This is a genomic window from Hyphococcus aureus, from assembly GCF_042643165.1.
Taxonomy (GTDB): Bacteria; Pseudomonadota; Alphaproteobacteria; order Caulobacterales; family Parvularculaceae; genus Hyphococcus; species Hyphococcus aureus.
In genome coordinates this window covers 574,190-631,244 of sequence record NZ_JBHRSH010000002.1, presented here as the reverse complement: position 1 = coordinate 631,244, position 57,055 = coordinate 574,190, and the positions used below count along the sequence as shown (strand labels likewise).

The 57,055-nt window shown below is 57.5% G+C and carries 52 protein-coding genes (1 of these 52 only partly in view); 33 read left to right on the top strand and 19 right to left on the bottom strand.

The genetic code is table 11. From position 1 onward, the window contains the following. On the bottom strand, window positions 1-720 hold the 5' portion of the coding sequence (locus tag ACFOOP_RS16020; RefSeq protein WP_379882139.1) for a CmcJ/NvfI family oxidoreductase. The gene continues 81 nt to the left of window position 1, outside the view; 720 of the gene's 801 nt are visible here — the first part of the coding sequence; its start codon is at window positions 718-720; its stop codon lies beyond the left edge, outside the window. Between the two features lie 215 nt (window positions 721-935). On the opposite strand from ACFOOP_RS16020, the gene ACFOOP_RS16015 reads away from it, so the two are divergent. Then, complete coding sequence (locus ACFOOP_RS16015) at window positions 936-1,823, top strand: SDR family NAD(P)-dependent oxidoreductase (RefSeq protein ID WP_379882138.1); 888 nt, start codon at window positions 936-938, stop codon at window positions 1,821-1,823. Next, window positions 1,824-2,363 (top strand): MOSC domain-containing protein, encoded by a 540-nt coding sequence (locus tag ACFOOP_RS16010; protein ID WP_379882137.1) that lies wholly within the window; start codon window positions 1,824-1,826, stop codon window positions 2,361-2,363. It begins immediately after the preceding gene. Window positions 2,364-2,415: 52 nt separating this feature from the next. Here ACFOOP_RS16010 and ACFOOP_RS16005 read toward each other — a convergent pair whose 3' ends face one another. Further along, window positions 2,416-4,617, bottom strand: a complete 2,202-nt coding sequence (locus ACFOOP_RS16005; protein WP_379882136.1) for a PQQ-dependent dehydrogenase, methanol/ethanol family — start codon at window positions 4,615-4,617, stop codon at window positions 2,416-2,418. Between the two features lie 256 nt (window positions 4,618-4,873). Here ACFOOP_RS16005 and ACFOOP_RS16000 point away from each other — a divergent pair, with 256 nt between their 5' ends. After that, a complete protein-coding gene (locus ACFOOP_RS16000; protein ID WP_379882135.1) occupies window positions 4,874-5,848 on the top strand; it encodes a helix-turn-helix domain-containing protein in 975 nt (324 codons plus the stop codon). Between the two features lie 12 nt (window positions 5,849-5,860). Here the strand turns inward: ACFOOP_RS16000 and mdlC are convergent, their stop codons facing one another. Beyond that, window positions 5,861-7,414 (bottom strand): benzoylformate decarboxylase, encoded by a 1,554-nt coding sequence (gene mdlC, locus ACFOOP_RS15995; protein WP_379882134.1) that lies wholly within the window; start codon window positions 7,412-7,414, stop codon window positions 5,861-5,863. A 224-nt stretch (window positions 7,415-7,638) separates the two neighbouring features. Between mdlC and ACFOOP_RS15990 the strand changes: the two genes are divergently transcribed. After that, on the top strand, window positions 7,639-9,153 hold the full coding sequence (locus ACFOOP_RS15990) for an AMP-binding protein (protein WP_379882133.1): 1,515 nt from the start codon (window positions 7,639-7,641) through the stop codon (window positions 9,151-9,153). Between the two features lie 145 nt (window positions 9,154-9,298). Further along, window positions 9,299-10,558 carry an MFS transporter gene (locus ACFOOP_RS15985; protein ID WP_379882132.1) on the top strand — a complete coding sequence of 420 codons (1,260 nt, stop codon included), beginning with the start codon at window positions 9,299-9,301 and terminating at the stop codon, window positions 10,556-10,558. Between the two features lie 3 nt (window positions 10,559-10,561). On the opposite strand, the gene ACFOOP_RS15980 is transcribed toward ACFOOP_RS15985, so the two are convergent. Continuing rightward, window positions 10,562-11,473, bottom strand: coding sequence for an SDR family NAD(P)-dependent oxidoreductase (locus ACFOOP_RS15980; RefSeq protein WP_379882131.1), 912 nt, complete (start codon window positions 11,471-11,473; stop codon window positions 10,562-10,564). Between the two features lie 222 nt (window positions 11,474-11,695). Here ACFOOP_RS15980 and ACFOOP_RS15975 point away from each other — a divergent pair, with 222 nt between their 5' ends. From ACFOOP_RS15975 to ACFOOP_RS15945, 7 genes are all read left to right on the top strand, one after another. Next, window positions 11,696-12,415: a nuclear transport factor 2 family protein gene (locus ACFOOP_RS15975; protein ID WP_379882130.1), complete on the top strand. Its 720-nt coding sequence runs from the start codon at window positions 11,696-11,698 to the stop codon at window positions 12,413-12,415. A 31-nt stretch (window positions 12,416-12,446) separates the two neighbouring features. After that, complete coding sequence (locus tag ACFOOP_RS15970) at window positions 12,447-13,301, top strand: CmcJ/NvfI family oxidoreductase (protein ID WP_379882129.1); 855 nt, start codon at window positions 12,447-12,449, stop codon at window positions 13,299-13,301. After that, window positions 13,298-14,425 (top strand): cobalamin-independent methionine synthase II family protein, encoded by a 1,128-nt coding sequence (locus ACFOOP_RS15965; protein WP_379882128.1) that lies wholly within the window; start codon window positions 13,298-13,300, stop codon window positions 14,423-14,425. The genes ACFOOP_RS15970 and ACFOOP_RS15965 overlap by 4 nt, the downstream gene beginning before the upstream one ends. A gap of 163 nt (window positions 14,426-14,588) precedes the next feature. Continuing rightward, window positions 14,589-15,701, top strand: coding sequence for an S-(hydroxymethyl)glutathione dehydrogenase/class III alcohol dehydrogenase (locus ACFOOP_RS15960; RefSeq protein WP_379882127.1), 1,113 nt, complete (start codon window positions 14,589-14,591; stop codon window positions 15,699-15,701). Between the two features lie 109 nt (window positions 15,702-15,810). Beyond that, window positions 15,811-16,194 (top strand): VOC family protein, encoded by a 384-nt coding sequence (locus tag ACFOOP_RS15955; protein WP_379882126.1) that lies wholly within the window; start codon window positions 15,811-15,813, stop codon window positions 16,192-16,194. 66 nt (window positions 16,195-16,260) lie between these two features. Continuing rightward, a complete protein-coding gene (gene fghA / locus ACFOOP_RS15950; protein WP_379882125.1) occupies window positions 16,261-17,088 on the top strand; it encodes an S-formylglutathione hydrolase in 828 nt (275 codons plus the stop codon). Window positions 17,089-17,285: 197 nt separating this feature from the next. Next, on the top strand, window positions 17,286-18,395 hold the full coding sequence (locus ACFOOP_RS15945) for a 5-methyltetrahydropteroyltriglutamate--homocysteine S-methyltransferase (RefSeq protein ID WP_379882124.1): 1,110 nt from the start codon (window positions 17,286-17,288) through the stop codon (window positions 18,393-18,395). Here ACFOOP_RS15945 and ACFOOP_RS15940 read toward each other — a convergent pair. From ACFOOP_RS15940 to ACFOOP_RS15890, 11 genes are all read right to left on the bottom strand, one after another. Continuing rightward, the gene (locus tag ACFOOP_RS15940; protein ID WP_379882123.1) at window positions 18,392-19,639 is read right to left on the bottom strand and encodes a multidrug effflux MFS transporter; all 1,248 of its coding nucleotides are present in this window, start codon (window positions 19,637-19,639) and stop codon (window positions 18,392-18,394) included. The genes ACFOOP_RS15945 and ACFOOP_RS15940 overlap by 4 nt on opposite strands. Window positions 19,640-19,698: 59 nt before the next feature. After that, the gene (locus ACFOOP_RS15935; RefSeq protein WP_379882122.1) at window positions 19,699-21,132 is read right to left on the bottom strand and encodes an aldehyde dehydrogenase family protein; all 1,434 of its coding nucleotides are present in this window, start codon (window positions 21,130-21,132) and stop codon (window positions 19,699-19,701) included. 188 nt (window positions 21,133-21,320) lie between these two features. Next, the gene (locus ACFOOP_RS15930) at window positions 21,321-22,325 is read right to left on the bottom strand and encodes an aldo/keto reductase (RefSeq protein WP_379882907.1); all 1,005 of its coding nucleotides are present in this window, start codon (window positions 22,323-22,325) and stop codon (window positions 21,321-21,323) included. 2 nt (window positions 22,326-22,327) lie between these two features. Next, window positions 22,328-23,287 carry a Gfo/Idh/MocA family oxidoreductase gene (locus ACFOOP_RS15925; protein ID WP_379882121.1) on the bottom strand — a complete coding sequence of 320 codons (960 nt, stop codon included), beginning with the start codon at window positions 23,285-23,287 and terminating at the stop codon, window positions 22,328-22,330. A 19-nt stretch (window positions 23,288-23,306) separates the two neighbouring features. Continuing rightward, a complete protein-coding gene (locus ACFOOP_RS15920) occupies window positions 23,307-24,155 on the bottom strand; it encodes a class III extradiol dioxygenase subunit beta (RefSeq protein ID WP_379882120.1) in 849 nt (282 codons plus the stop codon). 4 nt (window positions 24,156-24,159) lie between these two features. After that, complete coding sequence (gene ligA, locus ACFOOP_RS15915) at window positions 24,160-24,567, bottom strand: protocatechuate 4,5-dioxygenase subunit alpha (protein WP_379882119.1); 408 nt, start codon at window positions 24,565-24,567, stop codon at window positions 24,160-24,162. Further along, complete coding sequence (locus tag ACFOOP_RS15910; protein WP_379882118.1) at window positions 24,567-25,478, bottom strand: amidohydrolase family protein; 912 nt, start codon at window positions 25,476-25,478, stop codon at window positions 24,567-24,569. The genes ligA and ACFOOP_RS15910 overlap by 1 nt, the downstream gene beginning before the upstream one ends. 6 nt (window positions 25,479-25,484) lie before the next feature. Beyond that, window positions 25,485-26,507 (bottom strand): amidohydrolase family protein, encoded by a 1,023-nt coding sequence (locus ACFOOP_RS15905; RefSeq protein WP_379882117.1) that lies wholly within the window; start codon window positions 26,505-26,507, stop codon window positions 25,485-25,487. Beyond that, window positions 26,504-27,385: an NAD(P)-dependent oxidoreductase gene (locus ACFOOP_RS15900; protein ID WP_379882116.1), complete on the bottom strand. Its 882-nt coding sequence runs from the start codon at window positions 27,383-27,385 to the stop codon at window positions 26,504-26,506. Before ACFOOP_RS15900 ends, ACFOOP_RS15905 begins: the two co-directional genes overlap by 4 nt. After that, window positions 27,382-28,473 carry a 4-oxalomesaconate tautomerase gene (locus ACFOOP_RS15895; protein ID WP_379882115.1) on the bottom strand — a complete coding sequence of 364 codons (1,092 nt, stop codon included), beginning with the start codon at window positions 28,471-28,473 and terminating at the stop codon, window positions 27,382-27,384. Before ACFOOP_RS15895 ends, ACFOOP_RS15900 begins: the two co-directional genes overlap by 4 nt. Further along, window positions 28,470-29,171 (bottom strand): 4-carboxy-4-hydroxy-2-oxoadipate aldolase/oxaloacetate decarboxylase, encoded by a 702-nt coding sequence (locus tag ACFOOP_RS15890; RefSeq protein ID WP_379882114.1) that lies wholly within the window; start codon window positions 29,169-29,171, stop codon window positions 28,470-28,472. Before ACFOOP_RS15890 ends, ACFOOP_RS15895 begins: the two co-directional genes overlap by 4 nt. Before the next feature lie 126 nt (window positions 29,172-29,297). Between ACFOOP_RS15890 and ACFOOP_RS15885 the strand changes: the two genes are divergently transcribed. The 12 genes from ACFOOP_RS15885 to ACFOOP_RS15830 all read left to right on the top strand — a co-directional run bounded on the left by ACFOOP_RS15885 (window position 29,298) and on the right by ACFOOP_RS15830 (window position 42,079). Further along, complete coding sequence (locus tag ACFOOP_RS15885) at window positions 29,298-30,515, top strand: LysR family transcriptional regulator (protein ID WP_379882113.1); 1,218 nt, start codon at window positions 29,298-29,300, stop codon at window positions 30,513-30,515. A 97-nt stretch (window positions 30,516-30,612) separates the two neighbouring features. Next, on the top strand, window positions 30,613-31,071 hold the full coding sequence (locus ACFOOP_RS15880; RefSeq protein ID WP_379882112.1) for an NAD(P)H-dependent oxidoreductase subunit E: 459 nt from the start codon (window positions 30,613-30,615) through the stop codon (window positions 31,069-31,071). Beyond that, the gene (locus tag ACFOOP_RS15875) at window positions 31,068-32,624 is read left to right on the top strand and encodes a formate dehydrogenase beta subunit (protein WP_379882111.1); all 1,557 of its coding nucleotides are present in this window, start codon (window positions 31,068-31,070) and stop codon (window positions 32,622-32,624) included. The genes ACFOOP_RS15880 and ACFOOP_RS15875 overlap by 4 nt, the downstream gene beginning before the upstream one ends. Window positions 32,625-32,687: 63 nt before the next feature. Further along, window positions 32,688-35,552, top strand: a complete 2,865-nt coding sequence (gene fdhF, locus ACFOOP_RS15870) for a formate dehydrogenase subunit alpha (RefSeq protein WP_379882110.1) — start codon at window positions 32,688-32,690, stop codon at window positions 35,550-35,552. Window position 35,553: 1 nt separating this feature from the next. Continuing rightward, window positions 35,554-36,342, top strand: a complete 789-nt coding sequence (gene fdhD / locus ACFOOP_RS15865) for a formate dehydrogenase accessory sulfurtransferase FdhD (protein ID WP_379882109.1) — start codon at window positions 35,554-35,556, stop codon at window positions 36,340-36,342. A gap of 62 nt (window positions 36,343-36,404) precedes the next feature. Next, window positions 36,405-38,105, top strand: a complete 1,701-nt coding sequence (locus ACFOOP_RS15860; RefSeq protein WP_379882108.1) for a formate--tetrahydrofolate ligase — start codon at window positions 36,405-36,407, stop codon at window positions 38,103-38,105. A 52-nt stretch (window positions 38,106-38,157) separates the two neighbouring features. Beyond that, on the top strand, window positions 38,158-39,156 hold the full coding sequence (gene moaA / locus ACFOOP_RS15855; protein ID WP_379882107.1) for a GTP 3',8-cyclase MoaA: 999 nt from the start codon (window positions 38,158-38,160) through the stop codon (window positions 39,154-39,156). Continuing rightward, window positions 39,156-39,410 carry a MoaD/ThiS family protein gene (locus ACFOOP_RS15850; protein WP_379882106.1) on the top strand — a complete coding sequence of 85 codons (255 nt, stop codon included), beginning with the start codon at window positions 39,156-39,158 and terminating at the stop codon, window positions 39,408-39,410. Before moaA ends, ACFOOP_RS15850 begins: the two co-directional genes overlap by 1 nt. 3 nt (window positions 39,411-39,413) lie before the next feature. Then, window positions 39,414-39,887, top strand: coding sequence for a molybdenum cofactor biosynthesis protein MoaE (locus ACFOOP_RS15845; protein ID WP_379882105.1), 474 nt, complete (start codon window positions 39,414-39,416; stop codon window positions 39,885-39,887). Next, the gene (gene moaB / locus ACFOOP_RS15840) at window positions 39,887-40,417 is read left to right on the top strand and encodes a molybdenum cofactor biosynthesis protein B (RefSeq protein WP_379882104.1); all 531 of its coding nucleotides are present in this window, start codon (window positions 39,887-39,889) and stop codon (window positions 40,415-40,417) included. The genes ACFOOP_RS15845 and moaB overlap by 1 nt, the downstream gene beginning before the upstream one ends. Further along, a complete protein-coding gene (moaC, locus tag ACFOOP_RS15835; protein ID WP_379882102.1) occupies window positions 40,418-40,900 on the top strand; it encodes a cyclic pyranopterin monophosphate synthase MoaC in 483 nt (160 codons plus the stop codon). A 3-nt stretch (window positions 40,901-40,903) separates the two neighbouring features. Continuing rightward, on the top strand, window positions 40,904-42,079 hold the full coding sequence (locus ACFOOP_RS15830) for a molybdopterin molybdotransferase MoeA (RefSeq protein ID WP_379882101.1): 1,176 nt from the start codon (window positions 40,904-40,906) through the stop codon (window positions 42,077-42,079). Here the strand turns inward: ACFOOP_RS15830 and ACFOOP_RS15825 are convergent. Next, complete coding sequence (locus ACFOOP_RS15825; protein ID WP_379882100.1) at window positions 42,076-42,837, bottom strand: sulfite exporter TauE/SafE family protein; 762 nt, start codon at window positions 42,835-42,837, stop codon at window positions 42,076-42,078. The two genes, ACFOOP_RS15830 and ACFOOP_RS15825, sit on opposite strands and share 4 nt — an antisense overlap. 34 nt (window positions 42,838-42,871) lie before the next feature. Between ACFOOP_RS15825 and mobA the strand changes: the two genes are divergently transcribed. Then, on the top strand, window positions 42,872-43,477 hold the full coding sequence (mobA, locus tag ACFOOP_RS15820; protein ID WP_379882099.1) for a molybdenum cofactor guanylyltransferase: 606 nt from the start codon (window positions 42,872-42,874) through the stop codon (window positions 43,475-43,477). Here mobA and ACFOOP_RS15815 read toward each other — a convergent pair. The 3 genes from ACFOOP_RS15815 to putA form a co-directional block, all read right to left on the bottom strand. Beyond that, a complete protein-coding gene (locus tag ACFOOP_RS15815) occupies window positions 43,474-44,289 on the bottom strand; it encodes a LytR/AlgR family response regulator transcription factor (RefSeq protein ID WP_379882098.1) in 816 nt (271 codons plus the stop codon). The two genes, mobA and ACFOOP_RS15815, sit on opposite strands and share 4 nt — an antisense overlap. Window positions 44,290-44,295: 6 nt before the next feature. Continuing rightward, the gene (locus ACFOOP_RS15810; RefSeq protein ID WP_379882097.1) at window positions 44,296-45,471 is read right to left on the bottom strand and encodes a sensor histidine kinase; all 1,176 of its coding nucleotides are present in this window, start codon (window positions 45,469-45,471) and stop codon (window positions 44,296-44,298) included. Between the two features lie 140 nt (window positions 45,472-45,611). Then, on the bottom strand, window positions 45,612-49,298 hold the full coding sequence (gene putA, locus ACFOOP_RS15805) for a bifunctional proline dehydrogenase/L-glutamate gamma-semialdehyde dehydrogenase PutA (protein ID WP_379882096.1): 3,687 nt from the start codon (window positions 49,296-49,298) through the stop codon (window positions 45,612-45,614). Window positions 49,299-49,517: 219 nt separating this feature from the next. Here putA and ACFOOP_RS15800 point away from each other — a divergent pair, with 219 nt between their 5' ends. The 8 genes from ACFOOP_RS15800 to ACFOOP_RS15765 all read left to right on the top strand — a co-directional run bounded on the left by ACFOOP_RS15800 (window position 49,518) and on the right by ACFOOP_RS15765 (window position 56,989). Next, a complete protein-coding gene (locus ACFOOP_RS15800) occupies window positions 49,518-50,729 on the top strand; it encodes an acetyl-CoA C-acetyltransferase (RefSeq protein WP_379882095.1) in 1,212 nt (403 codons plus the stop codon). A gap of 23 nt (window positions 50,730-50,752) precedes the next feature. Continuing rightward, window positions 50,753-52,960, top strand: coding sequence for a 3-hydroxyacyl-CoA dehydrogenase NAD-binding domain-containing protein (locus ACFOOP_RS15795; RefSeq protein ID WP_379882094.1), 2,208 nt, complete (start codon window positions 50,753-50,755; stop codon window positions 52,958-52,960). Window positions 52,961-53,095: 135 nt separating this feature from the next. Next, the gene (gene ndk / locus ACFOOP_RS15790) at window positions 53,096-53,518 is read left to right on the top strand and encodes a nucleoside-diphosphate kinase (RefSeq protein ID WP_379882093.1); all 423 of its coding nucleotides are present in this window, start codon (window positions 53,096-53,098) and stop codon (window positions 53,516-53,518) included. A gap of 123 nt (window positions 53,519-53,641) precedes the next feature. Next, complete coding sequence (locus tag ACFOOP_RS15785) at window positions 53,642-54,721, top strand: alpha/beta fold hydrolase (RefSeq protein ID WP_379882092.1); 1,080 nt, start codon at window positions 53,642-53,644, stop codon at window positions 54,719-54,721. A gap of 56 nt (window positions 54,722-54,777) precedes the next feature. Beyond that, entirely contained in the window at window positions 54,778-55,356 is a 579-nt protein-coding gene (locus ACFOOP_RS15780; RefSeq protein WP_379882091.1) for a hypothetical protein, read from the top strand. Window positions 55,357-55,437: 81 nt separating this feature from the next. Further along, window positions 55,438-55,644, top strand: a complete 207-nt coding sequence (locus ACFOOP_RS15775) for a hypothetical protein (RefSeq protein ID WP_379882090.1) — start codon at window positions 55,438-55,440, stop codon at window positions 55,642-55,644. Continuing rightward, a complete protein-coding gene (locus ACFOOP_RS15770) occupies window positions 55,641-56,045 on the top strand; it encodes a hypothetical protein (protein ID WP_379882089.1) in 405 nt (134 codons plus the stop codon). The genes ACFOOP_RS15775 and ACFOOP_RS15770 overlap by 4 nt, the downstream gene beginning before the upstream one ends. 5 nt (window positions 56,046-56,050) lie before the next feature. Next, window positions 56,051-56,989: a sterol desaturase family protein gene (locus ACFOOP_RS15765; protein WP_379882088.1), complete on the top strand. Its 939-nt coding sequence runs from the start codon at window positions 56,051-56,053 to the stop codon at window positions 56,987-56,989. Window positions 56,990-57,055: the final 66 nt, after the last annotated feature.

The following is a 57,055-nucleotide window of genomic DNA, read 5'->3' as shown; positions in this document are numbered from 1 at the left end:
GGCGGTGTGCGGCGCATGGTGCGGCTGCGCCGGGTCGCTGTCATTTGTAATGAAGACCAAGGCTTCGTCAGGCGTCATGTCCGGGAACCAGACCCAACGGTGTTTCGGCGACGGCTTGAGCATGAGCGCAGTGAAGGACCAATCCGGTTGGCCTTCCTGATCGAAAATAGCGTCAGCTTCGATCAGGTCTTCAGCATCGAATGAACGCGCATCGCAAACGGCGAGGGGAACGTCCTGCGGTGGGGGCGTGAGGACGCGCCAGATGTTATATTGCGCGACGCGTTTTACTTTTCTGCCTTGGGGCGCCGCGGCCTCTGCGAATTGAGCAGCTGTTTCATCATTAATGTCGATATGGATAAAGCGCGCGGGCCGCGAATTATTGAGCTTGCCGCTGTCTGCGGATTTCTCGCCAAAGCGTAGCACGCCGGGTGAGTTGACAATGGCGAGGTCGGCGCCCGTCAGTTTTACGATAAGCTCCTCAATTTCACGCTTATGAAGGTCGTGAAAAGCCGGGTCGCGAAAATCCTTGACCTTGCTGCAATGCGAAACGAGCGCGAAGCCCTCGCGATCAAGCGCGGTTGGTGATGCGCGGCCATCGACAAATTCGACTGTTCTCGGGTCGAGGTTAAGAACGTCGCGAGATTGATCATTAGCGTGAAATCGCGGTTTCGTCGCCATGGGCGCGGCGTAGTTGATCTCAGCCTTAACATTGTTGCTCATCCCGTTAGTTTACGATGCCCGCGATGATTGAAAAGAGGGCGAAACGACGCCAAGGGCGGCTTTTCACCGCTCGTGGTGATGCGCTTCGCCATGGGTGGCGATTGGCCTTATGTCTCAAATGACAGTCACGCCGAAGCGCCTTTGGCCGCTGTTGCGGAACGGCGAGATTTGCGACTGCTTCACAGTGGCGGATACAAAAAAGGACAATTATTTCCATGAAAGATGTTAAAGGAAAAACCGCGTTCATCACGGGCGGCGCGAGCGGTATTGGGCTCGGTATTGCAAAGGCATTCTATAACGCCGGCGCCAATCTGGTGCTGGCCGATATTCGCGATGATCTTCTCAAGAGCGCCGCTGAGCATTTCGACGACCCTGCGCGCGTGCTCTGCCTGAAGCTCGATGTCACCGACCGCGAAGCCTACGCCGCCGCTGCGCAGCAGGCGGAGGATAAGTTCGGCAAAATTCACCTGCTCTTCAACAATGCCGGGATGGGTGTCGGCGGTCCGCTGGCGAAGCTTGGTTTTGACGATTGGGACTGGGGCCTAGGCGTGATGATAGGCGGTGTTATCAACGGGCTCCAGATTGTGCTGCCCTATATCCGCAAACATGGCGAGGGTGGGCACATCGTCAACACCGCGTCCAAGGCTGCGCTGGTTCCGGTGACCGCGTTTTCAATTTACGGAACGGCCAAGGCGGCCATGCTGGGGCTTTCTGAATCTATTCGCGGTGAGCTTGCGCCAGAGAATATCGGGGTTTCAGCTTTTTGCCCGGGTCCGGTTCAGTCCAATATCGGCGAGACTGGAAAAATCCGGCCGGATAAATTCAAGAAAGATACCGGGCTCCTTGAGACGGAAGTGCAGCTCGCTGAACGCCCGGTTTCAGATTTGTGGATGAGCGCAGAGGAATGCGGTGAGCGCGTTTTGAAAGGTGTGCTCAATAACGATCTCTATATTCTCACCCACCCAGAGTTCAAAAAGGGAGTGGAGGAGAAGTTCAACGCGATCTTGAAATCCTTCCCGGATGAGCCGATCAATGAGGAACGAGCGAAGGCCATCGCCTTTTTGTTGCGCAATCCGATTTTTGACGAGATCAACGAAGGTTAAATGAGCAAGGTTGTCGCGGTCAGTCTGTTATCAAGACATCGGCTATCCAAAGACAACGCCCTTTGCATTCGCCTGTTGAAAGGGCTTGGGGTCGAAGGCGACGCTCATTGCGGTGAGACCGTGAAGCACCGTTCGCGTGTGCGCAAAGACCCGGCGGCGCCCAATTTGCGCCAGGTCCACCTGATCCATGCTGAGCTGTTTGACGAATTGGCGGCGCGCGGATTTTCGGTCGGCTCCGGGCAGATGGGGGAGAATATCACAACCCAAGGGATCGATCTTCTCGCCATGCCGGTCGGGACGAAGCTCTGTATCGGTGAAGATGCGATGCTTGAACTGACAGGACTGCGCAATCCATGCAGCCAGCTTGATGGTCTGCACAAAGGCTTGATGGCGGCGACGCTTGATCGGGACGGCGAGGGCGGATTGATCCGCAAGGCAGGCGTGATGGCGATTGTGCTCAATAGCGGCGATGCGCGTCCCGGCGATGTAATTGAGGTTGAATTCCCTCCCCATCCCCATAAGGCGCTGGCGCCGGTTTAAAGAAAATCGCGCCGGATCACCGGCGCGATTTCGTGTTGAAAGATCTCGGCCGTTACTTCCCGTAAATTTCCAGATCTTCATTTGCCCGGGCGATGATATAGGCGCGCAACGCTTCGGCGCTCTCGGCGTCAAGGACGCTTGAGAAGGACACCATTCCGTTTTCGGTGAGCGCGCCGCCAAGGACGACATCTGCGAATTGTTCGCTGTCATGAGGAATGACTGAATAACGCAGGTCCGGCAGGACGCCGGCGCTGTGCGCGGCGTCGCCATGACAGACCCCGCAATAACGGCCATAAAGTTCACCGCCTTGCGCAACCGCTTCCGCGGACGCCTGGAGCGGCGGCGGCGCCAGGTGGGGGGCCGCGACAACCGGTTTAGGCGGCAAGCTCATTTCACCATCAAGGGCGAAGACAAGGAGGCGGCTAATGTTGGGCGTTGTAGCACCAATGGCGCCTAGTTCACCCGGCGCCAGCGCTTCAACGCCGCCCCAGCCCGCAAGAACAGCGACAAATTGCCGGCCATCGATTTCAAATGTCATCGGCGCTGCGACAACCCCGGTTTGCACATCTGTTGACCAGAGTTCGGCGCCCGTCGCTGCGTCATAGGCGGCGAACTTTCCGCCTTTTGTTCCCTGAAAAACGAGACCGCCTGCCGTGGATAGCGTTCCGCCATTCCCGGCGCCCGGATAGGGAACGCCCCAGGCTTCTTTTTGGGCAACGGGGTCCCAGGCGACAAGACGCCCGCCGACAGTCGAGCTTACCGCCGCCTTGATTTGCGGATCAGAAGGAAGGGCGGCGGCGGCAAAGTCGACGCCATTGTTGAAGCCGCGCGGCTGCGGGGTGAAGTTCGGATCGGGGATGTAGGGAAAGCCGCCAATATTAACCGGGATGTAGACGAGACCGGTTTCGGGGTTGAAGCTCATCGGGTGCCAGCTATGGGCGCCGCCCGGGCCGGGCATCGTCACGAACGGAACGCCGGTTTGGTCAAAGCGCGCTTCCGGGTTTTCGATGGGCCGGCCGGTCTTGGGGTCGACCCCGGTCGCCCAGTTGATCGGGGCGAAATTGTTCGCTGAGATAAACTCGCCTGTCGCGGCGTCCAGAACGTAGAAGAAACCGTTTTTCGGCGCTTGCATCACAACTTTGCGCGCCGCCCCGTCGATTGTCAGTGTGGCGATAATGATCTGTTGGGTTGCAGTGAAATCCCAGGTCTCGCCCGGTGTTGTCTGGAAGTGCCAGCGATATTCGCCGGTGTCCGGGTCGAGCGCCACAATCGATGACAAGAAGAGGTTATCGCCGCCGCCGGGGCTGCGATAGGACTGGTTCCATGGCGAGCCGTTGCCGACGCCGATATAAAGAAGATCCAACTCCGGATCATAGGCCATGGAGTCCCAGACCGTGCCGCCGCCGCCGAGCTTCCACCACTCGCCGTTCCAGGTGTTGGCGGCCATGGCCATGGCGTCGTTTTCAAACCCTTTCGCCGGATTGCCGGGCACGGTGTAAAACCGCCAGTCGATATCCCCTGTTTCTGCGTCATAGGCGGTCACATAACCGCGAACGCCAAATTCGGCGCCGCCATTGCCGATGATGACCTTGCCTTTCACAACGCGCGGGGCGCCGGTAATTGTATAGGGCTTGGAGCGGTCGACAGTGACTTTGCTCCAGACTTCTTCCCCGGCGCCGGCGTCGAGGGCGATCAGGCGCCCGTCTAATGTGCCGAGAAAAAGCTTGCCGTTCCACGCGGCAACGCCCCGGTTTACAACATCGCAGCAGGCGTTGACGGCTGCGTCTCCCGGGACTTGCGGGTCATAGGCCCATAGCTCTTCGCCCGATGTTGCGTCATAGGCCTTCACCTTGGACCAGGCGGTGGTGATGTAGATGACGCCGTCGATGACGAGCGGGGTCGCTTCCTGACCGCGATTGGTGTCGAGGTCCTGATACCAGGCGAGGGAAAGCCGGCCGACTGTGTCCCGGTTGATGGTGTCCAAAAGACTATGGCGCTGCTCGCTATAGGTGCGCCCGTGAGACATCCATTGTCCCGGCTCGGCGTCAGCCGCCAGCAGGCGGGTTGAGGTAACATTTGCGTGTTCCGCCGCCGGCTGATCCGGAGTTTGCATCGAGGCATTTTCTGTTAATGCGCTCGCCGTTTCCTCCGTCTCTTGCGGCCCGTTGCAGCCGGCTAGGTTCAGCCCCGCAGTCAAGGCGAAAGCGGCGACGGCGAACCCCCGCGCGGAAGGCGGAAAGACACGCTGAAACATGGTGAAGGCTCCTTAACGGGGAAGGCGTTGCGACCTCAGGGATATCGCCTTTGCCTGCGTTTGCAAGCGCCACCAAGGCCGAAGAAACCTGTGTTCTGAGGGGATGTTGCGACGCAGCATGACGTTGCGGTGCAGCAACGATTTCGCTCGCGCGGCGGTCAAAAATATGTTTGTCTTGCATACAAAATTGCTTGTCATGAAAATTTGTGATAGGACATAACAAAACAACAAGATAATCTTCGGGAGGAGTTGGAGGATGCTGCACCTGTCGACCAAGGATTTCGCCGGCGCTTCGAAAGTGACGCGGTGGAATGATATCGTAGCGGAGGTTTTCACTCCCCTCGAAACCAGGCCTTATTGTCCCGACGAATTTGAAGGCGCCGTGGATAGTGTCGAGCTTGGCGATATTTACCTCGCCAATGTGAAGGCGAGCCCGGCCATCGTGTCGCGCACAGCAAGTCACGCTGCATCCAGCCGAGAGCGCCATTACTTTTTCCATCTTCAGCTCGAAGGCGACATGCGCGTTGCGCAAGACGGGCGTGAGGCCTTTCTTAAATGCGGCGACATGGTTCTGTGTGACAGCGCGCTTCCCTATACGCTCGAATATGAAACCAATGCGTCGACGCTGGTGATGATCGCGACGCCTAATGACATCAAGCGTCGTTTGCCGGCGCCGGAAATTGCGCTGGGCCAGCGTCTCAGCGGATCAGAAGGCCTTTCCGCGACATTGTCCGGCATGTTGTCGAGCGTTTGGCATCATGTGAAGAACGGAATGGATGTCGAAATCGGTGAGCGGGTTGGCAACAATATGCTCGACATGTTTGCGACGTCCTGCATGGAGGCGTTCGGATCGCGCATCGCTGACTCCGCCGTCGCTTCGGCGCGCCGCAGCCACATCCGTTGCTATATCGAATCCAATCTGAAGGATCCCGAACTCACGGTTGCTTCCATCGCCGCCGCGTTCCGTATTTCACCGCGCTACCTGCATATGCTGTTTGCGGAAGAAGATGAAACCATCTCCGGGTTTATCCGCCGCCGCCGTCTGGAAGAGTGCAAGAAGCGTCTCGCCGATCCCATGTGGCGCCACCGTTCCATTACTGAACTGGCCTATGCATGGGGCTTCAACAACACGACGCATTTCGCGCGCGTTTTCCGTGAGCGCTATGGGGTTTCTCCACGCGAATACCGTAACGCCAGTATCGCGGATAAACAGCCGCAGGCGCTCCACTAATTTTGTAGAGGCTCAGTCCTCGACAATTGCATCGATTAAGGAAGGCCCTTGGAAAGCGAAAGCTTCTCCGAGGGCTTTTTCCATTTCGGCGCATGTTGTCGCGCGCCGCGCCTTCATGCCAAAGCCTTCTGCAAGGTTGACGAAGTCGAGGCCTGAAAGATCAGTTCCGACTGAAGGCGTTTGCCAGCGGCGGGCAATGCCGATCAGCGCTTCATAGCCGCCATTATTGATGATGATGTAAGTGACCGGCAGGTTTTCTTTTGCTGCAGTCCACAACGCCTGAATAGTGTAAAGCGCTGAGCCGTCGCCGAGAAGTGCGATCGTGCGTTTGTCCGGATGCGCCAGGGCGGCGCCGACGGCGGCGCTGCCGGCAAAGCCGAGACCGCCAGACGCGGTGGCGAAAAAACTTCCCGGCGTATCAATGCGAAGCCGTTGTTGTATTGCAGGCCGCGCGCTCGGCGCTTCCTCGGCGATCAGCGCATTTTCGGGGCGAAGCGCCTGCAAAAGATCAACAATGGCGGCGGCGGAAAGCGATAATATCGGCGCCGGTTGCGGTGCGGCGCGGAGTACGCCTTTAAAAGATGGCCTTTTTTCAACGCCAGGCAGGAGCATTTCCATAGCGCTTGCAACGTCGCCCAAAATTATCGCTCCTTTCTTTGTATAAGAAGCGATGGTGGCGTCATTCGTGAATTGCAAGAGATCGGCAGCGAGCGGGTTAGGAGCCGGGTTTTCAAAGTGATAGGTGAATGCCGGTGCGCCAATGACGAGAACGAGATCGTGGGGCGCCAGCGTTTCAAAAACACTGGTCTCATCGGCGCGTAAAAAACCAGCAAACTGCGGGTGACTTTCCGGGAAAGAGCAGCGGCTCGACATGGGGCTGGTCCAGACCGGGCAGGCGAGCTTTTCCGCAAGCTCTATAGCGGCGCTCCAGCCGCCGGCGCGGTCCACTTCCGGCCCCAGGACCATCACTGGTTTTTTGGCGGCGTTGATGCGCGGCAGTATTTCAGCGATGGCTTTCTTGCCGGGCGCTGGCGAGCCGAGAAAATCCAGCGGTTGAACGAGACCGCTGGGCTGGTCCCAGTCGTCTACGGGAATCGAAACGAAAACAGGACCCTTGGGCGGCGTCATGGCGATTGCATAGGCGCGGGCGATCGCTTGCGGCGTTTCGGCTGCGCTCGCAGGTTCGCAGGCCCATTTCACATAAGGTTTCGGCATGGCGGTGGGATCGACGGCGCCCAGAAACGGTTCGGCGAGAAGGAGGCTGCGAGCTTGCTGCCCGGCGGTGACGATGAGCGGGGTCTGGTTCTTATAAGCAGAGACAAGAGACCCCATGGCGTGACCGAGACCGGCGGCCGAGTGGAGATTTATAACCGCCGCTTTGCCAGACGCCTGTGCGTAGCCATCCGCCATTGAGAGGACGGCCGATTCCTGCAGCCCGAGAATGTAGCGAAAATCCTCCGGCCAGTGCCGATAGAGCGGCAGCTCCGTCGATCCGGGATTGCCGAACATAACGGTCATGCCCTTATCCCGCAGGAAATCGATCACGCTGTCGCGCACGGTCGTCATAGGGCTTTCCTCATTATTTGACGGCTTTTCGAAGAAGGTAGTGCACGCCTGCCAGTCGCTTCAAGGGATAGTTCGAGAGGGTGTTGCGCTATTTCCGCGACCGGCTGTTATTCATTCCCCTCAATGACGTGCAAAACGTAAGCTTATTAGTGAAAATACGCGCTGAACTTACGGGAGATTTATGCTAAGCGCCGAAGCACTGACGACATCCGGAGACGCCGTTTATGCATGATATGATCCATTTTCACGCCCTCGCCACGCCAAAGAAGAAGGCGATCATCGATCTGCATACGGGCGAGGCGTATGATTATCGGCATGCGGATCAGCGGGTTTCGCAAATCGCCTCTTACCTGCTGAAAGCTGCTGATCGCAAGATTGGCGCACGGGTGGCTGTGATCTCGCGCAACAGCGCTCTGATGCTCTTGCTGCACCATGCCTGCGAGCGGGCGGGACTTATTTTCGTTCCGTTGAACTGGCGCCTCGCCACGCCGGAAGTCGCTGCACTGATTGAGGATGCGCAGCCGTCAGTGGTGATCTGGCAAAAGGAATTTGAAGCGCATGCCGAACCGGCTTTCGCCTATGCTGGTGAAGCCGGCCGGATTGAAATTGACGGCAGTGGTGAAAATCTTGCGCAGGAAGAGCCGGCTGATTTTGTGATGCCTGAGGGCATTGATGAGAACGATCCCTCGACCTTGCTTTATACATCGGGGACTTCCGGCAAATCCAAGGGCGTTATTATTACGCGAAAGTCGCTTACTTACTCCACGTTGAACTTTGCATTGTCTGCCGGGGTTTCGAAAAATTCAGTTTCCCTATGCGACATGCCGCTGTTTCATGTGGCCGGTCTGTTCGCCGTGGCGCGCACCCCGATCTTCTTTGGCGGGTCCGTCGTGGTGTCGCAAAAATTTGATCCGGTAAAAACTTTCGAGAACCTCACGGACCCGAAGCTTGGGATTACCTACTATTTTTGCGTCACGCAGATGGCGGCGCTTATGCGGGAAAAGAATGCGCCGGGCGCGATGAAAAAACTTGCGCATCTCGATGTGTTGCAGACCGGCGGCGCGCCAAACCCGCCGGCTTCAGTGAAGGCGTGGGCCGAGGATAGCGTGCGTATGGTGGACGGTTTTGGCATGACCGAGATCGGTTCGGCTTTCAGCATGCCGCCTGATGATATGTCTGTTATTAAAAACAAAGCCGGGTCTGTCGGCATGCCGTCTCCCTTCACCGAAGGAAAGGTCATGAATGCCGAAGGCAAGGAAGCCGGACCGAACGAAATTGGTGAACTTTGGGTGCGCGGTCCCAGTGTGACGGCCGGCTACTGGAACAAACCGGCGGAAACAGCAGCCGCCTTTGAAGGGGAATGGCTGAAAACCGGAGATTCCGCCCGAAAGGATGAGGACGGGTTCTATTACATTGTCGATCGAACGAAAGACATGTTCATTTCGGGCGGCGAGAATATCTATCCGGTTGAAGTGGAGGCCGTCCTGGCGGAAATGCCGGAGATACTCGACTGCGCCGTTATTGGTGTGCCGGACGAAAAATGGGGTGAGGTTGGCGCGGCCATTCTTCTGCTGAAAGGCGGCAAAAAAAGCCTGAGCGCAGAGGCGGTGATAGCTTTTGTTAAATCTCGACTCGCCGCTTACAAGGCGCCGAAACATGTTCGGTTTGTTGATGATCTTCCCCGCACCCCCTCCGGCAAGGTTCAAAAGCACAAATTGCGGGACAGTTGGACCGGTTAATCCCAAGGCGGAGAATTTGCGAACTTAGATTGTCCCGATAAGGAATAATCGGGACAGGTTGATCCTATGCCTTGATTGCCAAGTCTTGTGAGCGCGGCTAGCGTATAAAAAACAGACAAAACATAAAGCAATAGGCGAGGGTACGGTGACGGCAGAACAAACAGCGCCAATGGCGGCGCCCAAAAGAGGCGCAGCATATCAGATTGTTCTGGTGGCGCTCTTAAGCCTCAATTTCGGCATAGTGTTTTTTGATCGCAATGCGCTCAATTTTTTGATGCCATTTGTTCAGCCTGACCTGAATCTCACCAACACGCATGTTGGCATATTGGCCTCAGCGCTTTCGCTCACCTGGGCGGTCGCCGGTCTTTTGATCAGCGCCGCATCGGACAAAGCCGCAAACCGCAAAGGGTTTCTGCTTGTCGCAATTGTTGTGTTTTCTCTCTGCTCGGTGCTGTCGGGACTCGCAACATCATTTCTGCTTTTGCTCGGCGCCCGGTTGTTGATGGGCGCAGCGGAAGGGCCCATCAATCCGATCTCCCATGCCCTTGTTGTGCGCGAGGTCGATCCACGTCACCGCGGTCTTGCAATGGGCGTGATGCAGAATTTCGGGTCAAACTTTTTCGGGTCGTTCGTCGCCCCGGTGCTGTTGGTTGCTATCGCCGCCGCCTGGGGATGGCGAAGCGCCTTTTTCCTTGCGGGGATTCCGGGGATTGTTACAGCGCTGTTGATCTGGAAGTTCATTGATGAACCGCCTGCTGAGGAGAAATCAGAAGGCGCGTCGGACAGGCTGACCCTCAAGGAAGCCTTTTCCTATAAAAATATTGTGGTTTGCTCCATCGTTTCGGTCATGCTGGTTTCGTATCTGGTGATTACATGGGCGTTTATGCCGCTTTACCTAACGCAGGTGAAAGGTGTCGATCCAGGTGTGATGAGCTGGCTCATGGGCACCCTCGGCATATCCGCAACCGTCGGCAGCTTTGTCGTCGCCGGGCTTTCTGACCGGATCGGGCGCAAGCCGGTGCTGGTTATTATTCCGTTTCTTGGCGTAATCCTCCCCTTAGGCGCCATGTTCTTCGACGGCTCTTATTGGGTGTTGGCGGTCATCTTCTTCTTTGGGTGGGCGCTCAATGGCTGTTTCCCGCTTTTCATGGCGACCGTGCCGTCTGAAACGATTCAATCACCCCACATTGCGACCGTGCTTGCGCTGGTCATGGCGACGGGGGAAGTTTTTGGCGGCGTGTTGTCACCGTTTTTTGCGGGGATGGCGGCGGACAAATTCGGATTGACGGCGCCGTTATGGATCATTTTCGGCTTTGCAATTGCTTCCGGTATAGTTGGCCTGTTCCTGACAGAAACCGCGCCGATCAAGCGGGCGAAGGCTATGGAGCCAACGCCCGGTCTGTAGCGGCTATTTCTTTTTATAGCGCTTGGCGTCCATTTCCTTCCGCGCTTCCTGATAGCGCATCATCGCCTTGTGGCGTTTCTCCTGTCCTGCTTTGTCGCTATCCATAGGCGGCAAAGCGTCAATGACCTGTTTGAAAACCATTTCGAGCATGGGACGCGATTCCGGATATGGAATAATGTAGAACTGGTCTTTTTCCATTGCCGCTTTCGTATGCTGGGCAAGTTCTTCCGGCTCCATTCCTTCTGCGTAAATCTCGCGCAGCGCCTGTAATTCGTCCTCATCGACTTCATATCCGGAATTCGACAAATTTGCCGGGCGCGTGTCCACAGATTCCGCAATGTTCGATTTGATGTTCGCAGGGCAAAGAACGGAGACGCCAATGCCATATGGCGTCAGCGCATCTTTCATCGCCATCGTGATGCCGTGCACAGCAAATTTAGAGGCGGAGTAAATGCCGGCGACACTTGCGGCGACGAAGCAGCCAAGAGAGGCGGTGTTGGTGATGTAACCGCCTTTGCCGCGTTCGATCATGCGTGGAACGAAGGTCTGCATGCCGTTGACGACGCCATTAAAGTTGACGTTCATAATCCAGTCATAGTCATCATAGGATGCTTTTTCGAGCGGGCCAAAAATCGATACGCCCGCTGTGTTAAAGAGCAGCTCTACCGGACCCATGGCCTTTTCGGCTTCATCGGCGGCGGCGGCGTAGGCTGCGCGATCGGTGATGTCGAGTTCGACGCCATAGGCTTCGATCCCTCGCGCTTTCAGTTTGTCGAGCGCCTCGTCAATGGCGGGGCGGCGTATGTCTGCGATCACTATTTTGCAGCCTGCATCGCCAAAGACACAAGCCTGGCCAAAGCCGGCGCCGGATGCGCCGCCGGTGATGAAAGCGGTTTTACCCTTGAAATCTCGCATTGCGTATTACTCCCTGTCCTGAGGCGATTTCGATAAATTTGGCCTGATCATAAGCATCGATGAAACGATCTCACTACTCTGTCGAAGAGGCTTCGCGGAATGGCGCATGATGTTGCACTTAAAGGCGTTCTGTTATGGCTTTGAGCTGTTGGATGGTGCGTTGAGAACTGGAATTGGATGGGGATCGCCCTATAATTCCGCCACCGCGCAAGGGAGGATTTGATGACGGACACCGACATGTTGGCGAAGCTTGAGAAGCGTATTGAAGCGCTGGAGCATGACCTCGGCGTGCAGCAGGACATAAATGATGTGCGCAAGCTGCAATATGCTTATGGCTACTTCATCGACAAGTCCCAGTATAATGAAGTCGCCGATCTTTTCGCGAAAGATGGCGAGGTCTGGTTCCTGGGCGGCATCTATAAAGGGATAGAAGGCGTTAAACGGCTCTATATTGAACGCTTCCGCAAGACATTCACCGACAATCACAATGGACCTCGCTATGGCTGGCTGCTCGATCATCCGCAATTGCAGATGATCATTGATGTGGCGCCGGATCGCAAAACCGCAAAGGTGCGCGGACGCTCCATGATGCAGGCCGGCACCCATGAAAGCGCCAGTGGCGACCAGCGCCAATGGTGGGAAGGGGGCATCTACGAAAACGAGTATGTGCGTGAAGATGGCGTCTGGAAAATCGCGCGGCTCGCCTATTTTCCGCATTGGCATGGCACGTTTCAGGATGGTTGGGGCAAGACCCCCATCGACTTTATTCCCATGGCTACTGTCACCTATCCGGAAGATCCGCTCGGCCCTGACGCGTTGATCGATCCCGCGCCGCGGCTGTGGCCGGCGACGGATATCGTGCCGTTCCATTATCCGCACCCGGTTACCGGAAAGCCGGTTGAAATCGACAATAGCCGTGCGCGCGAAGGTTATAAGGATTGAGGGTCTTTGTATTCCTGAAGGGGAGTTCGTCATGAGTGAAAGCGTTGACGCCCAGATTTCTTATTTAAAACCTACTTCTTTAATCAACCGGCGTTTCTGGGCGCCGGGGGAGGAAGTGAACACCGGCGAATATCAGCCCTATCCGGTAACCATCCGCAATGCGCGCAACGCGAAAAAGCCTTTCACGCTTGACGAACATGGTTTTGCAATTTCGTCTTATCCGACGAAGCTTGACGACTTCGAGGACAAGGCGAAGATTTCTTCCATATATGATGACGAAGTAAAACATATTGCGATGGAAATGACAGGCGCTGACCATGTGGCTATCATGGGCGGGCAATTGCGCACCAGCGGGACGACAAGCGCGATCGTTCAGCCGCCCGCCGCCGAAGCGCATGTGGACTTCAACGAATTCACGTCCAACAGAATCGCGCAAATGCTGTATGAAAAAACAGCGCCGGGCGGCCCCGGTTATGACCGGTTCATCATTTTCAGCTTGTGGCGTGTTTTGAGTGATCCGCCGCAGGACTGGCCGCTGGCTTTATGCGAGGCCTCGACGGTCAATGATGACGAAGGCGTTTCAAACACTAAAGTCGATGTTGACGAAATTCCGCCATATGAACACCGCTTCGATCCGATTCCGGGTGAAGAGGAAATGGTCGCCGCGACGATCTTTTTTCACAATCCCGGTCATCGCTGGTGGTACTTCCCGGATATGACGCGTGATGAAGTCGTGTTCATCAAGTTTCATGACTCCGATCATTCCCATGCATGGCGAACGCCGCACACCGCGTTCCACGACGCCAGTCAAATAGCCCCTGTTACACGGGTGAGTTATGAAGTGCGCGCCATCGCCTATTTCCAGAAGAAAGAGAAGACTTCGTGAGCCTGATTGATACGACCCATGTGGGCAGTCTGCCGCGTGGGCCCGAACTGGTGAAACCGTTGCTCGCCCGCGATCACGGTGAAGAATACGATGTAGATGAATTCGACCGCATTGTTCAGGCGGCGATTGATGAAGCTGTCGCGAAACAGATCGCTGCGGGGGTGACGATTGTCAGTGACGGTGAGCTCGGTAAGGTCGGCTATTCGACCTACATGACGGAGCGGCTTGAGGGCTTTGGCGGCCATGTGGACAGGCAGCCCGCGAAGGATTTGGCGGCGCATCCCGATCTCGCGAAAAAGCTGTCGGCGATCATGGGCTCGCAGGAATTTACCCGCGCGTCCTGTATTGGACCGGTCAAGTTGGTGAATCTAGAGCCCGCCCATGAAGACATTCGCCGTTTCAAAAAAGCGCTGGAGAAAAACGGCAAGGGCGTAAAAGCTTTTATGAACTCCGCCTCGCCGGGGCTTATCTCAGCGTTTCAGACCAACCGTCATTATCCAACTCATGAGGCATATCTCGCGGATCTGGGCGCCGCAATGCGCCCTGAATATGACGCGATCATTGAGGCCGGTTTTGACATTCAGTTCGACTGTCCCGATCTCGCCATGTCGCGCCATACAGGATTTCAAAACGCAACAGACGAGGAGTTTCTGAAAATCGCCGAGGCGAATGTAGAGGCGTTAAACGCAGCCACGGAAGGCATTCCCGCGGACCGCATGCGCATGCATGTTTGCTGGGGCAATTATGAAGGTCCCCATGATTGCGACATTGATCTTGAAAAGGTCATCGATGTTATTCTGAAGGCGCGTCCGGCCACCATCTTGTTTGAGGCGGCCAATCCGCGTCACGAGCATGAGTGGACCGTCTGGCGTGATGCGAAAATTCCAGATGAAAAGAAGCTGGCGCCGGGTCTCATCGACACCTGTTCGAACTATGTGGAGCATCCGCAACTGGTCGCCCAGCGGCTGGAGCGCTTTATCAACATTGTCGGCAAGGACCGCGTCATCGCCTCAACCGATTGCGGTTTTGGGACGTTCGCCGGCTATGGCAAGATTGATCCGGACGTCACCTGGAAAAAGCTCAAGGTGCTGCGCGAAGGCGCCGACATCGCCGCGAAACTCTAGGCGCCGGCCGGCTCCACCGGAATTGCCGGCCTGTGGAAAACTCGAGGTCAGACCGTCTGTCAGGTCCGTTGTTTTTCCATAAAAAAGCGAGAAAAGCTGAGGAAATATGGTATGAGGCGGCGAATTCAGCGCCGCTGCATGCGGAAATCGAAAGAGGGTAGAGATGAAGACCAGAGCCGCTATCGCCGTTGAACCAAACAAACCGCTGGTGATCGAGGAAGTCGACCTTGAGGGACCGAAAGCGGGCGAGGTTCTCGTTGAAATCATGGCGACCGGCATTTGCCACACAGACGCCTACACTCTTGAAGGCAAGGACTCAGAAGGTATCTTTCCGTCAATCCTCGGTCATGAAGGCGCAGGGATCGTGCGCGAGGTCGGGCCGGGCGTGACCTCTGTAGAGCCGGGCGATCATGTGATCCCGCTCTACACTGCCGAATGCCGCCAGTGCAAAACCTGCCTGTCGCAGAAATCGAACCTGTGCACCTCTGTGCGCGCGACGCAGGGCAAAGGCGTCATGCCCGACGGCACCAGCCGGTTTTCGTGGAAAGGAAAGCAGCTTTATCACTATATGGGCTGTTCGACCTTTTCGAACTTCACGGTGCTTTCTGAATATTCCGTGGCGAAAATCCGCAAGGACGCCCCCTTCGACAAAGCCTGTTACATCGGTTGCGGCGTGACGACCGGCGTCGGCGCCGTGGTCTGGACGGCGGGCGTGGAGCCCGGCGCGAATGTCGCCGTCTTCGGTCTTGGCGGCATCGGTCTCAACGTCATTCAAGGAGCCCGGCTTGTTGGCGCCAACAAGATTATCGGCGTTGACATCAATCCGGCCCGCGAAGGGATTGCGCGCGAATTCGGCATGACTGATTTCGTCAACCCGAAAGAAATCGGCGCCGGCAATGTGGTCGACAAGGTCGTTGAACTCACCGGGGGCGGAGCGGATTATACTTTCGATTGCACCGGCAACACCGACGTGATGCGTCAGGCGCTTGAATGCTGTCACCGCGGCTGGGGCGAGTCGATTATCATCGGGGTCGCGGAAGCGGGCAAGGAAATCTCGACGCGGCCGTTCCAGCTTGTCACGGGCCGGGTCTGGAAGGGCACGGCTTTCGGCGGCGCCCGCGGTCGCACCGATACGCCGAAAATCGTCGACTGGTATATGGACAAAAAGATCGAAATCGACCCGCTCATCACTCACACCATGCCGCTCGAAGACATCAACAAGGCTTTCGATCTGATGCATGAAGGCAAGTCGATCCGCAGTGTGGTGATTTTCTAGTTTTTCACAGCGTTGTCTTTCCGCCGTCCGGCTGCTGACGGCGGAAAGACGAAGACCAGCAGCTACTGCTTACAGGCCAAGGGGCCCGAAGCAAACCGGAGCAATAAAAATGGCGATGTTTACGCATATGGTGCTCGGCACCAACGATCTCGAAAAAGCGACAGCCTTCTACGATGCGACGCTTGGCGCGCTCGGTTACAAAAATATGGGGCCGATGGGTGATCACGGCATGATGTACGGACAGGATGCGCCGGAATTCATCGTCACTAAACCCGCGAACGGCAAACCGGCGACTTATGCGAATGGCGGCACGCTTGGTTTTGTAGCGCCGAGCCGGAAAGCAGTGCACGCGTTCCACGAAGAAGGCCTCAAGGCTGGCGGGACATGCGAAGGCGAACCGGGCCCGCGCGCTTTTGCGCCGACGGCCTATGCGGCTTATCTCCGCGATCCTGACGGCAACAAGATCTGCACCTATTGTTTCGCGGCTGAGTAACGCGGTTAGAAATTTAATCCGCGCGGCCAATTAAGGCCGCGCGGCTTTCTTTTGAAAGGGACTACGATGGAACAGAAATCTTCAGTGAAATCGTTCGGCGGGACGCAGGGCGTCTACAGCCATGCGTCGACAGCCCTTTCTTGCGATATGAATTTCGCGGTTTACCTGCCCGAAGGAAACGGCCCGTTTCCTGTGCTTTACTGGCTCTCGGGTCTGACTTGCACAGAAGAAAACTTCATCACCAAAGCGGGCGCGCAGCGTGTCGCCTCCGAACTCGGACTTGTCATTGTTGCGCCGGATACGTCTCCGCGCGGTGAAGGCGTGCCGGACGATCCGGAAGGCGCGTATGATTTTGGTCTTGGCGCCGGGTTCTATCTCAATGCGACGCAAGAGCCGTGGTCAAAGCATTACAAGATGTATGACTATAGCACTCAAGAATTGCCCGCGCTAATCGCAAAAGAATTCCCGGTGGATGCAGGCCGCGCCGGGGTCTTCGGGCATTCCATGGGCGGGCATGGCGCCATGACGATCCACCTGAAGAACCCTGACAAGTTCAAAACATGTTCCGCTTTCTCGCCTATCGTCGCGCCAAGCCAGGTCCCGTGGGGCAAGAAAGCGTTCTCCAATTATCTTGGATCTAATGAAAGCGCCTGGGCGGAGTATGATGCGACGGCGCTGGTCGCCAAGCAGCCCAGCAAGGCTGAAATCCTGATCGATCAGGGCGCGGCGGATAATTTCCTTGTGGAGCAATTAAAGCCGCAACTGTTCGCGAACGCCGCTTCCGAGGCTGGTCAGGCCTATGTCCTGCGAATGCAGGATGGCTATGACCACTCCTATTACTTCATCGCCAGTTTTATTGAAGACCACCTTCGCTGGCATGCCGAACGGCTCTAGCGCAATCATATAAACATATAAAGAAATGTGAGTGGTAGTCTGAGCACCCCTTGTGTTCGGCTGCGATCTGCGTTGAAACCCCGGAGTGGGATAAAAGTGGGATTCGTGATCGCCGCTTTTCCATCCCGCTATGCGCGGTTTCTGTGATTTTTGCCCTAACCCGCTGATTTAAAAGTGATTTGAAAGGATCTCCTGTTATGAAAACACCGCCATTTCGCGCCGATCATGTGGGCAGCTTCCTACGTCCGAAAGAGCTGATGGATGCACGGGCGAAGTTCCGGGATGGCGGGATATCGGCTGCTGATCTGCGGGCTGTTGAGGACGAGGCGATCAGGGGGATCGCCAAGTTTCAGGAAGATCTTGGCCTGAAAGGCATCACCGACGGCGAATTCCGCCGCCGCTATTTCCATGTGGACTTCCTGGTTCAGCTTGACGGCGTCGTCGAGGAAGGCGGGATGTCGAAGAAATTCAAGAGCGCGACGGGTGAGCTCGATTTCGCGCCGCCGGTCATGAAAATCAATGACAAGATCCGCCACGCCAAACCAATCGAAGTCGAGAATTTCAAATTTCTGAAATCCGTGACCAGCCAGACGCCGAAGGTCACGATTCCATCACCTACCATGTTGCATTTCCGCGGCGGCCGGAACGCAGTAGACCAGAAAGCCTATCCGGACATGGATGAGTTCTATGCAGATGTGGCTAAAGCCTACAGGCAGGAAATCGAGGCGCTTGGCGCCGCCGGCTGCACCTATCTTCAGCTTGACGACACCAATCTTGCTTATCTGTGCGATCCGCAACAGCGCGCCGCCGCGAAAGACCGTGGCGAAGATCCCGATGAGCTGCCGCGCATGTATGCCCGCTGGATTAATGAGAGCATCAAAACGCGGCCTGACAATATGCGGGTGGCGATCCATCTGTGCCGCGGCAATTTCAAAAGCTCGTGGGCTGCGGAAGGCGGCTATGAGCCGGTTGCGGAAGTGCTGTTCAACGAGCTCGATGTGGACGGTTATTTCCTTGAATATGATGATGACCGGTCGGGTGATTTCCGCCCGCTGCGCTTCGTGCCGAAAGACAAGACCGTGGTTCTGGGCTTGGTGTCTTCCAAGCTGGGCGAGCTTGAATCCAAAGACGACATCAAGCGCCGGATCAACGAGGCGGCGGAGTTCATGCCGCTGGATCAGATGGCTCTGTCGCCGCAATGCGGCTTCTCCTCAACGGAGCATGGCAACGACATCATGGTCGAGCATCAAGCGGCGAAAATGCGCTTCATCATCGATGTTGTGCGTGACGTCTGGGGCGACTTTTAGGCGACCTCTGAGGGTGGCTCAATGAACAGCCGCCCTCGTTCCGTCACAAGAACAGATATGACCCCGATAAAGCCGAAGACGGCGAAGGATGTGACGATGGGAACCGCCGTTCCGTCATAGAGCCTTCCTGCAAGGCCGCCTAGCAACGCCGATCCTGTCGTTGTGGCGAAGCCGTAAACGGCAGAGGCTGTGCCCGCCATCTTGCCCATGGGCTCCATCACGATGGCGCTGAAATTGGAAGTGATCAGGCCCATCATGAAATAGGCTGCGATCAGGAACGCCAGATATCCCGCTAAAGTGCCGCCATCTGTCAGTGACAGATAGATTGCATTTCCTGTGTTGATCACAGCGAAAGCAATGATGGCCCAATGGGAAAGACGGCGGGTGCCAAAGCGGCGCACAAGATTTGCATTTGCGATTGCGGCGATGCCAACTGCGAAGGCGACGCTGCCCAGCGCCAGCGGAAACTGCGCACCAAGCCCGTATGTGTCGACGTAAATCTGTTGTGACGATGTGAGATAGGCCATCAGCGAAGCCATGATGCACATGGTGCCAATCGTATATCCGATGGCGGTGCGATAGGACATATAATGGCTTAACATGTTTCCGATTGCGCTGAAGCTGAGCGGGCGGCGGTCTTCGGCGTTCAATGTTTCAGGCAAGCGCCAGGCAACCCAGGCCAATAAAATGCCTCCGAATGCGAAGAGAACAATAAAAACCGAACGCCAGGGCGCAATAAATAAAATAAGCTGACCGAGACCCGGCGCAATGATCGGCGACACGATCGAAACTGTCATGGCCATGGACATAATGCTCGCCATTTCGCGGCCCTTGAAAAGATCGCGCACTAGCGCGATGGCGACGACGCGTCCCGCGGCTGCGGCAACGCCTTGCAGCGCGCGCCCGGCGATAAACAGGGAGTAGGCGGTCGCAACGACGCAGAGAAGCGTTGCGGCAAGAAAGCCAACGAGTGACCAGATAAAGACGGCGCGTCGTCCAAAGCGGTCTGAAAGCGGACCATAGAAAAGTTGGGATGCGCCGGAGGCGAACATAAATACAACCACGACAAGTTGGCGGTCATTTTCATTTGTGAGGTGGAAATCAGCGCCAATGTCGCCCAGCGCCGCAAGCATCATATCGATAGAAAGCGCGGTCATCGCCATGACCGAGGCGACAAGACCGATGAGTTCAAATTTGGAGAGCGGCGCACGCTCCTGAACCGTGGGTGAAGGGGCGCCGTCCATTTCTCGTCCTTAAAAACAGGGCGTGTTCATGCCCATTCCGACAGTTGTTTGAGTGTCAGTTATGCAGCGCTGGCCGGGTTGTGGCCAAGCATCGATTTCAATTCGAGGAATTCGTCGAAAGCATGTTCACCGAATTCGCGGCCATTGCCGGAGCGCTTGTAGCCTCCGAAAGGAACCGAGAAATCCATCTGGGAGTTGTTGATGTTGATGTAACCGGCGCGAATTTTCGATGCGACTTTACGGGCATGATCGATATCGCCGCTCTGAACATAGCCCGCAAGGCCGTATTCAGTGTCATTAGCGATCTTGATCGCCTCGTCTTCGGTGTCATAGCCTATAATAACCAGCACAGGCCCGAAGATTTCCTCGCGCGCGATGGTCATATCATTTGTGACGTCGGCGAAAATTGTCGGCTTCACATAATAACCTGTTTCCAGGCCTTCAGGCTTGCCAGGGCCGCCGGTGATGACGGTCGCACCCTCAGCGACGCCTTTCTCGATAAGACCTTGAATCTTGTTCCATTGAGACTCGGAGACGACCGGGCCCATTTTCGCTGTCGCCGGTTCGCCTGGAGTCCAGTCTTCAACCGCATTTTTGGCGATCTCAATAATTTCCTTCATTTTCGATTTCGGCGCGATCATGCGCGTTGGTGCCAGGCAAGACTGGCCGGAATTCATCATGAGTGTGGCAAGCGAGCCCGTGACTGCGGCGTCAAGATCGGCGTCTTCAAGAATAATGTTGGGTGATTTGCCGCCAAGCTCCTGGTGAACGCGTTTGACGCTTGGCGCTGCAGCTTTGGCGACTTCGACGCCGGCGCGGGTCGAGCCAGTGAAAGACACCATGTCGATGTTAGGGTGCGAAGAAATCGCGGCGCCGACAATTGGGCCATCGCCATTCACAAGGTTATACACGCCCGCGGGGAGGCCAGCCTCATCGAGAGTTTCAGCGAAGATATAGGCTGAGAAGGGCGCTATTTCTGATGGTTTGTGCACGATGGTGCAGCCGGTTAATATCGCTGGCGCAAACTTCGCGGCGAGTTGGTTCATGGGCCAGTTCCATGGCGTGATGAAACCGCAAACGCCAATAGGCTCCTTAACAACGCGGCTGGCGCCTTTGTCTTCTACGAATTTGAAATCTTTCATGGCGTCGATCGCCGTCATTAAATGACCAATGACTGACATCGTTTGTGGTCCGCCTGCGAGCCAGGCCGGGGCGCCCATTTCTTCGGTGATGGCCTCGCCAATAGCGTTTGCCCGTTTTTTATAGACCTCCGCAATTTTCACCACCATCGCGATGCGCTCGTCGATACTGGTCTGGCTCCAGAAATCAAAAGCGTTGCGTGCTGCTTTCACTGCTTTGTCGACATCGCCCACCGAGCCAAGACTGATTTTGCCTGCGACCTTTTCCGTGGCGGGATTAAAGACGTCTAGCGTCCTGGCGCTAGTCGGCTCAATCCATTCGCCGCCAATGTAGAATTTCGTGTAATTGCGCATTCCTTGTGGTCTCCTGGCAAAACGTCAGCGCTTCTTGCCAGGCGCCATCATGTTGCGGCGCCCTGCAATGCAACTCCCGATGAGCAAAGGGATTGCGCCCGTTTACCGCGCCACTGGCAGGGAAGGGTCTCACAGCAGGAGCCGAACTCCCCCTGCTAGTGAGCAGTCGCTTGAATTCTTTCGAACTCTCAAGCGGTTTGATCGAATTCTTCAGTGTCGATTTCGGCTTGTGTGCTTGCAGGATAACGCGGGCCGGAAACCGTGTTCTGGTTGATCAGAACTTCTGCTTTAGAGATGATTTCAGGGCTGAGCGTTATGGCGTCTGCAGAAATGTTTTCTTCCAGATGCCCAATAGAGGTCGTGCCCGGTATGGCGTGAATATGGGGCGCCTTGTGAAGCGTCCATGCGATGGCGAGTTGGGCGGGCGAACAGTCTGCCTCCTTGGCGATCTCGCGGAACGCGGGAAGAAGTTTTTGGTTCTGTTCAAAATGCGGCGTGTTAAAGCGCGGCATGCCGCGGCGGATATCTTTTTCGGCGAAATTCTCGGGGTCGAGATCCACATCCGTTAAAAATCCGCGCGCAACCGGCGAGAAAGCGACGAATGACGCGCCAAGTTCGGCACATGCGTCGATGACGGCGATTTCTGCATTGCGCGACCATAAAGAATATTCAGATTGAACCGCCGCAATCGGATGGACCTTATGGGCCTTGCGCAGGGTTTGTGCGGAGACTTCCGAGAGGCCGATGGCGCCGACTTTTCCGGTATCGACCAGCCGCGCCATTTCGCCGACGCTGTCTTCGATCGGAACGTTGTTCAGCTTGTCGTAACGGTGAAGATACCACAAATCGATGCGGTCGGTCTGAAGACGCTTCAGCGAGTCATCGAGAGTCTTGCGCAATGCCTCAGGACGGCCGTCGATGACGCGCTTTCCGTCTATGCCCTGCATGCCGCATTTGCTGACGAGAAGAATATCGTCGCGCACAGTTTTTAGCGCAGGGCCGACCAGTTCTTCATTACTGCCAAAGCCATAAAGCGCAGCGGAGTCGAAATGATCGACGCCAAGCTCAACTGCCTTGTGCAACAGCTTCACCCCATCCTCGGGTGAGGGAGGGTGGCCATAAGCATGGCTGAGATTCATGCAGCCAAGCCCGACGGGATTGACCGCGCGTCCTGCCAGTCGGCGTTTCTTGATCGTCACAGTTCGCCTTGCGCCTTCAGTTTTTCTTCGAGATCGTAAAGGGTTTTATAGCAGGGAAGGACCTTGCCGACGCTCGAATTCGGCTCGCGCCGTTCCTTGATGGCGGCGAAGAATTCACGGTCCTGCAGTTCGATGCCGTTCATGGAGACATCAACCTTGGAAACGTCAATCGGTTCTTCCTTGCCATTCACCAGATCATCATAGCGCGCGATATACGTGCCGTTGTCGCAAATGTAGCGGAAGAAAGTGCCGAGCGGACCGTCATTGTTGAATGACAAGGATAGCGTCAGAACTTTCCCTTTTTCCGACAGGAGTTGAATCGACATGTCCATGGCGATCCCGAGTTCAGGATGGATCGGCCCTTGAACGGCGTTGGCGACAACAACTTTTTCACCCGTTTGATACTGGAAGAGATCAACCGTGTGCGCTGCATGGTGCCAGAGAAGGTGATCCGTCCAGGACCGGGGCTCTCCCTTTGCGTTCATGTTTTTGCGGCGGAAGAAATAGGTTTGGACGTCCATCTGCTGAATAGAAAGCTCGCCTGCCGTAATCTTGTTGTGAACCCACTGGTGTGACGGGTTAAATCGACGGGTGTGGCCGACCATGCAGACGAGACCGGTTTCTTGCTGCTTTTTCATTACGGCCTCGGCTTCGGACCATGAATCAGCAAGCGGAATTTCCACCTGCACATGTTTGCCGGCGTCCATGCACTGGATCGCCTGTTCGGCGTGCATCTGCGTCGGGGTGCACAGGATTGCGGCGTCAACGCCGGGTTGCGCAAGCGCTTCCGCGAGGTCGGTGCAGGCATGGGGGACGCCATAATCGTCGGCGACTTTTTGTGTCGGCTCCAGTCTGCGGCCAACGACGGAAACGACTTCAACGCCGTCAATATTCTTTATGCCGTCGAGATGTTTGAGGCCGAACGCGCCAGCGCCGGCGAGGACAACTTTAGTCATGTTGATCCTTTCCTTTCGCTTACTCAGTGGGTTCGAGAACGATATGGCCGAGCGCCGTATTGGAAGCGGCCACATGATAATGGCGATGCAGCTCGCGAACGTCTTTGCCGAGCGCGCCGCGCATGATCAGCCACATGACGAGTTCGATGCCTTCGGAGCCAGCTTCGCGTAGATATTCGATATGCGGCATTTTGCGGAGGCGTTCCGGGTTCGCGGTGAGATCATCGAGAAATTTCTTGTCCCACTCAGCATTGATAAGACCGGCGCGCGTTCCCTGCAGCTGGTGGCTCATGCCGCCTGTGCCCCAGACCTGCACTTTCAGGTCTTCGGGGAAGCTTTCGACAGCGTCGCGAATGGCTTTGCCCAGATTATAGCAACGATTGCCCGACGGGGGCGGATAGGTGACGACGTTAACGGCGAGCGGAATGATTTTGCACGGCCAGGCGTCGGGCTGTCCGAACATTAGCGACAAGGGCACGGTGAGGCCGTGATCGACATCCATCTTGTTGATGATGGTCATATCGAATTCATCTAGGATGCAGCTTTGTGCAATATGCCAGGCAAGGTCTGCGTGGTTTTTCACCACCGGCACGGGGCGCGGTCCCCAGCCCTCATCCGCCGGCTGAAATTCATCGGCGCATCCAATCGCGAAGGTCGGTATCAGGTTCATGTCGAACGCGCTGGCGTGATCGTTATAGACGAGGATCACGACATCCGGCTTGTTCTCCGGCTTCATGATCCATTCTTTCGTCCAGTCAAAACCGGCGAAGGCTGGCTTCCAGTAATCGTCTTGAGTATTGCCAAGATCCACGGCGGCGCCGATGGCCGGCACATGGCTTGATGTTATGCCTGCAGTGATACGGGCCATGAACTTAATAACCTTTCTTTTTCGAACGCAGGCCTTCGGGCGAGCGCCCGCCGGATAGCATCATATTTCTATATTCTTCGACGCTCATGCCTGTCATGGTCGACACTGCCTGAAGATAGGATTTGCCGTCGGTCGAAAACACTTTCGCCAGAAAATAAATATTGCCGCCGAGATCGAGCAGCTTGTCGTAATCCCGGGCGAGCAGGGCGTCTTTCTGCTCCTGGGTCATTTTCGGCCATTCATCGAGATAGGCTTTTTCGTCAGCGAGCCAGCGCTTGCGATTTTCATCCTTCATCAAGCTCATGGCGAACTGGTTCACCCAATAGCCTTTTCGTGCGCGCGCGGTCGTGTAAACGCGCGTGCCGGGAATATCATCAAACTCGGCCAGATATTCGTGAATGTTTTGTTTCATTACTTACCTTCCTCCGGCCAATACAGGCGCATGGGATTGTCTACGAGCAGTTTGTGCTGAAGCGCTTCGCTTGGGGCGATGCGCGGGATCATATCGACAAGCCAGGCGTCGTCCGGCATGTGCGATGTCAGATTCGGGTGCGGCCAGTCCGTGCCCCACAGGACACGGTCAGGGAAGCGTTCAACGATACGGGCCCCGAACGGAACGAAATCGTCATAGGTCGGCGGCCCGGATTTTGAGAGCCGCTCGGGGCAGGTGACCTTCGACCAGATGTTTTCATTTTCTTCCATGAGTTTCTGGAAGAGAGAAAATTCGGGCCCGTCCACATCCTTCGTCACATCGGGGCGGCCCATATGATCGACGACGACAACGGTCTCAATGCTTGAAATGAAGTCGTAAAGCTCCGGCAGTTCCTCGGCCTCGAAATAGATGACGATGTGCCAGCCGAATTTGTTGATGCGCTCCACGAGCTTCGCGAGCACGGCCGGGGGTAGCGGGTCCACAAGCCGCTTCACAAAATTGAAACGGACACCCTTGATGCCGTTGGCGTTGAGGAGTTCCAATTCTTCGTCGGTGACAGATGGTTTGACGGAAGCGATGCCTTTCGCCTTGCCGCCGGAGCTCATGACCGCATCCATGGTTGCGCGATTGTCAGCGCCGTGACAGGTCGCCTGCACCAGCACATTGCGCGAAAAGCCGAGATGATCGCGGAGCGCATAGAGTTGATGTTTCGAAGCGTCGCAGGGCGTGTATTTCCGCTCCGGCGCAAAGGGAAACTTATGACCCGGCCCGAAAACATGGCAATGGGCGTCGACGGCGCCAGGCGGCGGCGTGAATTTAGGTTTCGACGGCCCGTCAAACCAGTCTAGCCAGCCGGGCGTCTTTTCGAATGTTTCGCTCGCGGCGCTCATGAAGCGTTACTTGCCTTTCGCTTTCAGGAATTTGTCTAGGCGCGGATAAACGCGCCGCGCATTGCCCTCATAAATTTTATATAGGTCGTCCGCCGACAAACCCAAATTGTCCACATAGCGTTTGGTGTCGTCGAAATACTGACCCGTCTGCGGGTCGATGCCGCGCACCGCGCCGACCATCTCCGAGCCGAACAGGATATTTTCGATTTCGATCACTTCGAAGAGGAGATCGATTCCAGGCTGGTGATAGACGCAAGTGTCGAAATAGACGTTCTTCATCACATGGGTTTCAACCGGCGGCTGTTTCAGCATGTCGGCGAGGCCGCGATAACGGCCCCAGTGATAAGGCACGGCGCCGCCGCCATGAGGGATAACGAGTTTCAGATCGGGGAAGTCTTTGAACAGATCGCCCTGAATGAACTGCATGAAGGCGTTGGTGTCGGCGGCGATGTAATAAGAGCCGGTGGCGTGGAACGTCGGGTTGCACGATCCCGACACATGAATCATGGCCGGGATTTCAAGCTCAACGAGCTTTTCGTAAATCGGATACCAGTATTTGTCGGTGAGCGGCGGCGCGTTCCAATGCCCGCCTGACGGGTCGGGGTTAAGATTGCAGCCGATGAACCCCAGTTCGTTCACGCAGCGTTCGACTTCCGCGATGGAGTTATCAAGAGACCCGCCGGGAATCTGCGGCAGCATGCAAACGCCAATAAAATTCTCGGGGAAGAGCTGCGTCACCCGATGGATCATGTTGTTGCAGGCGATGGACCATTCCATTGCGGTTTCCGCATCGCCTACATGGGGCTCCATGGCCGACGCGCGCGGAGAAAAGATGGTCATGTCGCCGCCGCGTTCTTTTAACAGGCGCAGCTGGTTCGCCTCGATCCCTTCGGCGATTTCATCATCGCTCATTTCCGGCTGCATGGGCTTGGGCAGAGACGGGTCTTTCAGGCGCACTTTCTGCGCCGCGCGGAAATCCGTATGGGCTTTCGGGACGATGGTCTGGTGGCCATGACAGTCAATGATCATAAGGCTCGCTCCGGGCTTGCGCCGTTGATGATTGCATCCAGCATATCGGGCAGGGTAGTTTCAGTAAGTGCATAGCGATGAGCGGCGGAACGGTCCTGCCGCTCTGCGCAGGCTGAACTCATCAGGGGCGAAAGCCCTGCTTCCTCAACGGTTTTTGCAACTTCGCGCATCTCTTCCGCGCGCCGCTTCCCGTGCTCCAGCGCCCGCGAGATCATATAGGTGGAAAGCTCCTTCCAGTCCGGTCCCGGGAAAAGGTCCGACAGGGAGGCGATGACAGTGTCTTCGACGCCGTAATGGCGCGCAGAAAGCAGCGATTCGGTCAGCAGCGCCTCAACGCCCTTGACCATGATGCTGCGGCACATCTTTGCGGCTGACGCCTTGCCATAGTCATCAGCGAAAACTGTTGCGCCCGCAAAGCCAAGCTCATGAGCAAGCGGCAGGAATGTTTCGGCGTGCTGGCCGCCAAACAACATGGGGCACGCGATGCGTTTCGGCCCGATGGGCGACATCACGGCGGCTTCAACATAGCGCCCACCAGCCTCATTGATGGCGGCGGCGGCCTTTGTTTTTGCGCCGGGCGAGGCGGAATTCAAGTCCAGAAAGACGGCGTCTTTTTTCACCACGCCGGCGATGCTTGTCACTGCGTTCATGGTTTGCGCGGCTGTGACAGCGCTGATGATGATGTCGGCGTTCTTTGCTGCGTCCTGTGCGGTTGCGCCTTTGCGGATTGCGCCTGCCGCCTTTGACGGCGCGCTGTCCGGGTCAGGAAACAGAACATCCCATGCGGAAATCGAATGGGCTTTGCCGGCAAGGTCGGCGGCGAGGATCTGGCCGACTTCACCGAAACCGATCAGGCATATGTCGGGCGCCCCGCTCATTTTCCGTCCCACACGCTTGAGCGGATATAAACTTCGCCCCGCATGAGCTTACGCGCGGTGCGCAACAAGGCTGAGCGTTTCACATCCACCGTGCCGTCGCTCAGCGCCACATCCATATCGACCGTGAAAAAACCGGTGGGATGCTCGATCTCCAGGCGTTTTTCGCCGTCGCCCGCGTCGAGTTTTGCAATGCCTTGCGCCACAGAGCCGGGCAGCATGCAGGCCGTGGCGACGCTGACGGCGCCAAGAACGCCAATGGCCTCATGCACACGGTGCGGGATGAAGCTGCGCGTGTTAACGACGCCGCCCGATTGCGGGGCTGAGACCAGCGTCATTTTCGGTACGGTCTTTTTCTCAACGTCGCCGAGATTCATTTTAGGGCCGATCAGAAGCCGGATGCTTTCGATGCGTTTTTTGAGGTCTTCGTTTGCTTCAAGCTCGGCGGGGCTTTCCGACCCGCTAAGGCCGAAATCGGCGGCGCGTAAAACGACCACCGGCATGCCGTTATCGACGCATGTCATCTCTACGCCGTCAATCTCATCAATGATGTTGCCAGTCGGCAGAAGCGCGCCGCAACTGGAGCCTGCGACATCGAGAAAGTCGATGGGGATGGCGGCAGAGGTTCCGGGCACGCCGTCAATGCGCGCGTCGCCTTCATATTCAACCTGACGCCCAGGCGTCGGCACATGGGCGACGGCGATCGCATCCGTGTTGACCATATGAATGCGCACCGGCGTGACGCCGTCTTTCGCCTCGACAAACTTGTTTTCAATCGCCCATGGTCCGACGCCTGCGAGAATGTTGCCGCAATTCTGGCTGGTTGAAACTTCCGGCTTGTCGACGACGACTTGCAGGAAAAGATAGCTGACATCGGCGTCATCGCGCATCGGCGCGGACATGATGGCGACCTTGCTGGTCAAAGGGTGGGCGCCGCCGACGCCGTCAATCTGGCGCAGGTCAGGCGATCCCATGGCGGCGAGCAGAACCTGATCGCGCAGAGTTTCGTCTCCCGGCATGTCTTTCGCGTTGAAGTAAAGCCCTTTCGACGTCCCCCCGCGCATCAGGGTCGCCGGGATTGCCGTCATCATGACTTCAGCCAGTCTTTCTGGTCGACATATTTTAGACCGCGTTCGGCGAGACGTTCGCGCATCTTGTAGATGTCGAGGCCGAGTTCGCCAGCGGCGAGGCGCTGGCGCTTGGATTCTTCGTTCGCCTCGCGCTCCTGGGATTTTTTCAAAACTTCGGCGGCTTCTTCTTTGGCGACAACCACCACCCCGTCATCGTCAGCGATGACGATGTCGCCCGGATTCACATAGGCTCCGGCGCAGACGACCGGAATGTTTACGTCGCCCAGGGTTTCTTTAACCGTGCCCTGGCTGAAGACGCATTTCGACCAGACCGGAAATCCCATCTCTTCGAGGTCTTTGGTGTCGCGAACGCCGGCGTTAATAATGAGCGCCTTGACGCCGCGCGCCTTGAGCGAGGTGGCGAGAAGGTCTCCGAAATAACCGGCGTCGGAATCTGAGGTGGGCGCCAGCACCAGGACATCGCCCGGCTCGCATTGTTCAACAGCCACATGGATCATCCAGTTATCGCAGGGCGGCGCGGAGATGGTGACGGCGGTTCCCGCCACATGAGCGCCCTTGTAAATAGGGTTGATATCCGGCGCGAGGAGACCCTTTCTCCCTTGGGCCTCATGGACGGTGGCGACGCCGATCCGGCCCTGCGCGAAGGCGTCTACGACCGACTTGTCCGCACGCTCTATGTTGGTGACAACGACGCCCATGAACTCCTCCGTAAAATATTGATTCCTTATGGCTTTTGAGATGCGCCCGGGCAGGGCTGAAATCCAATTGAAAATCGGCCCCAAATATAAGAAAATGCTAATGAGTAAGGATCAACCTCATCATTTATGCGCCAATCGCCCAATCCCAGGCATCCGCCTAATCTCTGGCATCTGAATGTTTTCCGCGAAATCATCCGGCGCGGTTCGGTGACCGGCGCGGCGGCGGCGCTGGGGTTGACGCAACCGGCGGCGAGCCAGGCCCTGAAAGGCCTGAACGACCATTACTCGACGGCCCTGACCGCGCGCAGCAAGGACCGCATTGTTACGACGCAGGAGGGGCAAATTCTTCTTGAACGCGCCGCGGTCGCGCTCGGCCTGTTGAGTGAAGGGGTAAGAGAGGCGTCCGGGCCGAAGGCTAATCCGGGCAATGCGCTGCGAGCGATGTCGGCGCGGCGTCTCGAAACCCTTGCCAGCATAGTTCGCCATGGAGGTTTTTCCGGCGCTGCGCGGGCGGAAGGATACGCGGCGCCGACAGTGCATCGGGCGGCGAAAGATCTTGAAAAAGCGCTTGACGCATCTTTGTTCGAAAGCACCAGCCATGGCGTCCGGCCAACAAAAAAAGCGGAAATACTGGCGCTTAAAACCGGCCTTGCCTTTGCGGAATTAAAACAGGCGGCGGAGGAGATTGCTGAAGCAATGGGCCACGAAGCGGGCGGCACCGTCATCGGCGCCATGCCGCTGGCGCGTGCGCATCTGGTTCCTGCCTCGGTCGCCGCATTTTCGGCGGCCTATCCCGACCATAAGGTAACGATCGTCGATGGCGCCTATGAGGATTTGCTAATCGGATTGAGAAGAGGGGACACGGACATATTGGTCGGCGCCATGCGGGAAAACCCGGCGCTTAAAGATGTCGTTGAAGAGCCCTTATTTGATGACCCGTTGGCGATCGTCATGCGTGTCGGCCATCCGGCGGCTGAGGCGTGTCTTGATGGTCCAACGCTCGGTTCTTTTTCATGGATTGCGCCACATGCAACATCTCCGTTGCGCAGTCACTTCGATGCGTTGTTTGAAGGATTGAATTTGCCGGCGCCGAAAGATGTTATTGAATGTAACTCCCTTGGCGTCGCGCGCGTCATATTAATGAATTCCGACCGTATGATGCTCCTGTCGGACGAGCAGATTCGCTACGAAAAAACGGCAAACATGCTGATTTCGCGGCCGCACCCGGTTTCCGAAGTCTCACGCAGCATTGGGTTAACCAAGCGGCGCAACTGGCGGCCAACCGCGGTTCAGGCGGCTTTGCTGGCGGAAATTAACAGGCAAGCCAATAAGAAGGCTGATTAGGCTTCGCAAATCCGACATCCCTTGTGCCCGAATTGATATGGGGTTTTCATAATTTTATGTTACGTCTCAACCTTGTAGCTATGAGACGAAACTGCGCGTGACCCTTTCAAGCCTGATTGAGCCTTTTGTCGGCCGCACCGGCGGCCTTATTTCCGCATTGCATGAAGTGCAACGCGTTCACGGTTTTTTGCCGGAGGATACCGAAGCGGAAGCCGCGCGCGCCTTCAATCTTTCGCGCGCTGAAGTGAAAGGCGTCATCAGCTTTTATCACGACTTCAAACGCGCGCCGCAAGGCAAGACCGTTATGCGCCTTTGCGCTGCGGAGGCGTGTCAGGCGGCGGGCGGGCGCGACTTCATCAAGGCCGTTGAAAAGAAATTCGGCTTGAAAATGGGCGAGACAAGCGCATCTAAAGATATCACGCTCGAACCTGTTTATTGTCTTGGTCTTTGTTCAACGGCGCCGGCCGCGATGGTTGATGGCCGACTGGTGGGTATGGCGGATGCAGGAAAGATAGAAAAAGCGTTCGAGCGCGCCAAAAAGGAAAGCGCGTCATGAGTGCGCTGACAATTTATCTCCCTCTTGATTCAACGGCTGTCGCCATGGGCGCTGACGATCTTGCGGATGCGCTTTCAGCCGAAGCCGCCAAGCGCAAGCTTGAGCTTAAGCTTATGCGCACCGGCTCGCGCGGCATGCACTGGCTGGAGCCGCTTGTTGAAATCGAAAAAGACGGCAAGCGCATCGGCTACGGTCCGGTGAATGAAGATGATGCGGCGTCGCTTCTCGATGTGGTGACGGGTGACGGCAAGCACGACAAAAATGTCGGGCCGGTGGAAGACATTCCATTTTTGAAAAACCAGACGCGCCTGATCTTTGCGCGCTGCGGCGTTGTCGATCCGGTTTCCGTTGCAGACTATCAAAGCCATGGCGGTTACGCCGGTCTCGACAAAGCGCTCAAAATGGACAGCGCCGCCATCTGCGAAGAGGTGATGCAGTCTGGCCTGAGAGGACGCGGCGGCGCAGGCTTCCCGGCCGGCATTAAGTGGAAGACCGTCGCAGGCGCGCAAGCGGATCAGAAATACATTGTAGTCAATGCGGACGAAGGCGACAGCGGCACCTTCGCCGACCGTATGATCATGGAAGGCGACCCCTTCACCCTGATCGAAGGCATGACCATTGCTGGCGTCGCTGTTGGCGCGACACAGGGCTATATCTATTTACGCTCGGAATATCCGATCGCCGCGCGCGTTCTGAACGAAGCGATCGCCAATGCGCGTCAGGCAGGGCTCCTCGGCGACAATGTTCGTGGGTCCGGCAAGGCCTTCGACATTGACGTCTTCATGGGCGCCGGCGCCTATATTTGCGGCGAAGAGACATCGCTCCTGAACAGCCTTGAAGGCAAACGCGGCGAAGTGCGCGCCAAGCCGCCGCTCCCCGCGCTTGAAGGTCTCTTCGGCAAGCCGACCCTTGTCCACAACGTCATTTCACTTTGCTCGGTTCCGGCGATTTTTGAGAAAGGCGCCGCATATTATCGTGACTACGGCATGGGCAAGTCGACGGGCACAATGCCGTTCCAGATCGCCGGCAATGTCAAACATGGCGGTCTTTATGAGACGGCTTTCGGCGTCACCTTGCGCGAGCTGGTGGAAGAGATCGGCGGCGGGACATTTTCGGGACGGCCGGTCCGCACAGTGCAGATTGGCGGGCCGCTCGGCGCCTATCTGCCGCCCCGTCTTTTCGATCTCAAAATGGATTACGAAACCATGATCGAGCATGGCGCCGGCGTTGGTCATGGCGGCCTTGTGGTGTATGATGACACCATCAACCTCGCGGATCAGGCGCGCTACGCCTTTGAATTCTGCGTTGAGGAATCCTGCGGCAAGTGCACGCCCTGCCGCGTTGGCTCGGTCCGCGGCGTCGAGACGGTGGATCGCATCACGGCGGGCGTCGACCGCGACAAGAATTTAACAGTCCTCAACGACCTTTGTGAGTTGATGGTGGACGGCTCGCTTTGCGCCATGGGCGGCATGACGCCGATTCCGGTGCAAAGCGCGGTGAAATATTTCCCGGAGGATTTCGGGATCAAGTCGTCGCTGAAGGCGGCTGAGTAGGACCCGCCGCGAAGGCGGCAGAATACGACACGCCGCGACAAGCGGCAGAATGGAGACGGCATCATGGCCCTCTTGAAAGAAACTGATTACGGCACGCCGAAACCGAAGTCGAAAAACGGCGCGGGCAAGAAGGTGTCGGTGGAAATCGACGGCTTTAACGTCGAAGTGGAAGAGGGTTCCAGCATCATGCGCGCCGCGCAGGAGATCGGGATATCCATTCCGAAACTCTGCGCCACGGATGTAGTGAAATCCTTTGGCTCCTGCCGTTTGTGCCTCGTCGAGGTCGACGGCGCCAAGGGTACGCCCGCTTCCTGCACGACGCCCGTGCGTGAAGGCATGAAAGTCCGCACCCAGACGGATCGCCTCGCGAAACTGCGTCGCGGCGTCATGGAGCTTTATATTTCCGACCATCCGCTCGATTGTCTCACCTGTTCTGACAATGGCGATTGCGAATTGCAGGACATGGCCGGCGCGGTCGGCCTGCGTGAAGTGCGTTATGGATATGAGGGTGAGAACCACACCAAGCTCTCCAAGGACGTATCGAACCCTTACTTCGAATATGATCCCTCAAAATGCATTGTCTGCTCTCGCTGTGTGCGCGCCTGCGACGAAGTGCAGGGGACGCTCGCGCTGACCATCGAAGGCCGCGGCTTTAATTCTCGCGTGGCTGTGGGCGGCGCCAACTTCTTCGATTCAGAATGCGTTTCCTGCGGCGCCTGCGTTGAGGCGTGCCCGACCGCGACCTTGCAGGAAAAATCCGTTGTCGAACATGGCGTGCCGGATCGCACGGTGCTGACCACCTGCGCCTATTGCGGCGTCGGCTGTTCCTTCAAGGCCGAACTTAAAGGCGATCAGGTGATCCGCATGACGCCGCACAAAGACGGCAAGGCCAATCACGGCCACTCCTGCGTTAAGGGGCGCTTCGCCTGGGGTTATGCGACCCACAAGGACCGCATTACGAGTCCCATGATCCGCGACAAGATCACCGATCCGTGGCGTGAGGTCAGCTGGCAGGAGGCTGTCGATTTCGCCGCAACAAAACTGAAAGCGACGCAGGAGAAATACGGCCGGAAATCCATTGGCGCCATTTCATCCTCGCGCTGCACGATCGAGGAAGTGTGGGCCGTTGTCAAAATGGTCCGCACCGCTTTCGGCAACAACAATATCGATACCTGCGCGCGGGTCTGTCACTCACCCACAGGCTACGGTCTCAACCAGACCTTTGGCACATCGGCCGGGACGCAGGATTTTGACAGCGTCGAGGAAGCGGACGTCGTTTTGATTATCGGCGCCAACCCGACAGACGCGCACCCGGTGTTTGCATCACAGATGAAGCGCCGCCTGCGCGAGGGCGCCAAGCTGATCATCGTCGATCCGCGCGCCATTGATCTCGTCAAAACCCCGCATATCTCGGCAGCTCACCACCTTCCGCTGCAGCCGGGCACGAATGTCGCCATGGTCAATGCATTCGCCCATGTGGCGGCGATGGAAAACCTTCTTGATGAAGCATTCATCAAGGAGCGCTGCGATCTGCCGTCATTCAAGGAATGGCTCGACTTCGTGAAAGGTGAGGAAAATTCACCTGAGGAAGTGTCTAAATCCACGGGCGTTCCCGCTGAGGACATTCGCGCGGCTGCAAGGCTTTATGCGACCGGCGGCAACGCCGCGATCTATTACGGCCTTGGCGTCACTGAGCACAGTCAGGGATCGACCATGGTTATGGGCATGGCGAACCTCGCGATGGCGACCGGCAATATCGGCCGCCGCGGCGTTGGGGTTAACCCGCTGCGCGGTCAGAACAATGTGCAGGGATCTTGCGATATGGGTTCATTCCCGCATGAGTTCTCCGCATATCGCTCCGTCAAGGACGATGCTGCGCGCGCGCTCTTCTCAAAGGCCTGGGGACGCGAACAGGATGCCGAACCTGGTTATCGCATTCCGAATATGTTCGATGAGGCGATCGCCGGCAGTTACAAAGGTCTTTACGTTCAGGGCGAGGACATCGCCCAGTCCGATCCCAATACGCTTCATGTCGAAGCCGCCTTGAGGGCGATGGACTGCATCATCGTGCAGGATCTCTTCCTGAACGAGACGGCGCGTTTCGCCCATGTCTTCTTTCCGGGCACTTCGTTCCTTGAAAAAGACGGCTGTTTCATCAATGCGGAACGGCGCATCAACCGTGTGCGCCCGGCCTTGCGCACCCAGACCGGCATTCAGGAATGGGAAGCAACGCAGATGCTTTGTAATGCGCTCGGTTATGCTGAGATGAATTACGAAAGCTCGGCCGAAATCATGGATGAAATCGCAGAGCTGACGCCGACCTTCGCGCATGTCTCGCACAAAATGCTGGATGAGCGCGGCAGCGTGCAATGGCCATGCAATGACGATGCGCCTGACGGCACACCGATCATGCATGTGGACGGTTTTGTGCGCGGAAAGGGACTGTTCGTCGTTACCGAATATGTGCCGACGACGGAGAAAACCAACCGCAAGTTTCCGCTCATTCTCACAACTGGCAGAATTCTGTCGCAATATAATGTGGGCGCGCAAACGCGGCGCACGCATAACAGCGACTGGCACGCTGAAGATGTGCTTGAAATACATCCTTCCGACGCGCAAGCGCGAGGCGTTCAAGACGGTCACTGGGTCTCCATCCGCAGCCGCAAGGGGGAGATCACGCTGAAGGCGCTTGTTTCCGACCGCATGGCGCCGGGCGTTGTCTATACGACCTTCCACCACCCGGAGACGGGCGCCAATGTGGTGACGACGGAAAATTCCGACTGGGCGACAAGCTGTCCTGAATACAAGGTGACGGCTGTCGAGGTCGCGCCGGCGAACCATAAATCGCAGTGGCAGGAAGAATATGAAGCGACAACGCCGGAACTGCGCCGGATTCTGACCGAGGGCGTCGTGGAGCCCGCGGAATAGCGTGACGACCTTCAACAGGTTCGGCGACGCGCCGCCTCCCGAACGGGAAACCCCTATCACGGGTGGAGCGTGGCGCGTCCCGGCTGAAACGCCGGTCGCGTTTGTTTATAACAAACGCAATTACGCCGTCATGCTGGCGACCCCCGCCGATATGGAGGATTTCGCTGTCGGCTTTTCTCTGACGGAGCGGGTCGTCGACAAATTGGATGACATTTCCTCCGTCGACATTCACCAGAGCCCTCGGGGGATAGAACTGCATCTTTCCATCGCGCCTGAAAGGCTGGAGCGGCTCGATATCCGTCAGCAACGGCGCAATCTGGTTGGGCGCGCGGGATGCGGCGTCTGTGGCCTTGAAAACGCTGAGACGTTTTTTGAAACGCTTCCTAAAGTCGCTGACGCGCCCGTGGAGATCCCTACGGAGGCGCTGGAGCAATCTTTGGCCAACCTGCGCACGCACCAGCCATTGAACGAAGCCACGAGGACTGTCCACGCCGCCGCCTGGGTGTCGCGCGACGGCGCCATATTAAGCGTGCGCGAGGATGTGGGTCGCCACAACGCCCTCGACAAACTTATTGGCGCTCTGGCGCGTGTGGGCGCGGACATGACGGCCGGCTTTGTCCTGATGTCGAGCCGGTGTTCCTATGAAATCATCGAGAAATGCGCGAGAATAGGCGTTCAGGCCGTGGCCAGCGTATCCGGGCCCACTTCTTTCGCAATTGCAAAGGCGCAGGAGGCGAATCTCAGTTTGTATTGCCGAGATGGAAAGACTTTTGTTCGCGCCGCCCCATAAATGTATGCTATACATACAATCTCAAAAAATAAGGGAGGGCCGGCAGGACCGGCTAAGATCTGATGACGCAAGATAATTTGCCCGCACCGGGCGCTCCTGACATCGAAATAGCCCGCGCGGCGACCATGGACCCGATCCTGCCGCTCGCGGAAAAACGTCTCGGCGTGCCGCCGGAAGCGCTGGTGCCTTTCGGTCATCACAAGGCGAAAGTCTCCCTCGAATACATCAACTCCTTGAAGAGCAAGAAAGACGGCAAGCTCGTGCTCGTCACCGCCATTACGCCGACCCCGGCGGGCGAGGGCAAGACGACGACAAGCGTCGGCGTTACTGACGGGCTTAACCAGATTGGCGTCAACGCCATGGTCTGCCTTCGCGAGCCATCGCTTGGCCCTTGCTTCGGTATGAAGGGCGGCGCCGCTGGCGGCGGCCGCGCGCAAGTCATCCCCATGGAAGACATCAACCTTCATTTTAACGGCGACTTCCACGCGATCACCTCGGCGCACAGTCTTTTGGCGGCGTTGATCGACAACCATATTTACTGGGGCAACGAGCAGGAAATCGATCCGCGCCGCGTCGTGTTCCGCCGTGTGGTCGACATGAATGACCGCGCGCTTCGCAATATCGTCATCGGCCTTGGCGGGCCCGCCAATGGCGTGCCGCGAGAAAATGGTTTTGACATTACGGTCGCCTCGGAAGTCATGGCGATCCTGTGTCTCGCCAATGACATTGAAGATTTGCGCGAACGCTTGAGCCGGATCATTGTCGCGCGTCGCCGCGACAAGTCGCCGGTGACGGCAGGCGATATCGGCGCCGACGGCGCCATGGCGGTGCTCCTGAAAGACGCGCTACAGCCAAACCTGGTGCAGACCATTGAGCACAACCCCGCCTTTATTCATGGCGGTCCGTTCGCCAATATCGCCCATGGCTGTAATTCCGTGATGGCGACCAAGACAGCGATGAAGCTCGCCGATGTGGTCGTAACCGAGGCGGGCTTCGGCGCTGATCTTGGCGCGGAGAAGTTTCTCGACATCAAATGCCGTCAGTCGGGCTTGTGGCCGGATGCGGTTGTTCTGGTTGCGACGGTGCGCGCGCTTAAAATGCAGGGCGGCGTCGCCAAAGGCGATCTTGGCGCGCCCAACGCCGGCGCCGTTGAAAAAGGCGCTGTCAATCTCAAGCGCCACATCACCAATCTCAAGAAATACGGTCTCAATCCAGTCGTCGCCATCAACCATTTCATTCATGACACGGATGAGGAAGTTGCGGTCATCAAGAAGCTTGGTGAAGAGCTCGGTGTTAAAGTCGCGCTGTCCAAACATTGGGCCGAAGGCGGCAAAGGCGCTGTTGAGCTTGCAACGGCGGTCAAAGAAGAACTCGACAAGGGCAAGTCTGAAGGCAAGTTGCTGTACCCGGACGACACGCCGCTGGCCAAAAAGATCGAAACGGTGGCGAAGGAGATTTACGGGGCCGAAGGCATCTCGCTGTCTTCCGCTGCGGCGAATAGCCTTAAGGAATTCGAAAAGCTCGGTTTCGGTCACGTTCCCGTGTGTATTGCCAAGACCCAATACAGCTTCTCGACAGACCCGACCAATCTGGGCGCGCCGTCAGGCCATACGCTGGAAGTGCGCGAAGCGCGGCTTTCCGCCGGCGCGGGCTTCGTCGTGGCGGTCTGCGGCGACATCATGACCATGCCGGGCCTGCCGAAAAAACCGGCGGCGCTGGAAATCGGCCTCGACAAGGATGGCCAGATCGTTGGGTTGGCTTAGGTCTTAATGACTGGAATTGCTCGCGAAGCGCCCCACATGGTAGATTAGAACCATGAAAGCGCTTCGCGATACATTCGGCCGCCAGATCACCTATCTGCGCCTCTCGGTGACAGATCGCTGCGATCTGCGTTGCACATACTGCATGGCGGAGGAGATGAAGTTCCTCCCCAAGCGGGATGTGTTGAGCCTGGAAGAGCTGGAGCGGCTCGCGGGCGCGTTCATTGATCGCGGCGTCAAAAAAATCCGCATCACCGGCGGCGAGCCTTTGGTGCGCCGGGACATCATGACCTTGATGGCGCGGCTCGGGCGCAGACTTGAAAAAGGCGATTTCGACGAGCTGACGCTGACTACCAACGGGACGCAGCTTCACCATCATGCGGATGTGCTGGCCTCGCTCGGCGTGAAACGCATCAATGTTTCTCTTGATACGCTGGACGATGCAAAGTTTGAAACGCTGACGCGCCGCAATCGTCTCTCGGATGTCCTGCGTGGTCTTGATGCGGCGCAGGCGGCGGGCCTCAAGGTCAAGATCAACACGGTGGCGCTTAAGGGCGTCAATGAAGATGAAATTCCGGCGATGATCGAATGGGCTCATGGCCGGGCCATGGACCTGACGCTTATAGAGGTGATGCCGCTTGGTGAGATCGAAGAAGATCGTGTCGATCAATATCTGCCCCTCACAGCGGTGCAGGACAAATTGCAAGCGCGATGGACCCTGACGCCAATGGAGATGAAAACCGGTGGTCCGGCGCGTTACATGAGAGTCGAGGAAACCGGCGGCGCGCTCGGCCTTATCACGCCGCTGACCAATAATTTCTGTGCAGGGTGCAACCGGGTGCGCGTCACCTGCACCGGCGAGATTTACATGTGTCTTGGCCATGGCGACAAGATTGACCTGCGCGCCGCCTTGCGTGGGCCAAACCCCGATGAAGCGCTAAACGTAGCGCTCGACCGCGCCATGCTTAAAAAACCTGAACGCCACGCGTTTGATATTACCGAACGCGGCGCCGCGCCGGCGGTTTCCCGGCACATGTCGGTGACCGGAGGCTGATGATGGCGCGCATTCTGTTTTTTGGAAAACTGGCGGACGCGGCTGGCGGGCGATCGCGCGATCTATCGCTCGCGCCTGAAACACAGACCATTGATGATCTGGTCTCGGCGCTCAGCGCCAAAGAGGCGGCGCTCGCCTCGGCGCTTAATGAAAATTCCGTGCGCTTTATTGTGAATGAAATGATCGCCTCGCGTGACGCGGCGATCAGCGATGAAGATGAGATCGCCTTTTTGCCGCCTGTGAGCGGCGGTTGAGCTGTGATCCGGGTTATCTCAGATCCATTCGATCCGGGCGCGGAGCTTTCCGCCTTTGAGAAAGAAGCGTCCGGCGCCGGGGCTATTGTCAGCTTTGTTGGCAAAGTGCGCGCCGCCGCGGGCGGTGACAGCGTCAAGGCGCTGTGTCTTGAACATTATCCGGGCGTTACGGAACAATCCATTGCAGAGATAGAGAATAAGGCCCGAGAACGCTGGGAGATTGACGACGCGCTCATCATCCATCGCGTCGGCGAATTGGCGCCGGGCGACACCATAGTCATGGTCTGCGTGGCGAGCCGCCATCGCCGGGAAGCCTTCGAGGCGGCTGATTTCCTTATGGATTATCTGAAAACTGAGGCGATGTTCTGGAAAAAGGAAATTCGCGAGGGCGGCGCGGTGTGGATCGAACCGCGACATGCGGATTACAAGGACGCCGCCCGCTGGAATGAGTCTGGGCGGGATGACGAGGAAGAATAATGCACGGCATTAATGAAGAGCTTGACTTTAAACCGGTGCGCATCGCGGTGTTGACGGTCACCGACACCCGGACCCGCGCCACGGACACATCCGGCGACGTGCTCGCAGGGCGTATAGAGGCGGCAGGCCATCACCTTGCAGCGCGCGATCTTGTGCGTGACGATATAGAAGCGATCCGGAACATCGTGACGCAATGGATCGATGATAAACAGGTTGATGTTGTCATCTCCACCGGCGGCACCGGATTGACGGGCAGGGATGTAACCATAGAGGCGTTACGTCCGCTTTTTGAAAAAGAAATTGAAGGCTTCTCCGTGATCTTTCATCAGGTGAGCTTTCAGAGCGTCGGGCTTTCGACGCTTCAGTCGCGCGCGTGCGGCGGCGTCGTCAAAGGCACCTTCATTTTCTGCCTGCCCGGTTCCAACGGCGCCGTAAAAGACGGCTGGGACAAGGTGATTTCCTACCAGCTCGATTCCCGGCATAAGCCGTGCAATCTTGTGGAGCTCATGCCGCGATTGATGGAAAAATAAGTGACCAAAGACCTCACCCATTTCGACGAAAAAGGCCGTGCGCGCATGGTTGACGTTTCCGCGAAATCGGAAACGCAGCGCCGTGCGGTTGCGCAGGGGCGTGTGGTTTTTACTGAGGAAAGTTTTCAGGTCGTTCGCTCAGGCGGCGTGAAAAAAGGCGATATCGCAAGCGTGGCGGAGCTTGCCGGAATCATGGGCGCGAAACGCACGAGCGATCTTATTCCATTATGCCACCCGCTGCCGATTACTGGATTGACTGTGCGGATTGAGCCGGACGATGCGGCGCACGCTTTTGTGGTCACAGCGGAAGTCAAAACAGCCGGCAAGACCGGCGTTGAGATGGAGGCGCTCACCGCTGTCATGACGGCGTGCCTGACGATTTACGACATGGCGAAAGCAGTCGACAAATCCATGATCATTGACGACGTGAAGCTGCTCGAAAAATCAGGCGGCAAGTCCGGCGATTTCAATCGTGACGAGTAACCGATGTTGAGCGTCGAGGAAGCGATCGCCGCAATTCTGGAAGACGTCGCGCCGCTTGGCGCGGAAAGGGCTGCATTAGGTGATCTCGTCGGGCGCGTGACGGCTGAAGATGTCATTGCGCTGATGACGCAACCGCCTTTCGCCGCCTCAGCCATGGACGGCTATGCGGTGCGCTTTTCCGATATGAAAGTTGGAGCGGTTCTGACGGTTATTGGCGAGGCGCCGGCCGGCGCGCCCTTTGGCGGGAATATCAACGCAGGCGAAGCCGTGCGGATTTTCACCGGCGGCGCAGTTCCCGCCGGCGCCGACCATGTCATCATCCAGGAAGATGTGGAGCGCGAGGGCGCGCAGATCACAATCAATGAAGATCAGCCAAAACCGCGCAACATCCGCGCGGCCGGCATTGATTTTAGGGAAGGCGATCTTCTCGCCGAAAAGGCTGCGCCGCTTCACGAAATTCACGGCGCGCTTTTTGCGGCGGCGAATATCGCGTCGGTGTCAGTTCATCGCCGCCCCAAGGTTGCGGTCTTTTCCAATGGCGACGAATTAAAAGAACCCGGATCAACATTGAAACCGGGTGAGATTATCAACTCCAATCATTATGCGCTGTGCGCCATGACCCGGAACTGGGGCGCAGAGGCGGTTTATCTTGGCTGCGCCGCTGACAGCGAAGATGATATTCGCAGTTATTTCAAACGCGGCGCCGACGCAGACATCATCATCCCTGTGGGCGGCGCTTCTGTTGGTGACTACGACTATGTGAAATCGGCTTTTGCGAAAGAGGGTGGCGAAGTCCGGTTTTCCAAAGTCGCCGTCAGACCGGGAAAACCGACCTGGTGCGGCCGTGTGGGAGATGCCAGCGTCATAGGCCTTCCTGGCAATCCGGCGTCCGCAATTGTGACTGCCGCTTTGTTTGTTCAACCGCTGGTGCGGCGCCTTGCCGGCGAAATCTGGTCTGCGCCTTTTTTAAAAGCGCGCCTGACAGCGCCGTTATCGGCTAATGGCGGCCGTGAAGCCTATTTGCGCGCGCAGGAACAAGACGGAGCCATTGCCCCGGTCGCCAATCAGGACAGCTCGCTGTTGTTGCCTTTCGGAGCGGCGAACGCGCTATTGCGCCGGAAAATTAATGCGCCTGCGCTGAAACCCGGCGATGAGGTGGAGTTTGTGCGCTTGCGCTAAAAAACCATGCCGTACCAGCGCAGCAAGAGGCGTACGCTGACATAGAGGATGAGGGCGGCCGTCAAGCGTTTGATGGTAAGGCTCGACAAGCCAACATTCGCCATGCGCGAGCCGATCTGACCGCCAACCAGCACCGCCGGAAACAGCATCCAATAAGCGCCTATCATGGAGAGTGCATTCATATCGCCAAGCTTCATAAGCTGCCCTGCCAAACCGGAAAGCGAATTGACAAGAATGAAAACGCTACAGGCGCCAGCGATTTCTTTCGGTTTGCCCCAACGGATAAGATAGAGCACCGGCGCCAGGAAAATTCCGCCGCCAATCCCGACCAGACCGGAGAGAAATCCGATACATCCGCCGACGATCCATGCCAGCGCCGCAGGCGCAGGCTTTAGTTCGGCGTCCACATCGCGGTTGCGGTCGAGGGCAAGATGGAGCCCCGCCGCAAGTAGCGAAAAGCCGAGCGCGCCTATGAACAGGGTTTCGGAAACCGGTATCCGGCCCCCGGCCCAGGCGGCGGGAATTGAAGTGATGAGAAACGGGGCGATCCGGCGAAGTCGCAGATTGCCGCTCCGGGTGAAGGCGTAGGTTCCGCCAGCCACGACAATGATGTTGCAGGTGAGAGCGATGGCGGGAAGGATACGATAATCGACGCCAGACAGGACCAGAAGCGCATTATAAGTCGACCCGCCGCCAAACCCGACCGAGGCGTAAAGCGCAGCTGTGACAAGGAATAAGAAAATCAGGTATAAGGGCATGATTTTGAAGCTTTTTCGATGCGTGTTGTAGATCATGCCGCAAGTAAATGAAACGCCTAAAAAGAAGACGGACAGGGTTGCGGTCATTCTCGCCGGCGGCGGCGGGCGTCGCATGGGGGGCGCGGACAAGGGCGCTCTCATGCTCGGCGGCCGACGGCTTGTGGACCATGTGCTGGCGCGGCTCGCTCCGCAAACGGATCGTATACTGATTTCAGGACGCCATGATTATGGAACCGGATTGCCAGTTCTTCGCGATCGTGACGACGGCCCGCTTGGTCCCGCGGCAGGTTTGTGGGCGGCGCTGAAGTGGATTGAACAAAATAATCTGGCGACGAACGGCTTTTTGTCGGCGCCCGTAGATGGGCCATTTATTCCGGATAATCTTTTTGAACGTCTGTCAGGCGGCATCGGTTCAGCCATCGCTTGCGATGCGACCGGCGTGCAGCCGGCCTTCGCCTATTGGCGATGCGACCAGTTGCATGGAGCGCTTGCTGCTGCGCCGGAGCAATATGGTTTTCCTTTAAAGGAACTTGCGGACAGCCTTCACGCAGAACGTGTCATGTTCGAGAGCGCCGACGCGTTTCTCAACATCAATTCGCCGGAAGACCTCGCCCGCGCCGAAGCGATCACGCGGCGTTAGAGGAAGCGCGCGACAACGTCCTTATAGGAACGCGAGAGTTTCAATTCACCGCCATTGTCGAGGATGAGGAAATACTCTCCATTGGAATGCGGATGCAGCTCCTTGACGCGTTTCACATTGACGATGGCGGACCGGTGCACACGCTGGAAACGCTCCGGATCGAGGCGCGTTTGCAGCGCTTTCATCGTCTCGCGGATGATATGCGTTTTGCCGCCGGCATGTATGCACATATAATCGCCTGCGGCGTCGATCCATTCGATCTCATCGGCATCGAGCATGACAACTTTTGAGCCGTCCTTGAAAGAAAGGCGTTCAGGATAGCGTTGCTTGTCGGTCCACTCCGGGTCGTTGATCAGTTCCTTGATGCGGTCGCGGTCGTCATCGGAAAGAGAAGCGAGCATTTCGATGAGCTTTGACTCGCGGCTTGCGGCCACCTTGCTTTTCAACGCTTCCCGCGCGCGGTGCAGGGCGTCATTGAGGCGCTCTTCCTCCACCGGCTTGACGATATAGTCGAGGGCGTTCGCTTCGAATGCATCGATGGCGTACTTGTCGTAAGCGGTGACAAAGATGAAGAGCGGCGCCGGCGCCCCGATCATGGCGCGGACGACGCCGAAGCCGTCCAGGCCCGGCATCTGGATGTCGAGAAAGACAAGGTCAGGCGTCAGCGCTTTTATCTCTTTCACGGCCTCGCGGCCATTGGCGCATTCGCCGACAATTTCGACTTCCGGAAAAGCTTGCAGGCGAAGCTTCAGCCCCCTGAGGGCCAGCGGTTCGTCGTCAACCAGGATGACGCGGATTTTGTCGTCGCTCATGTGTTCTTATCCCCGTGTTTCGAATGGAAGGCGCAATGAAACGCACATCCCCTGCGGCTCCACATGGCGCAACTGGAATTGCGCCCGATCCTGATAAAGATAGCCGAGACGGTCGCGCATATTAACGAGGCCGACACCGGTTTTGACATTGTCGAGAAGCGCATTCGGATCTTCCGGCGCATTCGGTCCATTATCGCAGACGGTCATCGCGAGCATGCCGCCTTCGCGCTTCGCCGTGATCCGGATCTTACCGCCTGCTTCCATCTGGGCGATTGCGTATTTGATCGCGTTTTCTATCGCCGGCTGAAGGATCAGGGACGGCACATAGGCGCCGAGCGTATCTTCATCGATGTCGAAAGTGACGGTCAGCCGGTCTGCGAAACGGGTTTTTTCGATGGTGAGATAAAGCTCAAGCGCGCGCACTTCTTCGGCGAGAGTTGTTTTTTGCAGCGGATCGTTATCGAGGGAATAGCGCAGGAACGCCGACAATTGCGTCAGCATGGAGTTCGCCTGCTTGCCGTCCTGTTCGAGAACGAGCGTTGAAATGGCGTTCAGCGTGTTAAACAGAAAATGCGGATTGAGCTGATAGCGCAACATTTTGAGCTGCGCCTGGTCGGCGAGGCGGGCGGAAAAAATCGCGCGCTCCATTTCGCTGCGCAGTTTCAAATAATAATTGACGCCAAAGTAAAAACCCGCCCAGGAGCCGAGCAGAAACAGGTTCACCGGCAGGTCGGGCACGATCAGCAGAAGATAGTTCGTGGTGCCGAGGCTGGCGCCGCGCAGATCCATCCAGCCATTACCAAAGAGAAAACCAAAGGTCTGCGCCTTCATGGCTGACATGGCGACCGCCATAAAAATGGTGGAGGTCAGGACGATGGCGAGGAGCAACGCTGGCCCCTGACGCCGGGCGAAACGATAGATCGGCCGCGCCAGAATGCTGGTGGTCAAAAACCCGATCAGCGAAGAGGCGACCGAATAAAGAAGGGAATCGGATGACCGTCCGGCGACAAAGGTCGATACGCTGAGAATGTGAAGCGCGAAAAAGCCGAGCCAGCCTGCGATCTGCAGAATCCAGAACATCCGCGCCTTGTCGGCGAAGATCCAGTTCATCCATTCGCGCGAGCTCCCGGGCGCGGCGATGAATGGCCCCGTTTTGGGCGCGTCGACTGGAATGGTGCTCATTTTTATGGTCTCGGGTCTGTTCATGAAGAAATGGCGTGTCCTTGGTCGCGCGCCAAGCGCGCTGCGGCGAAGCGCCCTTCAGCTGCGATGAGTGTAGCAGTCAGACCGAAAACGGGCGCTCTGGGATGAGCAGTGTAGCCCTATTCGCCTAAGGACAACAATCGAACGTCCCCGCCGGCGGCCGTCGTATTGATGGTTAATGTACGCTCGGCTGCGAAACGCCAGGGCGCATCCATGCTGGAGAGGAGGGGAATAATCGCCCCTGTTCGTTCTGCGAGCACCGTTTCAATGGCGGCGCGGGCCGATGCGCCGCCGTCGAAAACGACGAGCCGAAGGCGGCGGTCGCGCAACAATGAGTGCGAGGCATGGGCGCCAGCGATGCTGACAACGCCATGAGGCGCTCCGGAGGCTTTGAGAGCGGCCGAGAGTTGTTTGGCTGCCTCGCTTTCAAGCGCAATGACTGGCCCGCCAGCCGCGAGGCAAAGAAGAATCTGCTTTAAAATGCCGCCGTTATCCGGAGCGTCTCCCCCGAGACAGATCGCAATGCCGCGCGGGCGAAGCCGCAATGTGTTCGACTCGCCAGTCGGTCCCGGAAGTTCGGTCGTGGACGTAAATTCATCCAGCGCTTCTTCGACCGCCCTTTTGACGTCAGCGTCAAGTCCCGCCATTGCGGCCATTGCTTTATCGAGGATGGGCTTGCGGTCGCACGTGCCCCATGGGCGCAAGGCGTCGATCGCGTTTTCGAAGGCTGCTTTTTCCAAAGACATCTCATCGCTGTCGATCAGCGGCGCCGGGGCGTCGCCATCGGGGCGTGGACGTCTGGTGAGAGCGTTAAGGTAATGCGGGCCGCCGGCCTTGGGGCCTGTGCCGGACAAGCCTTCACCGCCGAAAGGCTGCACGCCGACAACGGCGCCGATCTGGTTGCGGTTGACATAGATATTGCCGATGCGCGCGCGACGGGCGACGCGCTCCATGGTTTCGTCAATGCGCGTGTGGATGCCCATGGTGAGGCCGAAGCCCATGGCGTTGATGTCGTTGACGAGCATGTCGAGCTTGTCGGCGCTGTAACGCACAACATGAAGCACAGGTCCGAAAACTTCACGCTTCAGTTCGGACAGCTTGTGGATTTCAAAAGCGGCGGGACGGACAAAGGTTCCGTTAACGCCATGGTCGGTTTCCGGCGCGGTTGCGATCAGGTTCGCTTCGAATTTGATGTGATCGACATAGTTCTGAATGTTTGCGCGCGCCTCTTCGTCGATGACCGGTCCCACATCGGTGTAAAGCTCCGACGGATCGCCGACGGTGAGTTCCGCCATGGCGCCGGCGAGCATCTCATTGAAACGGTCAGCGATGTCTTCCTGAACGCAAACGAGACGGCAGGCGGAACAGCGTTGTCCCGCGCTTTGAAATGCAGAATCGACAACGTCTTTCACCGCTTGTTCCAGAAGCGCTGTTGAATCGATGATCATAGCGTTGATGCCGCCGGTTTCGGCGATCAGCGTAGCGTCATGTTTACCGGCGGCGATCAGGCTCTTCTTGATGATCTGTGCGACTTCGGTGGAGCCGGTGAAGACGACGCCGTTAACGTCCGGGTGCGCGACCAGCGGGCCGCCGACAGTAGGGCCGTCACCGGGCAGATAGTGAAGAGCTGCCGGGTAGATGCCGCATTCAAGGAGAAGTTTGACTGCCTCGAACGCGATCAGTGGTGTTTGTTCTGCCGGTTTGGCGATCACGCAATTACCGGCGGCTAACGCGGCGCTCACTTGTCCGAGGAAAATTGCCAGCGGGAAGTTCCACGGGCTGATACAGGCGATGACGCCAAGCGGTTGTCCTTGAAGTTCTTCGGCGCGGTCAGCGTAGTAGCGCAGGAAATCGACAGCCTCGCGCACTTCGGCGATGGCGTCGGGCCATGTTTTCCCGGCCTCGTAGACGGCCAGCGCCATGAAATGCTCGCCGCGCTCTTCCAGTAGCTTTGCGGCAGTGCGCAAACTGTCTGCGCGTTGTTTCGCCGGCGTTGACGCCCATTCATTTGCGGAGGCTGATGCAACACTGCAGGCCTTATTGACTGCGTCTTCATCTGCGGCCTGAACGGACCCTATCGGATCATTGAGAAAAGCCGGATTGATGACAGGCGTTTTTGCGCCGGGATACAATCCGGCGTGGACAATGGGCTGCGCCGTGATTGGCGTTAGCGTGCTGCGAACAGCAGGCGACATTTTCGCTGCGGTCGGCGGGTGCGTTTCATCCCAGCCTTTGGCGGAGAGGCGTTCGCCGTTCAGGCAATCGCGCGGCGCCGGGATATGCGGGTTCGGATAGGATTTGAGCTCCGCGATCTCATCCAGCGGATCGGCGACAATGTCGTCCACGGACAGATCGGGATCGATGAGCTGGTTTACGAAAGATGAGTTGGCGCCGTTCTCAAGAAGACGCCGCACCAGATAGGGTAGCAGCTCCCGGTGGCCGCCTACCGGCGCATAAATGCGCGAGCGCGCGCCGGTCTCGAGAAGGCTGTCATGGAGCGCTTCGCCCATGCCGTGCAGGCGCTGAAGTTCGTAATCCTTATGGTCGCCGGCCATCTTCTGCACCATGGCCGCAGACAACGCATTATGTGTGGCGAATTGCGGAAAGAAGACATCGATATTGTCGAACAGCTTTCGCGCGCAGGCGAGATAGCTCACATCGGTCAGCACCTTGCGAGTGAAGACGGGATAGGTCTCTAGGCCCATCACCTGGGCGCGCTTGATTTCGGAATCCCAATAGGCGCCTTTGACGAGGCGCACCATGATCCGTCGCCCGGTGTCACGACAGAGCGCCGCCAGCCAGTCGAGCACATAGGGCGCACGGCGCTGATAGGCTTGCACCACAACACCGAAACCGTCCCAGCCTTCAAGCGCCGGATCGCGCATCAGCTGCTCGATAATATCAAGGGAAAGGTCGAGGCGGTCCGCTTCCTCCGCATCGATGTTGAAGCCCATATTGGCGGCCTTGGCCTGAATGGCGAGTTCGCAAACGCGCCCGCCAAGTTCGGCGAGGACGCGGGTCTTCTTCCCATACTCATAACGCGGATGCAGCGCCGAGAGTTTCACCGAGATGCCGGGATTAACCGGGGCGTAGTCATGGTGCGAATGTTTTGAAATCGCGGCGATGGCGCTTTTGTAATCGTCGAAATATTTCTGGGCGTCCGCTTCGGTATGGGCTGCCTCGCCGAGCATATCGAAAGAAAAGACATAACCCTTGTCTTCATATTTGCGCGCGCGCTTCATCGCCCCCGCGATATTCTCCCCGAGAACGAAATGCTCACCCATGACGCGCATAGCCTGCCCCACCGAAGCGCGGATCACCGGCTCGCCGAGACGGTCAAGTGCGTCCTTGGTGGATTTCACCATACGGCGCAGCGGATCTTTCGCCTCCACATCGTCGAGCCAGGCGGCGGTCAGCATCAGGGCGCGGGTCGAAAAATTGATTAGCGGGAAGGGGCTCTTGCCCTTGTGGGAGGCCCAGTCGCCCGCCTCGATCTTGTCTTCGATCAGCGCGTCGGCGGTCGCAGCATCCGGGGTGCGCAGGAGCGCTTCGGCAAGGCGCATCAAGGTGACGCCCTCGGTGGTCGAAAGCCCGTATTCCTGCAAAAACTTGTCGATGAGGCCGGAACGCTCCGCATGGGCCCGGGCTGTTGTGACGAAATCGGCTGCACGGGCTTGAGCGGCGTTCCGGGTCGCCTCATCGAGGCCCGCCATGGCGATAAGCTCTGGAACGATCACATCCTCGGGCGCGAGATAATGGTCTCGAATGTGGCGGCGGAGGGCGTCGAGTGAGGTGGTCTGAGGCATTGGCGTTCCGATGTCCGATTCTACGGCGTTTTGGCGGGCTTAGCGCATACTGGGCGGGTTGGGAATTAGCACATTCGGGTAGGGGGCGCTCGCTGCATCGGGCCATTGCCTCGCGACCGCTCGGGTTCTAACTACTGGCCTGGAAGAACGAGAGCGCATCCCCAGCGCTTCAGAAGAGTTTTACTTTGCGAAGGCCCGAAGGCCGAAAGGACGCTCCCCATGACGGAAGCTTATATTTATGACGCAGTCCGCACTCCGCGCGGCAAAGGCAAGGCTGACGGCTCCCTCCACGAGGTGACTCCGGTCGGTCTCGCGACGCAGGTGCTGCAAGCCATTCGTGACCGCAGCGAGATCGACGCCGCAGAAATCGAGGATGTGGCCTTTGGCTGCGTCTCCCCGGTCGGCGAGCAGGGCGCGGTTGTCACCCGCACAGCGATCCTCAATGCCGGCTACCCGGAGACGACGTCCGGCATTCAGGTGAACCGGTTCTGCGCCTCCGGTCTTGAGGCGATCAATATCGCAGCCGCCAAAGTGAAGGCTGGCGAGGCTGACCTGACGATTGGCGGCGGCGTTGAATCGATGAGCCGGGTTCCCATGGGATCCGACGGCGGCGCCTGGCCGACTGACCCGACCACGGCCTTCAGAACCTATTTCGTGCCGCAGGGCATTTCCGCTGACCTCATCGCCACCAAATACGGGTTTTCCCGGGATGACGTGGACGCCTATGCTGTCGAAAGTCAGAAACGCGCGGCGCAAAGCTGGAAAGAAAAGCGTTTCGCGAAATCAATCATGCCAGTGAAGGACGTCATTGGCGACGTTCTCCTCGATCATGACGAAACGGTGCGCGCCAATACTGACATGCAGTCCCTGGGCGCGCTCAACCCGGCTTTCGCCATGCTCGGAGAGTTCCCTGGCTTTGATGCGGTGGCGCTGCAAAAATACGCCGAGTTCGAAAAGATCAACCACGTCCATCACGCCGGCAACTCCTCAGGGATCGTTGACGGCGCCGCGGCGGTGCTGATCGGCAATGAAGAGATCGGCAAGAAACTGGGCATCAAGCCGCGCGCGCGGATCAGGTCCATGGCGTCCATCGGCTCTGAACCGACCATCATGCTGACGGGGCCGGAATTCGCAGCGGCGAAAGCCCTCAAACGCGCCGGGATGGACAAGAAAGACATTGACCTTTGGGAGCTCAACGAGGCTTTCGCGTCGGTCGTTCTGCGCTTCATGCAGGCGCTAGATATCGATCATTCCGACATCAATGTGAATGGCGGTGCCATCGCCATGGGCCATCCGCTCGGCGCCACCGGCGCGATGATCATGGGCACCATGGTCGACGAGCTTGAACGCTCAGGCAAGGAAACAGCGCTGATTACGCTGTGCATTGGCGCGGGCATGGGCACTGCGACGATTATTGAGCGCGTGAATTAAACATTTCGGACGGGTAGAAAAACATGACTTATAAAACACTGAAAGTTGACGTCGACAGCGACGGCATTGCGCTCGTTACGATTGATGTCCCCGGCAAGTCCATGAATGTATGGGACGCCGATTTGATGCAGGATTTTTCCAATTGGGTGGACGCGTTTCTTGCTGATGAGAATGTCAAAGGCGCAGTGATTACGTCAGGCAAGCCATCGGGCTTTCTGGCGGGCGCCGATCTCAACATGCTTGGCGGCGGCGGTGTCGGCGGTGGCGCATCTGCTTCGAAGAAAGAACAGTTTGAAAGTGCGTTTCACCTGAACAGCGTTTTCCGCAAGCTGGAGACTGGCGGTAAGCCGGTGAAAGCGCTGCAAAAGGGTGAGGCTTTCGCCAAGCCGGTTGCGGCGGCGGTTAACGGCCTTGCGCTTGGCGGTGGGCTTGAGATCGTTCTCGCCTGTCATCATCGCGTGGTCGCGGATAATCCGAAAATTCAGCTTGGCGTGCCTGAAGTGCAGGTTGGTCTTCTCCCCGGAGCCGGGGGCACGCAGCGTCTGCCGCGTCTCGCCGGTCTTCAGAACGCCGCAATGATGGCGACGCAAGGCAAGCCCATCGATCCGGCCACCGCGAAAGCGCAAGGCATCGTGCAGGAAGTCGTTCCCGCCGATCAGGTCGTCGCGAAGGCGAAAGAATGGGTCAAAGCCAATCCCAAAGTCGCGCAACCCTGGGACAAGAAAGGCTTCAAGTTTCCGGGCGGCGGCGGCGCCATGGACCCGCGCGCGGTGCAGTTCTTCATCGGCGCCAACGCCATGGCGCAGAAAGAGACCAACCACAATTATCCGGCGATCCAGTATATCCTTTCATGCCTCTATGAAGGTTCGATCGTGCCCATGGACACGGCGATCCGGATTGAGTCGAAATATTTCCTGAAGCTTCTGTCGTCGGCGCAGACGCGCAACATGATCCGCACCCTGTTCATTAACAAACAGGCGGCGGAAAAAGGCGAACAACGTCCGAAAGACGTGCCGCCGTCGGAGCTGAAGAAAGTCGGCGTCCTCGGCGCAGGCATGATGGGCGCAGGCATCGCCTATGTGACGGCGAAAGGCGGCGCGCAAGTCGTGCTGCTGGATCGCGATCTGGAATATGCCCAGAAAGGTAAGGGCTACTCAGAAAAGATCGTCGAAAAAGGCGTCTCGCGCGGCAAAGTTACGAAAGAAAAAGGCGACGAACTCCTCGCCCGCATCACCCCGACAACGGATTACAACGATCTCAAGGATGTCGATCTGATCATTGAGGCGGTGTTCGAGGACCCGGATGTGAAAAAAGACGTCATCCAGAAAACCGAAGCGGTTATCGGCAAGGATGTGATTTTCGCTTCCAACACCTCGACCCTGCCGATCACGGGTCTTGCGAAAAACTCCGAGCGTCCCGATCAGTTCATCGGCATCCACTTCTTCTCGCCGGTCGACAAAATGCCGCTCGTCGAAATTATTCCGGGCGAAAAGTCCGGCGATAAATCACTGGCGACAGCGCTCGATTATGTGCGCATGATCAAGAAAACGCCGATTGTCGTGAAGGATACTCGCGGCTTCTACACCAACCGCGTTGTTCCGCCTTATCTGAATGAGGCCATGCGCATGGTCGCCGAAGGTGTGAAGCCGGCGCTCATTGAGAACGCCGCCAAATCTCTCGGCATGCCTGTAGGGCCGCTGGCGCTGACCGATGAAACGTCTCAGGAGCTTGGCTTGCGTATCGCGCGCGCCACAGCGAAAGAAACGGGTCAGGATGCGTCGGGCGATCCCGTCTATCAGCTCCTGGTCAAATTCGTCGAAGACCTCGGCCGCAAGGGCCGCAAATCAGGCGGCGGATTCTATGAATATCCCGAAGGCGGCAAGAAGCATCTGTGGCAGGGGCTTTCGGAAATATGTCCTCCGGCGGCTGAACAGCCAAGCCTTGAGGAGGCGAAAGAACGCCTGCTTTACGCTCAGCTTATTCCCGCCGCTCAGTGTTACGCCGAAGGTATCGTGCATGATCCGCAATCCGCCGATCTCGGCGCCATTTTCGGCTGGGGCTTTGCGCCCTGGACCGGCGGTCCCATGAGCCATATCGATACCATCGGCGTCGACAGTTTCGTCCGGAAAGCGGAAAGCCTCGCCCAGAAATATGGTGCGCGCTTCAACCCGCCGGAGAAATTCCGCGACATGGCGAAATCGGGCGACAAGCTTTACGGCAAGGCGGCGTAAGCCGTCATAAAAGCTTTAATTTCGCGGGAAGGGCGGCCATTGCGCCGCCCTTTTCGTTTAAGGCTTGCCGCAGTGCAAAAGCATTGCTAGGAACCCGCCAAATCGGATTTTCCACAACAAATTGAGGACTGACCCATGGCGCTTGAACGCACCTTCTCCATTATCAAGCCGGACGCAACGCGCCGGAACATCACCGGCAAGATCATCGCCAAGCTCGAAGAGGGTGGCCTGCGTGTCGTCGCTTCCAAGCGCATCCGCATGTCCAAAGACCAGGCGGAAGGGTTTTACGCCGTGCACAAAGAACGTCCGTTCTTTGGTGAGCTGGTCGAGTTTATGATGTCAGAGCCGGTGGTCGTACAGGTGCTCGAAGGCGAAAACGCCATTGCGCGCAATCGTGAAATCATGGGCGCCACCAATCCGGCGGAAGCCGCTGAAGGTACGATCCGCAAGGAATTCGCGCTTTCCATCGGCGAAAACTCCGTTCACGGCTCTGACGGCCCGGATACCGCCGCGCAGGAAATCGAGTACTTCTTCTCGAAAGACGAACTGGTCGGCTAAGCCGCCTAAAAGCTGGAATTGAGAAACGGCGCGCTCTTCGGGGCGCGCCGTTTTGCGTTTCAGGCCTGTACCGTGACCATCAGCACGGGCTGGGCTATGCTCCCCCTATGCACAGGAGGGCTCATGCATATTCGTTCATTCATTTTTGTCTCTATCGTCATGGTGTTCTCGGCGTTGTCCGCCGCTCTTGCGCAAGAGGTGTATACCGCGCCGGTTGAAGGCGATTTTGTGATCGAGGATTTTGCGTTCGGATCTGGCGAGATCATGGATCTCAATATCCATTACCGCACGGTAGGGACCCTTCGCCGCGATGCGTCGGGGCGCGCAACAAACGCTGTGCTGGCTATGCATGGCACAACCGGTTCCGGCGCCAGCCTCCTGCGGCCATCCTTTGCGGACTATCTGTTCAAGAAAGACGGTCTTCTCGACGCAGAGAAGTATTTTATCATCCTGCCGGACGGGATTGGGCATGGTGACTCGTCAAAGCCCTCCGACGGTATGGGGATGGACTTTCCGAAATATGATTATGACGACATGGTTCGCGCCCAGCACACGCTTTTGACCGAAGGGTTGGGCGTCGATCATTTGCGGCTCGTCATGGGCACCTCTATGGGCGGCATGCATACATGGGTGTGGGCCTACATGTATCCGGATTTCATGGATGCGGCGATGCCGCTGGCGAGCCTTCCTGTCGAGATTGCGGGGCGCAACCGGATGATGCGCAAGATGTTCATGGACGCCATCATGGACGATCCGGAATGGAACGGCGGAGACTATGATGAAAAGCCCGTCGAGGGCCTGACCGCGGCGAGCTATGTGATCATGCTGATGGGATCGAGCCCTTTGCAGATGCAAAAAGAAGCGCCGACGCGGGAAACCTCGGAAGCCTTGCTTCAATCTGGTGTCGAGCGGATGCTCGCCTATCTCGAACCCAATGATGCGATCTATGCATTTGACGCATCGAGGAACTACAACCCTGCGCCGCACTTGAAAAAAATCAAGGCGCCGCTGGTCGCCGTCAATTCAGCAGACGACCTCATTAACCCGCCGGAACTCAACATTCTCGAAACGGAAATTGAGAAAGTTCAGCACGGCGAAGCCATTGTCTTGCCGATTACGGATGAAACGCGCGGCCATGGCACGCATACGATTGCAAAAATCTGGGCGCCCTATCTGAAAGCGCTTCTGGAAAAAACGGAATAAAATGAAAACGCCGGCGCGGTTGGGACGACCGGCAACAGAGGGGTGGAGGAAACAGCATGCGGAAAGTTTTGACAAGACTTGCAGCGCTCTTGGTCACGTCAAGCGCAATGGCGCAGGAAGTGGCGCCGCCGGAACGCTGTGAATATGGCGAGCCTCATGCGTCCGCCCCTGCCGAGCTTTCGCAATTCGGCTTTCTGATCGGCGATTACAAAATTACGCTTCATGCGTGGCAGGGAGACAAGTGGTCGCCGCCACAGCCGGGCGTCACGGCCCGCTGGAACGGCTATTACGGCCTTGGCGGCATGGCGATCGTCGACGAGTGGTTTCATCCTGACCCGGCCCAGCAGGCCGACAGTCCGCGCGGCATCAATGTGCGCATGTATGATCCGGAAGCGGAGGAGTGGGACATGATGTGGGTCGCGACCGGCGCGCATCAGGTGCAGGACCTTCGCGCCAAAGTCATCGATGGCGTCCTCACCATGTGGCAGGTCTATCCCGAGCGGCCGGATTTCCGGGCTGAATTTGAGGTCACGGACCCCGACCATTGGGCGCGCATCGCTTATACGCTGGGCGAGGATGGCGAATGGGTTAAGACGTTCAAGCTCGCCGCAACCCGCATTCCCTGCAGCGAGTGAGATTGATTCATATCAATCGAAATGCACTAAGCTGTAATTAGCCTGTGCGGTGTCAGATGGGAGCTAACAATGGATAGATCCGTGAAAATCGAGCAGCATTCAGGGCTGGGCATGATCTGGTTTATCGGCTGGCTCTTTTCCATCGGTTTCCTGAAGCTGGGTTTTTGGAAGGGGCTTCTGGCGCTGTTCATCTGGCCTTATTTCTTTGGCGTTCATTTTGCCGATCATACTGCTCACCATATGGGAGCGGCGCCGATTGAAAGCCACCAAGAGCAAAGCCAGCCATGACGGGCAATCTTCTTATCGACAGTCTTGTTTCGCTCGGGGCGATTGTCTTCATGGTGGCGGTCGCCTGGGTGTTCTTTCGGGCGCCGGGGCCGGCGGTGACCGAGGAGACAGCGTCGGAGCGGCTTGCCTTTGACGAGCCGGATTTTCGCCCCCTGCGATGGCTTATCGATCGGGAAGGGCGGGCCGCCATCGCCGAGGGAAACAGCGGCGACATCGCCCTCGTGTCCCGCCTGGGGCTCGACCTTGTCACGCGGCGCTTTCCGGCGGCGGCTGTGCGGGCTGAGGCGGCGGATGGGGCGCTGGTCGTCCTGCCCAATGATCCGGGCTCCCGAAAGCTCGTGATCGCGGCGGAGGGCGCTGCAGAATGGGCTCGCAAACTGAGCCCGGCCAAGGGTAAATAGGGCGCATGGAGTTTCCGGATATCATCGCCTACGCGGTTCCCGCGTTTCTCGTCCTCGTCCTGCTTGAGATCGTTGCAGCGAAGCTCATGAAGCGTGGCCGCTACGAGGCGAAGGATTCGGCTGCGAGCTTGATGATGGGGTTCGGCAGCCAGATCGCACCGCTTTTTGGCGGGGTGTTCGTCATCGGCGCCGTATTCGTCGCCGCCTATGAATTTCGGCTCACGACGATTCCGAACACCTGGTGGGCGGTGATCCTCTGCGTGACGCTGGATGATTTTCGTTATTACTGGTGGCACCGGATCAGCCATGAGCGGCGCTGGTTCTGGGCTAGCCATGTGATCCATCACTCGTCACAGCATTACAATCTGACGACGGCGCTGCGCCAAACCTGGACCGGCAATATTCTGGGATCGCTTCTCTTCAAAACGCCGCTGGTGTTTATTGGCTTTCACCCGGCGATGGTCGCCTTTGCCGGCGCAATCAGTCTTCTTTATCAGTTCTGGATTCACACGGAGCTGATCGGACGCATGGGTCCCTTCGAATGGGTTTTCAATACGCCGAGTCATCACCGGGTGCATCACGCCACCAATCCGAAATATCTCGACGCCAATTACGCCGGCATCCTGATCATCTGGGACCGGATGTTTGGAACCTTCATCCCTGAAGACGATGCGGAAAAGCCGCGCTACGGCATCATCAAGAATCTTGGAACCTACAATCCGCTGGTGATCTCCTTTCATGAATGGATCGGCATCGCCAAGGACGTCTCCAAAGCGAAGTCCCTGAAGGAAGTCGCCGGCTATACATTCGGTCCGCCGGGATGGTCGCCTGACGGATCGCGCCTCACGTCAAAAATGATCAAGGAGCGGTGGACGCGCGTTCATGGTGACGCACCGGCTCACGAACCGTCCGAAATGGACAAGGCTGTCCAGCCTGCGGAATAGAGCGGGCCCCCGGCGCTGCAGCCCCCGGTTGAAAACGCCCGGTTTTGGCCTCAATCGCCCCATTCC

What these genes read in the sequence shown, in the direction of transcription:
- ACFOOP_RS15890 (WP_379882114.1), bottom strand. Translation starts at nt 29,171, where the DNA reads ATGGGCGTCGTTGTCACCAACATAGAGCGTGCGGACAAGTCGGTCGTA.
- ACFOOP_RS15905 (WP_379882117.1), bottom strand. Translation starts at nt 26,507, where the DNA reads ATGATCATTGACTGTCATGGCCACCAGACCATCGTCCCGAAAGCCCAT.
- ACFOOP_RS15780 (WP_379882091.1), top strand. Translation starts at nt 54,778, where the DNA reads ATGCGGAAAGTTTTGACAAGACTTGCAGCGCTCTTGGTCACGTCAAGC.
- ACFOOP_RS15935 (WP_379882122.1), bottom strand. Translation starts at nt 21,132, where the DNA reads ATGCGCAATTACACGAAATTCTACATTGGCGGCGAATGGATTGAGCCG.
- mobA (WP_379882099.1), top strand. Translation starts at nt 42,872, where the DNA reads ATGCCGCAAGTAAATGAAACGCCTAAAAAGAAGACGGACAGGGTTGCG.
- ACFOOP_RS15975 (WP_379882130.1), top strand. Translation starts at nt 11,696, where the DNA reads ATGACGGACACCGACATGTTGGCGAAGCTTGAGAAGCGTATTGAAGCG.
- ACFOOP_RS15960 (WP_379882127.1), top strand. Translation starts at nt 14,589, where the DNA reads ATGAAGACCAGAGCCGCTATCGCCGTTGAACCAAACAAACCGCTGGTG.
- ACFOOP_RS15810 (WP_379882097.1), bottom strand. Translation starts at nt 45,471, where the DNA reads ATGAGCACCATTCCAGTCGACGCGCCCAAAACGGGGCCATTCATCGCC.
- ACFOOP_RS15815 (WP_379882098.1), bottom strand. Translation starts at nt 44,289, where the DNA reads ATGAGCGACGACAAAATCCGCGTCATCCTGGTTGACGACGAACCGCTG.
- ACFOOP_RS15920 (WP_379882120.1), bottom strand. Translation starts at nt 24,155, where the DNA reads ATGGCCCGTATCACTGCAGGCATAACATCAAGCCATGTGCCGGCCATC.
- ACFOOP_RS15900 (WP_379882116.1), bottom strand. Translation starts at nt 27,385, where the DNA reads ATGAGCGGGGCGCCCGACATATGCCTGATCGGTTTCGGTGAAGTCGGC.
- ndk (WP_379882093.1), top strand. Translation starts at nt 53,096, where the DNA reads ATGGCGCTTGAACGCACCTTCTCCATTATCAAGCCGGACGCAACGCGC.
- putA (WP_379882096.1), bottom strand. Translation starts at nt 49,298, where the DNA reads ATGCCTCAGACCACCTCACTCGACGCCCTCCGCCGCCACATTCGAGAC.
- ACFOOP_RS15990 (WP_379882133.1), top strand. Translation starts at nt 7,639, where the DNA reads ATGCATGATATGATCCATTTTCACGCCCTCGCCACGCCAAAGAAGAAG.
- ACFOOP_RS15800 (WP_379882095.1), top strand. Translation starts at nt 49,518, where the DNA reads ATGACGGAAGCTTATATTTATGACGCAGTCCGCACTCCGCGCGGCAAA.
- ACFOOP_RS16000 (WP_379882135.1), top strand. Translation starts at nt 4,874, where the DNA reads ATGCTGCACCTGTCGACCAAGGATTTCGCCGGCGCTTCGAAAGTGACG.
- ACFOOP_RS15910 (WP_379882118.1), bottom strand. Translation starts at nt 25,478, where the DNA reads ATGAGCGCCGCGAGCGAAACATTCGAAAAGACGCCCGGCTGGCTAGAC.
- ACFOOP_RS15765 (WP_379882088.1), top strand. Translation starts at nt 56,051, where the DNA reads ATGGAGTTTCCGGATATCATCGCCTACGCGGTTCCCGCGTTTCTCGTC.
- ACFOOP_RS15895 (WP_379882115.1), bottom strand. Translation starts at nt 28,473, where the DNA reads ATGATGACGGCAATCCCGGCGACCCTGATGCGCGGGGGGACGTCGAAA.
- ACFOOP_RS15925 (WP_379882121.1), bottom strand. Translation starts at nt 23,287, where the DNA reads ATGACTAAAGTTGTCCTCGCCGGCGCTGGCGCGTTCGGCCTCAAACAT.
- ACFOOP_RS15980 (WP_379882131.1), bottom strand. Translation starts at nt 11,473, where the DNA reads ATGCGAGATTTCAAGGGTAAAACCGCTTTCATCACCGGCGGCGCATCC.
- moaB (WP_379882104.1), top strand. Translation starts at nt 39,887, where the DNA reads ATGCACGGCATTAATGAAGAGCTTGACTTTAAACCGGTGCGCATCGCG.
- ACFOOP_RS15850 (WP_379882106.1), top strand. Translation starts at nt 39,156, where the DNA reads ATGATGGCGCGCATTCTGTTTTTTGGAAAACTGGCGGACGCGGCTGGC.
- ligA (WP_379882119.1), bottom strand. Translation starts at nt 24,567, where the DNA reads ATGAAACAAAACATTCACGAATATCTGGCCGAGTTTGATGATATTCCC.
- ACFOOP_RS15770 (WP_379882089.1), top strand. Translation starts at nt 55,641, where the DNA reads ATGACGGGCAATCTTCTTATCGACAGTCTTGTTTCGCTCGGGGCGATT.
- ACFOOP_RS15830 (WP_379882101.1), top strand. Translation starts at nt 40,904, where the DNA reads ATGTTGAGCGTCGAGGAAGCGATCGCCGCAATTCTGGAAGACGTCGCG.
- ACFOOP_RS16010 (WP_379882137.1), top strand. Translation starts at nt 1,824, where the DNA reads ATGAGCAAGGTTGTCGCGGTCAGTCTGTTATCAAGACATCGGCTATCC.
- ACFOOP_RS15945 (WP_379882124.1), top strand. Translation starts at nt 17,286, where the DNA reads ATGAAAACACCGCCATTTCGCGCCGATCATGTGGGCAGCTTCCTACGT.
- ACFOOP_RS15785 (WP_379882092.1), top strand. Translation starts at nt 53,642, where the DNA reads ATGCATATTCGTTCATTCATTTTTGTCTCTATCGTCATGGTGTTCTCG.
- ACFOOP_RS16005 (WP_379882136.1), bottom strand. Translation starts at nt 4,617, where the DNA reads ATGTTTCAGCGTGTCTTTCCGCCTTCCGCGCGGGGGTTCGCCGTCGCC.
- mdlC (WP_379882134.1), bottom strand. Translation starts at nt 7,414, where the DNA reads ATGACGACCGTGCGCGACAGCGTGATCGATTTCCTGCGGGATAAGGGC.
- moaA (WP_379882107.1), top strand. Translation starts at nt 38,158, where the DNA reads ATGAAAGCGCTTCGCGATACATTCGGCCGCCAGATCACCTATCTGCGC.
- fdhF (WP_379882110.1), top strand. Translation starts at nt 32,688, where the DNA reads ATGGCCCTCTTGAAAGAAACTGATTACGGCACGCCGAAACCGAAGTCG.
- ACFOOP_RS15955 (WP_379882126.1), top strand. Translation starts at nt 15,811, where the DNA reads ATGGCGATGTTTACGCATATGGTGCTCGGCACCAACGATCTCGAAAAA.
- ACFOOP_RS16015 (WP_379882138.1), top strand. Translation starts at nt 936, where the DNA reads ATGAAAGATGTTAAAGGAAAAACCGCGTTCATCACGGGCGGCGCGAGC.
- ACFOOP_RS15875 (WP_379882111.1), top strand. Translation starts at nt 31,068, where the DNA reads ATGAGTGCGCTGACAATTTATCTCCCTCTTGATTCAACGGCTGTCGCC.
- ACFOOP_RS15885 (WP_379882113.1), top strand. Translation starts at nt 29,298, where the DNA reads ATGCGCCAATCGCCCAATCCCAGGCATCCGCCTAATCTCTGGCATCTG.
- ACFOOP_RS15795 (WP_379882094.1), top strand. Translation starts at nt 50,753, where the DNA reads ATGACTTATAAAACACTGAAAGTTGACGTCGACAGCGACGGCATTGCG.
- fghA (WP_379882125.1), top strand. Translation starts at nt 16,261, where the DNA reads ATGGAACAGAAATCTTCAGTGAAATCGTTCGGCGGGACGCAGGGCGTC.
- ACFOOP_RS15940 (WP_379882123.1), bottom strand. Translation starts at nt 19,639, where the DNA reads ATGGACGGCGCCCCTTCACCCACGGTTCAGGAGCGTGCGCCGCTCTCC.
- ACFOOP_RS15860 (WP_379882108.1), top strand. Translation starts at nt 36,405, where the DNA reads ATGACGCAAGATAATTTGCCCGCACCGGGCGCTCCTGACATCGAAATA.
- ACFOOP_RS15970 (WP_379882129.1), top strand. Translation starts at nt 12,447, where the DNA reads ATGAGTGAAAGCGTTGACGCCCAGATTTCTTATTTAAAACCTACTTCT.
- ACFOOP_RS15825 (WP_379882100.1), bottom strand. Translation starts at nt 42,837, where the DNA reads ATGCCCTTATACCTGATTTTCTTATTCCTTGTCACAGCTGCGCTTTAC.